Source organism: Streptomyces sp. NPDC045022 (assembly GCF_056432605.1).
The window spans coordinates 1-56164 of the sequence record NZ_JBWKIR010000033.1 but is presented as its reverse complement, the minus strand read 5'-3'; the positions used below and the strand labels follow the sequence as shown (position 1 = coordinate 56164).

At 72.4% G+C, this 56164-nt stretch carries 53 protein-coding genes and 2 pseudogenes (1 of these 55 cut by a window edge); 31 read left to right on the top strand and 24 right to left on the bottom strand.

The genetic code is table 11. From position 1 onward, the window contains the following. Positions 1 to 56 carry the 5' portion of an ATP-binding protein gene (locus tag AC07C1_RS35660; RefSeq protein WP_478945963.1) on the bottom strand. It extends 379 nt beyond the left edge of the window, so only the first 56 of its 435 coding nucleotides appear in the window; its start codon is at positions 54 to 56; its stop codon lies beyond the left edge, outside the window. A gap of 125 nt (positions 57 to 181) precedes the next feature. Here AC07C1_RS35660 and AC07C1_RS35655 point away from each other — a divergent pair, with 125 nt between their 5' ends. Beyond that, positions 182 to 424 (top strand): hypothetical protein, encoded by a 243-nt coding sequence (locus tag AC07C1_RS35655; protein ID WP_478945961.1) that lies wholly within the window; start codon positions 182 to 184, stop codon positions 422 to 424. Positions 425 to 689: 265 nt separating this feature from the next. Continuing rightward, positions 690 to 1148, top strand: coding sequence for a cyclic nucleotide-binding domain-containing protein (locus AC07C1_RS35650; protein WP_478945959.1), 459 nt, complete (start codon positions 690 to 692; stop codon positions 1146 to 1148). A 46-nt stretch (positions 1149 to 1194) separates the two neighbouring features. Here the strand turns inward: AC07C1_RS35650 and AC07C1_RS35645 are convergent, their stop codons facing one another. Together AC07C1_RS35645 and AC07C1_RS35640 are read right to left on the bottom strand one after the other, a co-directional pair. Continuing rightward, positions 1195 to 2496: an MFS transporter gene (locus AC07C1_RS35645; protein WP_478945957.1), complete on the bottom strand. Its 1302-nt coding sequence runs from the start codon at positions 2494 to 2496 to the stop codon at positions 1195 to 1197. Positions 2497 to 2578: 82 nt separating this feature from the next. After that, positions 2579 to 3193: a LysE/ArgO family amino acid transporter gene (locus AC07C1_RS35640; RefSeq protein WP_478945955.1), complete on the bottom strand. Its 615-nt coding sequence runs from the start codon at positions 3191 to 3193 to the stop codon at positions 2579 to 2581. Between the two features lie 69 nt (positions 3194 to 3262). Between AC07C1_RS35640 and AC07C1_RS35635 the strand changes: the two genes are divergently transcribed. Together AC07C1_RS35635 and AC07C1_RS35630 are read left to right on the top strand one after the other, a co-directional pair. Beyond that, the gene (locus AC07C1_RS35635) at positions 3263 to 4147 is read left to right on the top strand and encodes a LysR family transcriptional regulator ArgP (protein WP_478945953.1); all 885 of its coding nucleotides are present in this window, start codon (positions 3263 to 3265) and stop codon (positions 4145 to 4147) included. Positions 4148 to 4488: 341 nt separating this feature from the next. Next, positions 4489 to 4740, top strand: a complete 252-nt coding sequence (locus AC07C1_RS35630; RefSeq protein ID WP_478945951.1) for a WhiB family transcriptional regulator — start codon at positions 4489 to 4491, stop codon at positions 4738 to 4740. A 17-nt stretch (positions 4741 to 4757) separates the two neighbouring features. Here AC07C1_RS35630 and AC07C1_RS35625 read toward each other — a convergent pair whose 3' ends face one another. The 5 genes from AC07C1_RS35625 to AC07C1_RS35605 form a co-directional block, all read right to left on the bottom strand. Beyond that, a complete protein-coding gene (locus AC07C1_RS35625) occupies positions 4758 to 5207 on the bottom strand; it encodes a DUF6098 family protein (RefSeq protein WP_478945949.1) in 450 nt (149 codons plus the stop codon). 79 nt (positions 5208 to 5286) lie between these two features. Beyond that, positions 5287 to 7119, bottom strand: coding sequence for a sensor histidine kinase (locus tag AC07C1_RS35620; RefSeq protein ID WP_478945947.1), 1833 nt, complete (start codon positions 7117 to 7119; stop codon positions 5287 to 5289). A gap of 503 nt (positions 7120 to 7622) precedes the next feature. Continuing rightward, positions 7623 to 8327 (bottom strand): response regulator, encoded by a 705-nt coding sequence (locus AC07C1_RS35615; protein WP_478945945.1) that lies wholly within the window; start codon positions 8325 to 8327, stop codon positions 7623 to 7625. A 20-nt stretch (positions 8328 to 8347) separates the two neighbouring features. Continuing rightward, entirely contained in the window at positions 8348 to 9088 is a 741-nt protein-coding gene (locus AC07C1_RS35610; RefSeq protein ID WP_478945943.1) for a L,D-transpeptidase family protein, read from the bottom strand. Between the two features lie 41 nt (positions 9089 to 9129). Continuing rightward, the gene (locus tag AC07C1_RS35605) at positions 9130 to 10557 is read right to left on the bottom strand and encodes a M1 family metallopeptidase (protein ID WP_478945941.1); all 1428 of its coding nucleotides are present in this window, start codon (positions 10555 to 10557) and stop codon (positions 9130 to 9132) included. Between the two features lie 168 nt (positions 10558 to 10725). Between AC07C1_RS35605 and AC07C1_RS35600 the strand changes: the two genes are divergently transcribed. After that, positions 10726 to 11076 carry a DUF488 domain-containing protein gene (locus AC07C1_RS35600; protein WP_478945939.1) on the top strand — a complete coding sequence of 117 codons (351 nt, stop codon included), beginning with the start codon at positions 10726 to 10728 and terminating at the stop codon, positions 11074 to 11076. 193 nt (positions 11077 to 11269) lie between these two features. Here AC07C1_RS35600 and AC07C1_RS35595 read toward each other — a convergent pair whose 3' ends face one another. Further along, a complete protein-coding gene (locus AC07C1_RS35595) occupies positions 11270 to 12943 on the bottom strand; it encodes an FAD-binding dehydrogenase (RefSeq protein WP_478945988.1) in 1674 nt (557 codons plus the stop codon). Between the two features lie 26 nt (positions 12944 to 12969). Continuing rightward, entirely contained in the window at positions 12970 to 13614 is a 645-nt protein-coding gene (locus AC07C1_RS35590; protein ID WP_478945937.1) for a TetR/AcrR family transcriptional regulator, read from the bottom strand. 117 nt (positions 13615 to 13731) lie between these two features. Between AC07C1_RS35590 and AC07C1_RS35585 the strand changes: the two genes are divergently transcribed. From AC07C1_RS35585 to AC07C1_RS35575, 3 genes are all read left to right on the top strand, one after another. Then, a complete protein-coding gene (locus tag AC07C1_RS35585) occupies positions 13732 to 14361 on the top strand; it encodes an alpha-ketoglutarate-dependent dioxygenase AlkB (protein ID WP_478945935.1) in 630 nt (209 codons plus the stop codon). Between the two features lie 86 nt (positions 14362 to 14447). Continuing rightward, a complete protein-coding gene (locus AC07C1_RS35580; protein ID WP_478945933.1) occupies positions 14448 to 15194 on the top strand; it encodes an MBL fold metallo-hydrolase in 747 nt (248 codons plus the stop codon). Positions 15195 to 15225: 31 nt separating this feature from the next. Further along, entirely contained in the window at positions 15226 to 16500 is a 1275-nt protein-coding gene (locus tag AC07C1_RS35575; protein WP_478945931.1) for a DUF4032 domain-containing protein, read from the top strand. A 1-nt stretch (position 16501) separates the two neighbouring features. Here the strand turns inward: AC07C1_RS35575 and AC07C1_RS35570 are convergent, their stop codons facing one another. Continuing rightward, positions 16502 to 17368 (bottom strand): universal stress protein, encoded by an 867-nt coding sequence (locus AC07C1_RS35570; RefSeq protein ID WP_478945929.1) that lies wholly within the window; start codon positions 17366 to 17368, stop codon positions 16502 to 16504. Positions 17369 to 17743: 375 nt separating this feature from the next. On the opposite strand from AC07C1_RS35570, the gene AC07C1_RS35565 reads away from it, so the two are divergent. The 4 genes from AC07C1_RS35565 to AC07C1_RS35550 all read left to right on the top strand — a co-directional run bounded on the left by AC07C1_RS35565 (position 17744) and on the right by AC07C1_RS35550 (position 24280). Continuing rightward, positions 17744 to 19420, top strand: a complete 1677-nt coding sequence (locus tag AC07C1_RS35565; protein ID WP_478945927.1) for an NAD(P)/FAD-dependent oxidoreductase — start codon at positions 17744 to 17746, stop codon at positions 19418 to 19420. Continuing rightward, entirely contained in the window at positions 19417 to 20877 is a 1461-nt protein-coding gene (locus AC07C1_RS35560) for an ATP-binding protein (protein ID WP_478945925.1), read from the top strand. Before AC07C1_RS35565 ends, AC07C1_RS35560 begins: the two co-directional genes overlap by 4 nt. After that, complete coding sequence (locus tag AC07C1_RS35555; RefSeq protein WP_478945924.1) at positions 20874 to 21224, top strand: UBP-type zinc finger domain-containing protein; 351 nt, start codon at positions 20874 to 20876, stop codon at positions 21222 to 21224. The genes AC07C1_RS35560 and AC07C1_RS35555 overlap by 4 nt, the downstream gene beginning before the upstream one ends. A gap of 89 nt (positions 21225 to 21313) precedes the next feature. Further along, a complete protein-coding gene (locus AC07C1_RS35550) occupies positions 21314 to 24280 on the top strand; it encodes a helix-turn-helix transcriptional regulator (protein WP_478945922.1) in 2967 nt (988 codons plus the stop codon). Between the two features lie 16 nt (positions 24281 to 24296). Here the strand turns inward: AC07C1_RS35550 and AC07C1_RS35545 are convergent, their stop codons facing one another. Continuing rightward, the gene (locus tag AC07C1_RS35545; RefSeq protein WP_478945920.1) at positions 24297 to 25517 is read right to left on the bottom strand and encodes an SGNH/GDSL hydrolase family protein; all 1221 of its coding nucleotides are present in this window, start codon (positions 25515 to 25517) and stop codon (positions 24297 to 24299) included. A 418-nt stretch (positions 25518 to 25935) separates the two neighbouring features. Continuing rightward, positions 25936 to 27699 (bottom strand): M4 family metallopeptidase, encoded by a 1764-nt coding sequence (locus AC07C1_RS35540; RefSeq protein WP_478945919.1) that lies wholly within the window; start codon positions 27697 to 27699, stop codon positions 25936 to 25938. A gap of 334 nt (positions 27700 to 28033) precedes the next feature. Here AC07C1_RS35540 and AC07C1_RS35535 point away from each other — a divergent pair, with 334 nt between their 5' ends. The 9 genes from AC07C1_RS35535 (at position 28034) to AC07C1_RS35495 (ending at position 37410) form a co-directional block, all read left to right on the top strand. Beyond that, entirely contained in the window at positions 28034 to 29233 is a 1200-nt protein-coding gene (locus AC07C1_RS35535) for a serine hydrolase domain-containing protein (RefSeq protein ID WP_478945917.1), read from the top strand. A 110-nt stretch (positions 29234 to 29343) separates the two neighbouring features. Beyond that, positions 29344 to 30021 carry an AIM24 family protein gene (locus tag AC07C1_RS35530; RefSeq protein ID WP_478945916.1) on the top strand — a complete coding sequence of 226 codons (678 nt, stop codon included), beginning with the start codon at positions 29344 to 29346 and terminating at the stop codon, positions 30019 to 30021. 152 nt (positions 30022 to 30173) lie between these two features. Continuing rightward, the gene (locus tag AC07C1_RS35525; RefSeq protein WP_478945914.1) at positions 30174 to 31214 is read left to right on the top strand and encodes a tetratricopeptide repeat protein; all 1041 of its coding nucleotides are present in this window, start codon (positions 30174 to 30176) and stop codon (positions 31212 to 31214) included. After that, positions 31211 to 32242, top strand: a complete 1032-nt coding sequence (locus AC07C1_RS35520) for a polyprenyl synthetase family protein (protein WP_478945912.1) — start codon at positions 31211 to 31213, stop codon at positions 32240 to 32242. The genes AC07C1_RS35525 and AC07C1_RS35520 overlap by 4 nt, the downstream gene beginning before the upstream one ends. A 92-nt stretch (positions 32243 to 32334) precedes the next feature. Beyond that, positions 32335 to 33303, top strand: a complete 969-nt coding sequence (locus AC07C1_RS35515) for a pyridoxal-phosphate dependent enzyme (RefSeq protein WP_478945910.1) — start codon at positions 32335 to 32337, stop codon at positions 33301 to 33303. Positions 33304 to 33510: 207 nt separating this feature from the next. After that, positions 33511 to 35082: a serine/threonine protein kinase gene (locus AC07C1_RS35510; protein WP_478945908.1), complete on the top strand. Its 1572-nt coding sequence runs from the start codon at positions 33511 to 33513 to the stop codon at positions 35080 to 35082. Positions 35083 to 35132: 50 nt separating this feature from the next. Further along, positions 35133 to 36104 (top strand): LLM class F420-dependent oxidoreductase, encoded by a 972-nt coding sequence (locus tag AC07C1_RS35505; RefSeq protein WP_478945907.1) that lies wholly within the window; start codon positions 35133 to 35135, stop codon positions 36102 to 36104. Between the two features lie 139 nt (positions 36105 to 36243). After that, positions 36244 to 36672: an SsgA family sporulation/cell division regulator gene (locus tag AC07C1_RS35500; RefSeq protein ID WP_478945905.1), complete on the top strand. Its 429-nt coding sequence runs from the start codon at positions 36244 to 36246 to the stop codon at positions 36670 to 36672. A gap of 117 nt (positions 36673 to 36789) precedes the next feature. Next, positions 36790 to 37410: a DUF2238 domain-containing protein gene (locus AC07C1_RS35495; RefSeq protein ID WP_478945986.1), complete on the top strand. Its 621-nt coding sequence runs from the start codon at positions 36790 to 36792 to the stop codon at positions 37408 to 37410. Here AC07C1_RS35495 and AC07C1_RS35490 read toward each other — a convergent pair. Both AC07C1_RS35490 and AC07C1_RS35485 read right to left on the bottom strand, forming a co-directional pair. Continuing rightward, the gene (locus AC07C1_RS35490; RefSeq protein ID WP_478945903.1) at positions 37407 to 37901 is read right to left on the bottom strand and encodes a DUF6328 family protein; all 495 of its coding nucleotides are present in this window, start codon (positions 37899 to 37901) and stop codon (positions 37407 to 37409) included. The two genes, AC07C1_RS35495 and AC07C1_RS35490, sit on opposite strands and share 4 nt — an antisense overlap. A 77-nt stretch (positions 37902 to 37978) precedes the next feature. Then, entirely contained in the window at positions 37979 to 38962 is a 984-nt protein-coding gene (locus AC07C1_RS35485) for an aldo/keto reductase (protein ID WP_478945901.1), read from the bottom strand. A 136-nt stretch (positions 38963 to 39098) separates the two neighbouring features. Between AC07C1_RS35485 and AC07C1_RS35480 the strand changes: the two genes are divergently transcribed. After that, entirely contained in the window at positions 39099 to 39566 is a 468-nt protein-coding gene (locus AC07C1_RS35480; protein ID WP_478945899.1) for a hypothetical protein, read from the top strand. Position 39567: 1 nt separating this feature from the next. Here AC07C1_RS35480 and AC07C1_RS35475 read toward each other — a convergent pair whose 3' ends face one another. The 3 genes and pseudogenes from AC07C1_RS35475 to AC07C1_RS35465 all read right to left on the bottom strand — a co-directional run. Continuing rightward, positions 39568 to 40203 (bottom strand): TetR/AcrR family transcriptional regulator, encoded by a 636-nt coding sequence (locus AC07C1_RS35475; RefSeq protein WP_478945985.1) that lies wholly within the window; start codon positions 40201 to 40203, stop codon positions 39568 to 39570. Continuing rightward, a pseudogene (locus AC07C1_RS35470) lies at positions 40200 to 41253 on the bottom strand (MFS transporter); the annotation flags it as partial. The pseudogene AC07C1_RS35470 and the gene AC07C1_RS35475, both read right to left, overlap by 4 nt. Beyond that, positions 41216 to 41428 (bottom strand): annotated as a pseudogene (locus tag AC07C1_RS35465) (NAD(P)-binding protein); the annotation flags it as partial. The pseudogenes AC07C1_RS35465 and AC07C1_RS35470, both read right to left, overlap by 38 nt. A 335-nt stretch (positions 41429 to 41763) precedes the next feature. Here AC07C1_RS35465 and melC1 point away from each other — a divergent pair. Beyond that, complete coding sequence (melC1, locus tag AC07C1_RS35460; protein ID WP_478945897.1) at positions 41764 to 42159, top strand: apotyrosinase chaperone MelC1; 396 nt, start codon at positions 41764 to 41766, stop codon at positions 42157 to 42159. A 35-nt stretch (positions 42160 to 42194) separates the two neighbouring features. Then, positions 42195 to 43016 (top strand): tyrosinase MelC2, encoded by an 822-nt coding sequence (melC2, locus tag AC07C1_RS35455; RefSeq protein WP_478945895.1) that lies wholly within the window; start codon positions 42195 to 42197, stop codon positions 43014 to 43016. Here melC2 and AC07C1_RS35450 read toward each other — a convergent pair whose 3' ends face one another. Both AC07C1_RS35450 and AC07C1_RS35445 read right to left on the bottom strand, forming a co-directional pair. After that, a complete protein-coding gene (locus AC07C1_RS35450) occupies positions 43017 to 43712 on the bottom strand; it encodes a ribonuclease H family protein (protein WP_478945893.1) in 696 nt (231 codons plus the stop codon). A gap of 34 nt (positions 43713 to 43746) precedes the next feature. Then, on the bottom strand, positions 43747 to 44541 hold the full coding sequence (locus tag AC07C1_RS35445; RefSeq protein WP_478945891.1) for a VOC family protein: 795 nt from the start codon (positions 44539 to 44541) through the stop codon (positions 43747 to 43749). A 316-nt stretch (positions 44542 to 44857) separates the two neighbouring features. On the opposite strand from AC07C1_RS35445, the gene AC07C1_RS35440 reads away from it, so the two are divergent. The 4 genes from AC07C1_RS35440 to AC07C1_RS35425 are packed head-to-tail and all read left to right on the top strand — an operon-like array spanning position 44858 to position 49257. Then, complete coding sequence (locus AC07C1_RS35440) at positions 44858 to 46300, top strand: family 2B encapsulin nanocompartment shell protein (RefSeq protein WP_478945890.1); 1443 nt, start codon at positions 44858 to 44860, stop codon at positions 46298 to 46300. Positions 46301 to 46316: 16 nt separating this feature from the next. Further along, positions 46317 to 47369, top strand: a complete 1053-nt coding sequence (locus tag AC07C1_RS35435; RefSeq protein ID WP_478945888.1) for a family 2 encapsulin nanocompartment cargo protein terpene cyclase — start codon at positions 46317 to 46319, stop codon at positions 47367 to 47369. A gap of 46 nt (positions 47370 to 47415) precedes the next feature. Continuing rightward, complete coding sequence (locus AC07C1_RS35430; protein ID WP_478945886.1) at positions 47416 to 48294, top strand: geranyl diphosphate 2-C-methyltransferase; 879 nt, start codon at positions 47416 to 47418, stop codon at positions 48292 to 48294. A 54-nt stretch (positions 48295 to 48348) separates the two neighbouring features. Beyond that, positions 48349 to 49257 carry an aminoglycoside phosphotransferase family protein gene (locus AC07C1_RS35425; protein ID WP_478945885.1) on the top strand — a complete coding sequence of 303 codons (909 nt, stop codon included), beginning with the start codon at positions 48349 to 48351 and terminating at the stop codon, positions 49255 to 49257. Positions 49258 to 49282: 25 nt separating this feature from the next. Here the strand turns inward: AC07C1_RS35425 and AC07C1_RS35420 are convergent, their stop codons facing one another. Next, on the bottom strand, positions 49283 to 49765 hold the full coding sequence (locus tag AC07C1_RS35420; protein WP_478945883.1) for a VOC family protein: 483 nt from the start codon (positions 49763 to 49765) through the stop codon (positions 49283 to 49285). 121 nt (positions 49766 to 49886) lie between these two features. On the opposite strand from AC07C1_RS35420, the gene AC07C1_RS35415 reads away from it, so the two are divergent. Beyond that, complete coding sequence (locus AC07C1_RS35415; RefSeq protein WP_478945881.1) at positions 49887 to 51083, top strand: epoxide hydrolase family protein; 1197 nt, start codon at positions 49887 to 49889, stop codon at positions 51081 to 51083. Between the two features lie 13 nt (positions 51084 to 51096). Here the strand turns inward: AC07C1_RS35415 and AC07C1_RS35410 are convergent, their stop codons facing one another. After that, complete coding sequence (locus AC07C1_RS35410) at positions 51097 to 51483, bottom strand: helix-turn-helix domain-containing protein (RefSeq protein ID WP_478945879.1); 387 nt, start codon at positions 51481 to 51483, stop codon at positions 51097 to 51099. A 278-nt stretch (positions 51484 to 51761) separates the two neighbouring features. Here AC07C1_RS35410 and AC07C1_RS35405 point away from each other — a divergent pair, with 278 nt between their 5' ends. Continuing rightward, complete coding sequence (locus AC07C1_RS35405) at positions 51762 to 52649, top strand: RNA polymerase sigma factor SigF (RefSeq protein ID WP_478945983.1); 888 nt, start codon at positions 51762 to 51764, stop codon at positions 52647 to 52649. An 8-nt stretch (positions 52650 to 52657) separates the two neighbouring features. On the opposite strand, the gene AC07C1_RS35400 is transcribed toward AC07C1_RS35405, so the two are convergent. Together AC07C1_RS35400 and AC07C1_RS35395 are read right to left on the bottom strand one after the other, a co-directional pair. Beyond that, on the bottom strand, positions 52658 to 53110 hold the full coding sequence (locus AC07C1_RS35400; RefSeq protein ID WP_478945877.1) for an ATP-binding protein: 453 nt from the start codon (positions 53108 to 53110) through the stop codon (positions 52658 to 52660). Positions 53111 to 53258: 148 nt separating this feature from the next. Then, entirely contained in the window at positions 53259 to 54635 is a 1377-nt protein-coding gene (locus AC07C1_RS35395) for a DUF6777 domain-containing protein (RefSeq protein WP_478945875.1), read from the bottom strand. A gap of 184 nt (positions 54636 to 54819) precedes the next feature. Here AC07C1_RS35395 and AC07C1_RS35390 point away from each other — a divergent pair, with 184 nt between their 5' ends. Beyond that, positions 54820 to 56073, top strand: a complete 1254-nt coding sequence (locus AC07C1_RS35390) for a streptophobe family protein (protein ID WP_478945873.1) — start codon at positions 54820 to 54822, stop codon at positions 56071 to 56073. Positions 56074 to 56164 lie beyond the last annotated feature (91 nt).

Here is a 56164-nt window from a genome sequence, read left to right as displayed (position 1 = left end):
CGGCGGCATGGTTCCCGCAGGGTCGCGGAGGCGGTGGTGCGGTGCTTGTCGAGCATCCCTTCCTCCCTGTGTGGTGCCCGGATTGACTGGATCTCTGCCCCTTCGGCTGACCCTTGACGGCGCCGTCAAACACCTTTGACGCCAATGCCATCACCGGGGACCGGCCGGGTACCCGAACGGTATGACCGATGTGGTGGACGCGGACGAGTTGTTGCGGCGGATCCGGCGGGGCAGGGAGTGCGCCGCCGAGGAGGAACGTGCCTGGCGGGAGCGCGCACAGGGGCTGACGGCGACGGATCCGGACGGCGCGCGGGAGGCGGCGTTCCGGGCGCGGGCGTACGAGGCGGTGCTGCATGTGCTGCAGGAGATCGTCAGCCCGGGCGAGCCGCCGATGACGGCGGACGGAGTGAAACAGGTCACCTGACCCGCTTACGGGTACACACAAGCACACGAGATGGTTTAGTGTTCATCCATGCCGACGCCGGAGCGGACGGAGCCGTCCTTCCTCCCTCCTCGGCGTCCCCGCATACGGCCCTGGCTGGTCTCCCCCGTCCAGCCAGGGCTTTTTGCTGCCCGGAAGCGGCCGGAACGCGGAAATCCGTGTCCTTCGAGGTGCCCGGGACTGCGGCAGCGGCTGAAATGGGCTTAAGCACAGCACCCGGACCGCCGCCGGCGAGGAGCCCCGCGCCATGACCAAAGCGATCAAACTGCTCACCGCCCTGCCCCAGGCGCAGCGCGAGCGCCTGATGGAGCTGGCCAAGGAGATCTCCTTCCCGGAGGACACCCGCGTCTTCGAGGCGGGCGGCACGGCCGACCGGTTCTGGGTGATCCGCTCGGGCGCGGTCCATCTGGACCAGCAGGTCACCTCCCGGCAGCGGGTGACCGTGGCCACGCTCGGCGCGGGCGACCTGCTCGGCTGGTCCTGGCTGTTCCCGCCGTACCGGTGGGACTTCGGCGCGGTGGCCTTCAGCAACGTACGGGCCTACGAGTTCGACGGACCCTCGGTGCTCGCGCTGTGCGTGGAGGACCCGCTGCTCGGCCTCTCCCTGGTCCGGACGGTGGCCGAGATCCTCGCCAACCGCCTGGAGACGACCCGCGGCAAGCTGATGGACCAGTACGCGATCCGGCGGCGCAGCGGGCCGCTCTAGGTCCTGTCGCCGGGGGGCAGGTGGTATTCCGACGACAGGTCCGCGGTCAGATCCGGTAGCGGCGCAGGGACGGGACCGTGAAGGCCAGGGTCAGCATCACCACGACGACCAGGGCTCCGCCGCCCGCCACGGCGGACCGCGGGCCGAAGACCGAGCCGGCGGTGCCGTGCAGCACGTCGGCCAGGCGCGGGCCACCCGCGACGACGACCGTGAACACACCCTGCATCCGTCCGCGCATCTCGTCGGTCGCGGCCGACAGCAGGATCGCGCCCCGGAACACCATCGAGACCATGTCCGCGACGCCGGCCGCGGCGAGGAAGGCCACGGCGACCCAGAGGTTGCCGCTCAGCCCGAAGCCGACGATGGCCGCGCCCCAGCCGACGACCGCCCCGATGACCATCCACCCGTGCCGACGGGCCCGCGAGAACACGCCGGAGAACAGGCCGCCGAGCACCGCGCCGACCGGGATGCCGGCGAACAGCACGCCGAGCGCGAGACCTTCGCCGTAGGAGTCGTACGTCTCCGCGGCGAGCTGGGGGAACAGGGCACGGGGCATGCCGAGCACCATGGCGACGATGTCGGCGAGGAAGGACAGCAGCAGCACCTTGTGCCGGCCGATGTAGCGGAAGCCGGCCGCGATCTCGCGTACCCCGGCCCGGCGGGTCGCGGCGCCGCCGAGCGGCGGCAGCGCGGGCAGCCGGAAGACGGCCCACACCGTCGCGCACAGCGCCAGGGCGTCGATGAGGTACAGCTCGGGCAGGCCGATGACCGGGATGAGCGCCCCGGCGAGGAGGGGGCCCGCCACCAGACCGGTCTGCGTCACCGTGGAGCCGAGCGCGTTGGCGGCGGCCAGTTGCCCGGCGGGGACCAGCCGGGCGATGGAGGCGTTGCGCGCCGGGGAGTTGAGCCCGAAGAACGCCTGCTGCACGGCGAGCAGGACCATCAGGAGGACGACCGACTGGAGACCGGTGACGGCCTGCGCCCAGAACAGCAGCGAGGTCACCGCGATACCGCTGTTGGTGACCAGCAGCAGCTTGCGGCGGTCGACGGTGTCGGCGACCGCCCCGCCCCACAGCGCGAACGCCACCATGGGCACGAGTCCCGCCAGGCTCGCGTAGCCGACCCAGGCCGACGAGTGCGTGATGTCGTAGATCTGTTTCGGTACGGCGACGGCGGTGAGCTGGCTGCCCACGGCGGTCACGATGGTCGACGACCACAGGCGCCGGTAGGCGGGGATGCGCAGGGGCCGGGTGTCCATCGCCCAGCGGCGCCAGCCGCGCCGCGGCGGGGCCTGCGCCGCCGGCGCGTCGGTGTCGGTCTCCGGGCTGCTGCTCTCGCTGGTGTCCACGGGTGTCCTGGTTGCTCGTTACATCTTTTCGCGTCGCGAACCGACTATCTCAGCATTCGCTGTGCGCATCGAACCGGTTGTCTCAGGATCCGGCGACGAGCGTGGCACCCAGCGCCAGCATGGTGAGGGCGACCAGACCGTCCAGGACCCGCCAGGCGCCGGGCCGGGCCAGGAACCGGCCGAGCAGCCGGGCGCCGAAGCCGAGCGCGGCGAACCAGCACAGGCTGGCGCACGCCGCGCCGAGTCCGAAGGTCCAGCGCAGCGGGCCCCGGTCGGCCGCGAGGGAGCCGAGCAGGAACACCGTGTCCAGGTAGACGTGCGGGTTGAGCCAGGTCATCGCCAGGCAGGTGAGCACCGCCCGCCTGCGGGAACCGGCGGTCTCCCCGTCCGCGCGCAGCCCGGTGCCGGACGTGAGGACGCGGCGGGCGGCGAGGGCGCCGTAGCCCAGGAGGAAGGCACCGCCGACGATCCCGACCACCCTGAGCGCGCCCGGCCAGGCCACCACCACCGCACCGACCCCGCCGACACCGAGCGCGATGAGCACCGCGTCGGACAGGGCGCAGATGCCGACCACGATGAGCACGGAGTCCCGCCGCACCCCCTGCCGCAGGACGAAGGCGTTCTGGGCGCCGATGGCAACGATCAAGGAGAGGCCGGTGCCGAATCCGGCGACCGCGGCGGTCAGGGCGTGGTTCATGCGGTCGACGCTAGGCAAGGGCCGATCACAAGTACAGCTAAAGATTTTTACGTATCATTAGCGGTTGTGATGACAGATCTGCCTTTGGAGCAGGTGCGGACACTGCTCTCCGTGATCGACGAGGGCACCTTCGACGCGGCGGCGACGGCGCTGCACGTGACGCCGTCGGCGGTCAGCCAACGGGTCAAGGCCCTCGAAGAGCGCACCGGCCGGGTGCTGTTGCAGCGCACCAAACCGGTGCGGCCCACGGAGTCCGGCGCGGTGCTGGTGCGGTTCGCCCGGCAACTCGCCCGGCTGGAGCGGGACGCGTGGGGCGAGCTGGGGCTGAGTGGCGCCGGTGAGCCGACGCGGGTGCCGGTCGCGGTGAACGCCGACTCGCTGGCGACCTGGTTCCTGCCGGCCCTGACCCGGGTGGCGGGGCTCTGCTTCGAGCTGCACCGGGAGGACGAGGACCACACGGCGGCCCTGCTGCGCCAGGGGCTGGTGATGGCGGCGGTGACCTCCTCGGCCGACCCGGTGCCCGGCTGCACGGTCCGGCCGCTCGGCCGGATGCGCTATCTGCCGGTGGCCGCACCGGAGTTCACCCGGACCCACCTGGACGGTCAGTCCCTGCCGGAGGCGCTCACCCGGGCTCCCGTCGTGGTCTTCGACCGCAAGGACGACTTCCAGGACGGCTTCGCCCGCCGGCTGGGCCGCGGGTCCGCCGGCCCGCTGCGGCACCACGTGCCCACCTCGGAGGGTTTCGTGCACGCGGTCGCCGCGGGGCTCGGCTGGGGCATGGTCCCGGAGGCCCAGGCCGGCCCGCTGCTCGACGAGGGACGGCTGGCCCTGCTCGCCCCCGGGGAGTGGATGGACGTCACGCTGTACTGGCAGCAGTGGAAGCTCGACTCCCCCGCGCTCGCGGCACTGGCCGACGCGATCACGACGACGGCGGCGCAGGCACTGCGCCGCTGACATCGGGCCCTCCGGACGGGCCACCGGTGGCCTTCGGCGCGGCACGGTGGCCGCGCAGCGGCGGGCGGCCGGCGCGCGATCCGTTCCGCCTCCCCGAACTCCCCTCCCCCGGTGCCCGATCAGTACGGGCGCCCCCCACCCGGACGCCAACGATCCCTGCTGCCCAGCCCGTTGACCACGCACAGCTCCCCGCCGGGCTGCCCGCACAAGTGACCGGCTCACGGTCGTCATCCGATTTCCCGCCGGTTGCGTCGTTTCACACCGTCCCGATCGGTCACCCGAACCCGAACAGCGTATTCGCAAGGACACGGACGACTTCGATCGGACTCCAGGAGACATCGATGGACAACTGGCGCGAACAAGCCGCGTGCCGTCACGAGGACCCCGATCTGTTCTTCCCCATCGGCACCACCGGCCCCGCACAGGTACAGGCCCAGCAGGCGAAGGCGGTGTGCGGGAGCTGCCCCGTCCGGGACCAGTGTCTCGACTGGGCGCTGGAGACGGGCCAGAGCATCGGCGTCTGGGGCGGTACCACCGAGCTGGAACGCCGCGCGCTGCGGCGCCGCGCGCGTTCCCGGCCGCGCTCCGGCTGACCCGGCGGCAGGGGGGCTCAGCGGCCACCGCGCCGCAGGGTCCCCCACTCCCGCTCCTGCCGGGCCACCTCCGCCTTGGCCGCGTCGATCACCCCGTCGGCGATCCAGCACAGCGGCTCGACGTCGGCCACCAGCGGCTCGTTGTCGGGGCCCCGGCCCGTCTCCCGGCCCTTGAGGACCCAGGGACGGACGCCGGGGCCCTTGTCGTGCGGCAGGTGCGCGTAGTCGTACAGCCGGCGCGCCACCCACAGTTCGACGGACCGGTCCTCCCACCAGTCCTCGACGTCGAGCGGGTTGGCGGACAGGCCGGGCATGGGCACGCCGGTGAGTTCGTCGGTGCTGGACACGTCGTCGAGATCGGTGCCGGGCCCCTTGGACCAGCGCACGTACAGGCCCTGGTGCCGTGACACCAGGCGGGCCGCTTCGGCGAGCGTGGACACGACCGGCAGGTCCTCCACTGCGCTCATGGCTTGACCTCCCTCGACTGTGCTGCGCGACCGGAGTACCCCCGGCGCGCGCCGGGAATCGGACCGAGCACCTCCGGTCTCAGGGTTCCTCGTGCGGCTGCCGGCCGGCCGGCAGCCGCAGGGTGAGGACCGCGCCCTCGCCGGGCTCGCTCGCGGCCTCGGCCCTACCGCCGTGTGCCGCGACCAGGTGGCGGACGATCGGCAGGCCGAGGCCGCTGCCGCCGGTACGGCGGCTGCGGGACTTCTCCGCGCGCCAGAACCGGTCGAAGACGTGCGGCAGGTCCTCGGGCGCGATGCCCGAACCGGTGTCGGTGACGGTGAGAACCACGTCGTTCCCCTCCTGGCGTGCGGCGAGCGTGACGGTGCCGCCGGCCGGGGTGTGCCGCAGCGCGTTGGAGACCAGGTTCCCGAGGGCCTGCCGCATCCGCACCGGATCCGCGTCCAGCCAGGCGGCCGGGTCGGCCTCGAGCCCCATGGCGACCCCGGCGGCGTCGGCGGCGACGCGGTGGGCCGCGGCCACCTGCTCGAGCAGGTCGCCGGCCCGCAGCGGTTCGCGGTGCAGGCGCAGGGTTCCGGCGTCGACCGCGGCCAGATCCTGCAGGTCGTCGATGATGCGCTGGAGGACGAGCGCCTCCTCGTGCAGCGAGTCCAGCAGCGCCGGGTCGGGGTCGACGACACCGTCCCGGACGACCTCCAGCCAGCCGCGGATGTTGGTCAGCGGGCTGCGCAGCTCGTGCGCGATGTCGCTGACCATCGCCTTGCGCTGGGCCTCCAGGCGTTCACGGCGCTCGGTCAGGTCGTTGAAGGCCTCCGCGAGGATGCCGGTCTCGTCCCGCGTGGTCACCGGGACCCGGACATGCAGCTCGGGCGAGGCCCCCGCGGCCTCGGTCAGCGCGCGCAGGGGCCGGACCAGCCGGACGGCGACCACGGCGGTCACGGCGACGGTGACGGCGAGGACCAGGCCCGCCGTGCCGACCACCTTGGCCTTGTTGGCCGCGGACATGTCGAAGCGGGAGGGATTCCGGTCGCCGATGCCGAGGAACAGGTCGGCGACGGGTGCGACGTAGGGCTCCAGCTGGGTTCGGCGGGCGCCGAGGACGCATCGTGCCGTCCGCGCGGTCATGTCCTTGCCCAGCCTGGCGTACTTCGCGGCCAGGTAACCACCACCGAAGGGATTGTTTCCGGTGGGGTCGAAGAGGAGGGACATCGGTCCGCCGAGGTCCACACCCGCGTGCTTCAGGCAGGGGCGGGCCAGCCCGGAAAGGCCGTCCAGGGCCTTCTGCTCCGTCGGAGTGGGGGTGTACAGCTGCCCGTCCGCGCACTGTTCCGCTGCGTACGAGGTGTCCGAGCCGTCCGACGCGCCGAGCACGGGGCGTCCACTCGGGGTGCGGACCACCGTGGCGTCGATGCCGAACCGCTCGTAGCACTGCCGGCGCTTGGCTGCCAGCGCGTCCAGCTTGACGCGCTCCCCGGCCGTGACCCGGTACGGGCCCACCACCCGGGGGTCGATGCCGCTGAGCTGGGCTCCGGTCTCGGTATAGGTGTCGGTGCGCAAGGGATCGACGGCGGCGGCGGGCCCGGGCGGCAGCGGGGTGCCGCGCGGCGCGGAGTCGGCGATCAGGCTCCGGTCGACGGTGGTGAGGGCGATGCGCCGCCCGGTCCTGGCGGACAGGTCACGGACGGTCCGCTGGACGCCCGCCCAGTCGGAGTGGGTGGCGGCGTACCCGCTGAGCTGGGCGAGGATGCGGTTGTCGGCGGCCAGGTCCTGGCCCTGCTCCTCCTTCAGCGCACTGGTGGTGGTGGTCACCGCGAGCCAGGCGGTGGCGGCCACCGAGCAGACGGCGATCAGCGCGGAGACGAACAGCAGACGGACGAGGAGCCGCTTGCGCAACGGGATCCGGCGCTTGGACACCCGGCCCTCCGGTGACCGGTTCTTCGGCGCCCGGCCCCCCGACGCCCGCTCCTCCAGTGACCGGTTCTTCGGCGCCCGTCCCTCCGACGCCCGCTCCTCCGGTGACCCGTTCTTCGGCGCCCGTCCCTCCGGCGCCCGGCCCTCCCGCGCCCAGCCCTCCCGCGCCCGACCCTCCGACGACCGCTCCTCCCGCGACCCTCCCTCCGGCGACTGGCCCTCCCGCAACCGTCGCTCCGGCGCCCAGCCCTCCCGCGCCCGACCCTCCGACGACCGGCTCCCCCGCGCCCAGCCCTCCCGCGCCCGACCCTCCGACGACCGGCTCCCCCGCGCCCAGCCCTCCCGCGCCCGACCCTCCGACGACCGCTCCTCCCGCGACCCTCCCTCCGACGACCGCTCCTCCCGCGCCCTGTCCTCCGACGCCCGGCCCTCCCGCGACCGTCGCTCCAGTGACCGGTCCTCCGGCGGCTGGCCCTCCGATGACCGGCCCCCCGGCGGTCGGCGCCTCACGGCCGCGTGCCGCTCAGCTTGTAGCCGACGCCGAAGACGGTCAGCAGCCGGGCCGGCCGGCGCGGGTCGGCCTCGATCTTGCGGCGCAGGTTCATGATGTGCACGTCGACGGCCCGCTCGGTGGAGGCCCGGTCGAAGCCGCGCGTGCACTGCAGCAGTTGGCGCCGCGTGAAGACCCGGTCCGGCTCCCCGGCCATGGCCAGCAGGATCTGGAACTCGGCCGGTGTGCACTCCACCGGCACGCCGTCGCGGCGCACCTCGTGCCGCACCGGGTCCACGCTGATCCCGGCGGCCTGTACGACGGGATCGTCGTCCCGGGCGCCGACGCTCCGCCCGCCGCGCCTGAGGACCGTGCGGATGCGGGCCATCAGCTCGCGTGGGCTGTACGGCTTGATCATGTAGTCGTCGGCGCCCAGTTCCAGGCCGAGCAGGACGTCGTCCTCGGCGGAGCGGGCGGTGAGCATCACCACGGGGACGTCCGGGGCGACGCCGCTGCGCAACGCCCGGCACACGCCGAAGCCGTCGACGACCGGCAGCATCAGGTCCAGGACGACCAGGTCGGGCCGCAGCCGGCGGGCCGCGTCGAGCGCGGCCGCACCGTCGTGCACCACCGTGGCGGTGTGTCCCTCGGCCAGCAGGGAGCGGCGGATCAGTTCGGCCTGCTTCTCGTCGTCCTCGGCGACCAGTACATGTGCGCACACGAGTTCGGATCCTAGGCCGTTCAGTCGGCGAGCCAGCCGGCGTACCCCATGATGACGACGGGGTGCCGGCCCGGGTCGAGGGTGTGCAGCAGGTCCTTCATGTGGGCCTTGGCGACGCTCACGCAGCCGTGCGTGGGCCCGCCGTGGTCGACGTGCAGCCAGACTCCCCCGCCCCGGCCCAGGCCGAGCGGCCGGGTCCAGTCGAGGGGCGAGGTGCCGGGCCTGCGGTTGTAGTCGATGGCGATGACGTAGTCGAAGGACCCCTCGAGCGGTTCGCCCTCGAATCCGGTGCCGGGCGAGTGGAAAGCGCCGGAGTGGTGGTACGGCAGCTTGCTGCCGGGGTCCGGGAGCAGGCCTCCGGCGTCGGAGAGGGTGTGAACGCCGAGCGGGGAGCGCAGGTCGCCGGACATGTGGTGGGCGCTCCAGCCACGCAGCGCGTTGTGGGCGGGCCAGGCGGGACCCGCCTGCCAGCCGGTGGCGGCGCGCTCGTGCAGGACGACCGTGCAGAACGGGGAGTTCCTCCCCCGCCCGGTGACGACGACGGCCTGCCCGCAGCGCTCCGCAATCGCCGCCGACCGCTTCGGCCCGAGGCCGGGTATGCCGGGCGGTGCCTGCTCCGCCTCGATCTCGGGGGTGGGGGTGGCCGTGGGCACCGGGCGGTCGGCCGGTACCCGGCGCTCGGTCGCCTCGGCTCCGCCGCCGCAGCCGGTGAGCAGCAGCGGGGAGGCGAGGAGTCCGACAACGGTTCTGCGTTGGATCATGCGTCGACCCTGGCCGACAGTTGTTTGGAACCGGTCAGGGTTCAGGCGCTGTTCGGCTTGCCCTTCGCGTACAGCCAGGTGCGGAACAACCCGCCCAGCCGCTTCCCCGACTTCTGCTCGGCCAGCCTCACGAACTGTGCCGTCGTCCCGTGCCCGCCGCGGTGCTCGGCCGCCCAGGCGCGCAGGATCCGGAAGAAGTCCTTGTCGCCGACGGTCTTGCGCAGCTCGTGCAGGGTCATGGCGCCGCGCGCGTAGACGGGCGTGCCGAAGATGTTCTCGCCGCTGCCCGGGTCGCCGGGCGGGTAGGCCCACAACGCGTCGCCGGCCGGGCGGGCGTAGAGGGCGTCGAAGGTCTTCTGGGCGCTGTCGCCGCCGTGCTGCTCGGCGTAGAGCCACTCGGCGTAGCTGGCGAAGCCCTCGTTGAGCCAGATGTCCTTCCACGCGGTCAGCGAGACCGAATCGCCGAACCACTGGTGGGCGTTCTCGTGCACCAGGGTGCTCAGGTCCGGCGCGGAGTCGTAGACCGGCCGGGTCTGGGTCTCCAGGGCGTAGCCGACGCTCGGGGCGTGATCGACGATCGAGCCGGCGGCCCGGAACGGGTACGGTCCGAACAGCGCGCTCTCCCAGGCGAGGACGGAGGGCAGCTTCTTCAGCACCGGCGCGGCGGCGCGGGCCTCCCGCGCGTCGACGGCGTTGTAGACCTGGATGCCGTCGCGGGTGGTGTACCGCTCCACCGCGAACTTGCCGATCGTGGCGGTGGCCAGATAGGCGGCCATGGGCTGCGTCTCACGCCAGTGGAAGGTGGTGCGCCCGTGCGCGGTGTGCTGTCCGAGCGGCACGCCGTTGGCGACGGCGGTGAGCCCTTTCGGCACGGTGATGGTGAAGTCGTACGACGACTTGTCCCTGGGGTGGCTGTTCGCCGGAAACCAGGTCATCGCGCCCTGCGGCTCCCCCGCGACGAAGGCGCCGTCGTCGGTGGGGATCCAGCCGTCCGCCGAGCCGTCGGGGTCGGTGACCGGTTTCGGGGTGCCGCTGTAGGCGACGGTGACGCGGAACTGCCGGCCCGTGCGCAGGGCATGGCGGGGAGTGACGACGAGTTCCTGGCCGTCGCGCCGGAAGGCGGCCGTGCCGCGGTCGACGGTGACCGAGGTGACCTTCAGGCCCTTGAGGTCGAGGTCGAAGCGGGTGAGCCGCTGGGTGGCGCGGGCGGTGAGGACGGCCTTGCCGTCGAGGTGACGGCCGGCAGTGTCGTAACGGAGCGTCAGGTCGTAGTGGGCGACGTGATAGCCGCCGTTGCCGCTGAGCGGGAAGTAGGGGTCGCCGGCGCCGGACGCGCCGGTGGTGCCCGCCGCCGCGGGTCCCGCGGCGGCCAGGAGTGCCGCCACGGCGACGGGCACGGTGGCGAGGACCGCCTCGCGGCGGAGGACGGCGGTGCGGCGACGTGCGGGCTGTGTGCGGGATGGCGTCACAGGCGCTCCTCAGGGGGCCGGCTGATGATCGACTGGCCGACAGACTAAGGGCGGCGGGGGCCCGGCTTCCCCCTTGTTCAGGTCAAGTCACGCCGCGTCGCCGCCCGGTGGGCCGGGCCGGTCGACGTAGGCTCGCGGAACCGTCCGCGACCCGAGAGGGGCCCGACCGTGAGCGTGCGCGTGCGCCGGATCTACGAACCGCCCGAGCCCGACGACGGCCTGCGCGTCCTGGTGGACCGGCTGTGGCCGCGCGGCCTCGCCAAGGACGCGGCGCACGTGGACGAGTGGCCCAAGGGAGTCACGCCCTCGACCGAGCTGCGCAAGTGGTATCACGGCGGGGAGGGCTCCTACGAGGAGTTCCGCCGCCGCTACGAGGCGGAACTCGACGTCCCGGAGGCCGCCGAACTGCTCGACGGCCTCCGCAAGTCGGCCCGCAAAGGACGGGTGACGCTGTTGACGGCGTCCAAGCACCCGGAGGAGAGCCACGCGCAGGTACTGGCGGAACTGCTGAACGCCTGAGGCCGGCCGCCCGGCAAGCGCGGAGGCGGGTGGAACCGCTGAACGGCTGAGGCCCGCTTGCCGGGCAAGCGCGGAGGCGGGTGGAGCCGCAGCAGGGCCGGCGTCCGGCACCCGCCGCGTACAGATGCCGGTCCGCCGCCGCGCACGGATGAACCGCTGACGCGGAGGGCGGTGGACCGCTCTGGGGCTGCGGTCAGCCCGTCCGGCGGGCCGCGTGGCGGCCCGCGGCTCGTCCGGAGAACAGGCAGCCGCCGAGGAAGGTGCCCTCCAGGGCGTTGTAGCCATGGACACCGCCACCGCCGAAGCCGGCCACCTCGCCCGCCGCGTACAGCCCCTCGATCGGCGAGCCGTCCGTGCCGAGGGCGCGGGAGTCGAGGTCGGTCTGGATGCCGCCGAGGGTCTTGCGGGTCAGTACGTGCAGCCGCACCCCGATCAGCGGGCCTGCCGCCGGGTCCAGGATGCGGTGCGGGCCGGCCACCCGGCCGAGGCGGTCGCCGATGTAGCGGCGGGCGTTACGGATGCCCTGGACCTGGGAGTCCTTGCTGTACGGGTTGGCGATCTGCAGGTCGCGGGCCTCGATCTGGCGGCGCACCTCGGCCGCGTCGAGCAGCGGCTTGCCGGTCAGGCCGTTCATCTTCTGGACCAGCTGCTCCAGGGTGTTCGCGGTGACGAAGTCCGCGCCGTTGTCGAGGAAGGCCTGCACCGGTGCGGGGGCGCCCTTGCCGAGCAGCCGGTCGCGCAGCACGGCCTTGCGGTCCTTGGCGGTGATGTCGGGGTTCTGCTCGGAGCCGGAGAGCGCGAACTCCTTCTCGATGATCTTCCGGGTGAGGACGAACCAGGAGTGGTCGTACCCGGCGATGTCCTCCGTGGTCCGCAGGTACTTGAGGGTGTTCAGGGTGTCGTAGCCGGGCAGGCAGGGATCGGGCAGGCGACGGCCGAGCGCGTCGAGCCAGATGGAGGACGGGCCGGGCAGGATGCGGATGCCGTGGCCGGGCCAGACGGGGTTCCAGTTCTGCAGGCCCTCGGTGTAGTGCCACATCCGGTCCCGGTTGACCAGCCGGACACCCGCCTCGGCACTGATGTCGAGCATGCGGCCGTCGACGTAGGCGGGGACGCCGGTGACCATCTCGGCGGGAGGTGTGCCCAGCCGCTCGGGCCAGTAGCGGCGGACGATGTCGTGGTCGGCGCCGATGCCGCCGGTCGTGACGATCACGGCCTGGGCGGTGAGTTCGAAGTCACCGGTCCGGTCGCGGTTGGAGGCGACACCGCGCGGTGAGTCGTCGGCGGCGAGGACGGTGCCGCGCACCCCGCGTGCCGTGCCGTCCTCGATGATCAGCTCGTCCACCTGGTGGCGGTGGTGGAAGGTGAGCAGTCCGTCCCGGGCGGCCTGCCGGGCGTACCCGACGAAGGGTTCGACGACTCCGGTGCCGGTACCCCAGGCGATGTGGAAGCGGGGTACGGAGTTGCCGTGCCCGTCCGCCCTCAGGTCGCCGCGCTCGGCCCAGCCGACGGTCGGCAGCAGCTCGATGCCGTGCCCCTGGAGCCAGGACCGCTTCTCGCCGGCCGCGAACTCGACGTAGGCGCGGGCCCAGCGCACCGCCCAGGAGTCCTCGTCCGCCGGCCGGTCGAACTGGGCGCTGCCACGCCAGTCGCTCCAGGCGAGGGCGAAGGAGTCCTTGATGCCGAGCCGGCGCTGTTCCGGGGAGTCGACGAGGAAGAGCCCGCCGAAGGACCAGAACGCCTGGCCACCGAGGTTGGCCGCGTTCTCCTGGTCGACCAGGGCCACCCTGCGGCCCCGGCTGGTGAGTTCGTGCGCCGCGACCAGGCCGGCGAGACCCGCTCCGACGACGATGACATCCGCGTCCATGGCGACTGTGTCCTTCCTGACGGTGCTCATAGCCGGGCCGTGCCGGTGTTCGTACGGAGGTGCCGGCTGCCGTCGGTCAGCAGCGCGGTGAGCAGCTGCTTGAGCCAGCCCCGGGCGGCGTCGACGTCCTTGTCCAGCAGCAGTTGGGTGGTGACCCCGTCGTACGCGGCGACCACGGCGTGCGCTGCGCCGTCGACGTCACCGAGCACGGCGGGCAGTTCGGTGTGGCCCCGGGCCCGGAAGAGCCGGTCGGCGACGGCCTCGCGGAGCCGGGCACGGTGGTCGAGGAGGGCCCGGGCGACGGCCGGGTCGCGGGCCGCGTGCACCAGGAAGTCGGTCTTCACCAGCAGCCAGTCCACGTCGAGCAGCAGCACCTCGGTGACCCGGTCCACGGAGGCGGGCACGTCGAGGTCGGGGCCCTCCTGGCCGAGCGCGTCGGCCACCTGGGAGGCGATGAGATCGGCGCGCTCCTGGTAGAGCGCGAAGAACAGCTCGTCCAGGGTCGCGAAGTTCGAGTAGAAGGCACCCCGGCTGAACCCGGCCGCCTCACAGACCTCCTCGATGGAGACCCGCCCGAAGCCCTTGGCCGCGAACACCTCGAAGGCGGCGTCGAGCAGCCTGGCCCGGGTGCGGACCCGGCGCCGGGTGACGCGCTTGGGTGTCTCCTCCATCGGTACCGCCTTCCCGTTCGATACGCGAATGTATCCGATACACCAATGTATCGAACAGACCTGATCCGCCCCGATGATCAATGGGAACGCATTTTCGATTAGGGGTACGCTGGGCTCATGGCCACGCACCTCCAGGGCTCCCTGTTCGACCAGACCGACGAGCTGCGGCTCGGCCCCCTGGACCGGCTGCGCCGCACCGAGCTGGGCTCCGGCGCCTGGATCGACGTGCTGCCGGGCTGGCTGAGCGGCGCCGACGCGCTGTTCGAGAAGCTCGCGGCGGAAGTCCCGTGGCGGGCGGAGCAACGGAAGATGTACGACAACGTGGTGGCCGTACCCCGCCTGCTCGCCTTCTACAAGGCGCACGACCCACTGCCCGACCCGGTGCTGGACGAAGCCCGCACCGTGCTGTCCCGCCACTACGCCGGGGAGCTGGGCGAACCGTTCACCACGGCCGGGCTGTGCTTCTACCGGGACGGCCGGGACAGTGTGGCCTGGCACGGGGACCGGATCGGGCGCGGCGCCCGCGAGGACACCATGGTCGCGATCCTCTCCGTCGGCGCACCCCGTGACCTGCTGCTGCGCCCGGCCGGTGGGGGCGGCACGACGGTACGGCGACCGCTGGGCCATGGCGACCTCATCGTGATGGGCGGCTCCTGCCAGCGCACCTGGGAACACTGCGTCCCCAAGACCACCCGCGCCACGGGCCCCCGCATCAGCATCCAGTTCCGGCCGCAGGGAGTGCACTGACGCGTCCGGCCACCCTCTTGCGCGGGGGACCGCCGCATCTGGTTGGCTGTCCTCGACGATCAGCCGTTCAGGGGCCCGGGGAGATCATGACCGCGGACGTACGCCAAGTCGCCGAAGGCACCTATCTGGTGCACGGCCACCACACCAACTGGGTCATCCTCAAGGACGGTGACGCCGTCACCCTGGTGGACACCGGATACCCCGGGGACCGGCAGGGGCTGCTCGAGTCCCTCGCGGCGGTGGGCAGTTCCCCCGGGGCCGTCGCCGCCGTGCTGATCACCCACGCGCACAACGACCACCTGGGCTCGGCCGAGTACCTGCGCGCCACCCACGGCACGCCGGTGTATCTCCACCCGGCCGAAGTCCCGCACGCCCGCCGGGAGTTCCTGCAGCAGGCCACCATCGCCGACGTGGTGCGCAACGCCTGGCGGCCGGGCGTGCTGCCCTGGGCGGTGCACGTGATCCGGGTGGGCGGCACCGAGAACCATCCCGTGACCGCGCCCGAGCCGTTCCCCGGCGAGGGGCCGCTCGACCTGCCGGGCCGGCCCGTCCCCGTGCACACTCCCGGGCACACGGACGGCCACTGCGTCTTCCACCTGCCCGAGGCGGGGATCGTGATCTCCGGTGACGCCCTGGTCAGCGGGCACGCGACCGCGCGGACCAAGGGCCCCCAGGTGCTGCTCGACTTCTTCCACCACGATCGCGCGCGGACGCTCGCCTCCCTGGAGGTGATCGGCGCACTCGACGGCGACACCCTGCTGCCCGGACACGGGCCGGTCCATCGGGGGCCGGTGCGCGCGGCGGCCGAGCAGGCCCGGGAACGCGCTGCCTAGAACACCCGCGCGGGGCCTTAAGGTTCCTGTCATGGCCTTGCAGATCAACGCCACGAATCCTGAGCATCCCGCGCTCCTGCTCGCCCTGCCCTGGGACGTGCCCCTGGAGGAGTGGCCCGAGGAGTACCTCGTGCCGCTCCCCCGCGGCATCTCCCGGCACGTCGTCCGCTACGCGCACGCCGGTGACGAGGTGATCGCCGTCAAGGAACTGGCCGAACGGCCCGCACTGCGCGAGTACGGGCTGCTGCGCGACCTGGACCGGCTCGGCATCCCCGCCGTCGACCCGCTCGCCGTGGTCACCGGCCGCACCGACGGCTCGGGTGCCCCGCTGGAGCCGGTGCTGATCACCCGGCATCTGCGGGGCTCGATGCCGTACCGGTCGATGTTCGAGACGACCATGCGCCCGGCGACCATGCACCGGCTGATGGACGCGCTCGCCGTGCTGCTGGTCCGGCTGCACCTGGCCGGGTTCGCCTGGGGCGACTGCTCGCTCTCCAACACCCTCTTCCGGCGGGACGCCGGCGCGTACGCCGCCTACCTGGTCGACGCCGAGACCGGCGACCTGCATCCCCGGCTGAGCCCCGGCCAGCGGGAGTACGACCTCGAGCTGGCCCGCGTGAACATCAGCGGCGAGCTGCTGGACCTGGAGGCGTCGGGCGCCCTGCACCCGTCCGTCGACCCGGTCGAGTTCGGCCATGAGATCTGCACCCGCTACAACGGGCTGTGGCAGGAGCTGACCCGCACCTCGGTGTACCCGGCGGGCAAGTACCACTACATCGAGCGCCGGATCCGCCGTCTCAACGAACTGGGCTTCGACGTGGCCGAGATGCAGATCGAGCACTCCGCCAACGGCGACACGGTCACCTTCGTGCCCAAGGTCGTCGACGCCGGCCACCACCAGCGGCAGCTGCTGCGGCTGACCGGCCTCGACGCCGAGGAGAACCAGGCCCGGCGGCTGCTGAGCGACCTGGAGAGCTGGATGGCCACCCAGGACGACTACGCTCCGGGCGATCCTCCCCCAAGCTCTCGGCTTCGCTCGAGCAGGGGGGACCCCCATGCCGCCCGCCCCGAGGTGCTGGCCCACCGCTGGGTGCGGGACGTGTTCCGGCCCACCGTGCGGGCGGTCCCGCTGGAACTGCGCGGCTCCATGGACCCGGCGGAGATCTACCACGAACTCCTGGAACACCGCTGGTACCTGTCCGAGCGCGCCCAGCAGGACATGGGCCTCGACACCGCCGTCACGGACTACATCGAGAACGTCCTGCCCAGGGCCCGCACCACGCTGGAGCCCAGCACCCCGGAGTAGGTCACTCGTGCGGGACCACGGCCACCGGGCAGTCGGCGTGGTGCAGCACCCCGTGCGCGACCGAGCCGATCCGGGAGCCGACGGCCGTACGGTGCGCCCGGCGCCCGACGACCATCAGCTGCGCGTGTCCGGCCACCGACAGCAGCACCTGGCCGGCGCTGCCCATCTCGATGTGCTCGGCCACGGGCACCTCGGGGAACCGCTCCCGCCACGGCTGCAGCGCCTCGGCCAGGGCCTGCTTCTCGTACGGCTCGAGACCGCCCGCGTCGTCCAGGAGCTTGAGCGAGCCGGGGCTGTAGGCGAAGACCGGCGGCAGGGTCCACGCCCGTACCGCGCGGACGGTCGCGCCGCGGGACGCCGCCGTCTCGAACGCGAACCGCAGCGCGGCGGCGCTGTCCTCGGGACCACCGTGCTGGCCGACCACCACCTCCCGGCCGGCGGCCTCCGCCGTCGGCCGGTCGCCGGCGCGGACCAGGACCACGGGCCGGGAAGCCTCCGCGATCACCTGCTGGCCGACCGAGCCCAGCAGGAACCCGACGACCGGACCGTGCCCGCGGGAGCCCAGCACCAGCATCTCGGCCTCCGCCGCCACACCGGCCAGCGCGTGCGCGGCCCCGCCCTCGACCACGTCGAATGTCGCCTCGAGCCCCGGATGCCGCTCGGAGACGGTACGCACGGCCTGCGCCACGCCATCCGAGACCCATCGGTGCTGGGTGCCCCGGTCGGCCGCGGCGAGCGCCTCGGCGTAGCGCCACGCGTGCACCACGCGCAGGGGCAGGCCCCGGCGTACGGCCTCCCGGGCCGCCCAGTCCAGCGCGGCCAGGCTCTCCTGCGTACCGTCCACCCCTGCCGTGATCGGGCGTGTCATGCGTGGGCCTCCTCGTCGTCGCCGCGCTCTCGCGGTGCTGGTGCCCCCTGTCGGGCACCGTCGCGCACCGCCACGATGATCTCGCACGGCCCCGGGGTCCACTGCAGGCGCTGACCACGCTGCCTCCATGACCCCGGACGTCGGGCGGGGCGCACAGTCGTGGGTGGTGCCGGCGGACCCGCAGGGCAACGAGTTCCGCGGCCCGGGGAGCGCCGTGGCCGATCGCGGCCCCGGCCGTGCGGTCGGTGCGTCTGATCATGGCCCCGCCGTACACCGGAGCGATCCCGGGCGATCGAACATACGATGGGCTTCGAACCGGTGCGGTGGTCCCCGCGACACCGAGCCGGGTGATCCAACGCTCGGGGTGGGAGACGTATGGCACAGGCCGCCGACGCAGCGCGGACCGTCATCCTGACCGTGGACGACGACCCGGGGGTCTCCCGTGCCGTCGCCCGCGATCTCAGGCGGCGCTACGGCGAGTCCTACCGGATCGTACGCGCGGAGTCCGGCGAGTCCGCGCTGGAGGCGCTGCGCGAGCTGAAGCTGCGCGGCGACCTGGTGGCGGTGATCCTGGCCGACTACCGCATGCCGCAGATGAACGGGATCGAGTTCCTGGAGCAGGCGCTCGACGTCTATCCGGGGGCGCGCCGGGTGCTGCTGACCGCGTACGCGGACACCAACGCGGCGATCGACGCGATCAACGTGGTCGACCTGGACCACTACCTGCTCAAGCCCTGGGATCCGCCGGAGGAGAAGCTCTATCCGGTGCTGGACGATCTCCTGGATGCCTGGCGCAGCAGCGCCTACAGGCCCGTGCCCAGTACCAAGGTCGTGGGGCACCGCTGGTCGGCGCGCTCCTCGGACGTGCGGGAGTTCCTGGCCCGCAACCAGGTGCCCTACCGCTGGTACTCGGTGGAGGAGCCGGAGGGGCAGCGGCTGCTGGCGGCCGCCGGGCAGGACGGGCAGCGGCTGCCGCTGGTGATCACCCCGGACGGCACCGCCCTGGTCCAGCCCGAGGCGCCGGAACTGGCGGCGCGCGTGGGACTGGCGACGACACCGACGGCCGACTTCTACGACCTCGTCGTCATCGGCGGCGGTCCGGCCGGGCTCGGGGCCGCCGTGTACGGGGCCTCGGAGGGGCTGCGCACCGTGCTGGTGGAGCGGTCGGCGACCGGTGGGCAGGCCGGGCAGAGTTCCCGGATCGAGAACTACCTCGGTTTCCCCGACGGTGTCTCCGGCGCCCAGCTCACCGACCGGGCGCGGCGGCAGGCCACCAAGTTCGGCGCGGAGATACTCTCCGCGCGCGAGGTGACGGGCCTGGAGGTCAACGGCGGCGCACGCGTCGTACGGTTCGCGGACGGCTCGGTGATCGCCGCGCACAGCGTGATCCTCGCGACCGGCGTGCAGTACCGGCAGCTGGACGCGGCGGGCTGCACCGACCTCACCGGGTGCGGGGTGTTCTACGGCTCGGCGCTGACCGAGGCGAGTGCCTGCCTGGGGCAGGACATCTACATCGTCGGCGGCGCCAACTCGGCGGGCCAGGCCGCGATGTACCTGTCCCGGGGCGCGAAGTCGGTGACGCTTCTGGTGCGCGGCACGGACCTGTCGGCGTCCATGTCGTACTACCTGATCCAGCAGATCGACGAGGCGCCGAACATCTCGGTGCGCTCCCACACGGTCGTGGACGCGGCCCACGGCTCGGACCACCTGGAGCAGCTGACGCTGCGTCACACGGTGACCGGGGAGACCGAACAGGTCGACGCCCAGTGGATGTTCGTGTTCATCGGTGCCGCCCCGCTGACGGACTGGCTGGACGACACGGTGCTGCGCGACGAGCGCGGGTTCATCCTGGCCGGACCGGATCTGACCGCCGACGGGCGGCCGCCGGCCGGCTGGGAGCTGGACCGGCCGCCGTACCACCTGGAGACCAGCATTCCCGGCGTGTTCGTGGCGGGCGACGCGCGCGCCGAGTCCGCCAAGCGCGTCGCGTCCGCCGTCGGAGAGGGAGCCATGGCCGTGATGCTCGTCCACCGGTATCTGGAGCAGTCATGAGCGGGCAGGTGATGCCGTGCAGCCCACAGGAGGTCCGCTCGCTGTTCCTCTTCGAGAAGCTGAGCCCTGAGCAGTTGGGGCGGCTGTGCAGCGAGGGGCGGGTGGAGCTGTTCCAGCCCGGACCGGTGTACACCGAGGGCGACCCCGCCACCTGCTTCTTCGTGATGATCGAGGGCACGGTCGTGCTCTCCCGCCGGGTCGGCGGGGACGACGTGGAGGTCACCCGGACCTCGCAGCCCGGGGTGTACGCGGGCTCTATGCAGGCGTACCTCGGCGACCGGGTGCGTCAGGTGTACAACAACTCCATGCGGGTCACCGAGCCGACCCGCTTCTTCGTGCTGCCCGCCGACCTGTTCGCGGACGTCATGCGCGAGTGGTTCCCGATGGCCGTGCACCTGCTGGAGGGCCTGTTCTTCGGTTCGAAGAACACCCAGGCCGCGATCGGGCAGCGGGAGCGGCTGCTCGCGCTCGGCTCGCTGTCGGCCGGGCTCACCCACGAGCTGAACAACCCGGCGGCCGCGGCGGTCCGGGCCACCGCCACCTTGCGGGAACGGGTCGCGAAGATGCGGCACAAGCTCGCCGTGATCGCCGAAGGGCCCTTCTCCCGCGACGCGCTGGCGAACCTGATCGAGATCCAGGAGCGCACCGCCGAGCGGGTCGCGAAGGCCCCGGTGCTCAGCCCGCTGGAGGCGTCCGACCGGGAGGACCTGCTCACCGACTGGCTGGAGGACCACGGCATCGGCCACGGCTGGCAGCTCTCCCCCACCTTCGTGCAGGCAGGCCTCGACGTCGACTGGCTGGAGCAGGTCGCCGCGGCCGTGGACGACGAGATCCTGCCCGGCGCGGTCGGCTGGCTCAACTACACCGTCGAGACCGAGCTGTTGCTGAACGAGATCGAGGACTCCACCACCCGCATCTCGCACCTCGTCGACGCGGCCAAGCAGTACTCGCAGCTCGACCGGGCCCCGTTCCGGGTGGTGGACGTGCACGAACTCCTCGACAGCACCCTGCTGATGCTGTCCGGCAAGAGGGGCCCCGGCATCGAGGTCGTCAAGGAGTACGACCGGACGATCCCGCCGGTGCCCGCCTACCCGGCGGAGCTGAACCAGGTGTGGACCAACCTCATCGACAACGCCGTCTCGGCCATCAACGGCGCCGGCGGCGAGGGCACGTTGACCGTGCGGACCGCGCTCGACCACGAGCAGGTGCTGGTGGAGTTCCGGGACACCGGGCCCGGCGTCCCGCCCGAGATCAAGGGCCGGATCTTCGACCCGTTCTTCACCACCAAACCGGTCGGTGAGGGCACCGGGCTCGGCCTGGACATCTCCTGGCGGATCGTCGTCAACAAGCATCACGGCACCCTGCGGGTCGAGTCGGTGCCCGGCGACACCCGCTTCCAGGTGCTGCTGCCCCTGACCACCGAGACGCCCGCCGAGGAAGCGGAGGACACCGTATGAGCACCGTCGACGGAATCGACCCGAGCGTGCCGCCGAGCGGCACCGGCTGCGTGGAGTGCGAGGAGGCGGGAGGCTGGTGGTTCCATCTGCGCCGCTGCGCGCAGTGCGGGCACATCGGCTGTTGCGACGACTCCCCCGCCAAGCACGCCACGGCCCACTACCGGTCGACGGGGCATCCGGTCATCCGGAGCTTCGAACCGGGCGAGGACTGGTTCTGGGACTACGCCACCGACGAGTTGTACGACTCCGGTCCCGAACTCGCTCCCCCGTCCGCCCATCCCGCGGACCAGCCGGCACCGGGCCCGGCGGGGCGGGTGCCGGCGAACTGGGCGCAGACGCTGGGCTGAGACGCGCGGTGCCCACAGACGCGCGGTGATGACATCGGCCAACCGCAGGTCAAGGACCCGCTGTCGGTGGCGCGTGTCAGGATGGGGGCGTGTCGCAGATCGCCTTCACCCCACCGCCGCTCATCGGCCGGGACCAGGAACTGGCCCGGCTGACGGGCCTGCTGGAGCGCGCCCGGGCCGGTGAGGCGCGGGCGGTGCTGGTCGCCGGGGACGCGGGAGTCGGCAAGACGCGCCTGCTCGACGAGGTCGCGGGGCGCGCCGTGCGGGCGGGGGCGACCGTGGTCACCGGGCACTGTGTGGACCTCGGGGACGTCGGACTGCCGTACCTGCCGTTCACCGAGATTCTCGGTGTGCTCGCCGCCGACGAGCGGTTCACGGCCGTGCTGGGCGCGCACCCGGCGGTGGACCGGCTGCTCGGCGCGGGCACGGACCCGGCGCGGGATCCCGACGGGCGGCTCAGGCTGTTCGAGGACGTCGCCGGGTTGCTGGCCGACCTGGCCGCCGTGACACCCCTGGTGCTCGTGCTGGAAGACCTGCACTGGGCCGACCAGTCCTCCCGGGATCTGCTGCGCTTCCTGCTCAGCCGGGGTGTGCTGCACCGGCCGGGTGGTGGCGCCCCGGACCGGCGGCTCGCCGTGCTCGCCTCCTACCGCGCCGATGATCTGCACCGCCGCCACCCGCTGCGCCCCCTGCTCGCCGAGCTGGTCCGGCTGCCGGCCGTGGAGCGCCTGGAGCTGCGGCCGCTGCCCGATCCCGAGGTCGCGCGCCTGGTGCGGGCCCTCGGGGCGGGCCCGCTGCCCGAGACCGTCGTACACGGCATCGTCGCCCGTGCGGAGGGCAACGCGTTCTACGCAGAGGAGTTGTTCGCGGCGGCCGGCGCGGACGCCGACGGTGTGCCCAGCGGGCTCGCCGACCTGCTGCTCATCCGGGTCGAGCAGGTGTCGGAGACGGCCCAGCAGGTGCTGCGGACCGCCGCCGTGGCCGGGCGCCGGGTGGAGCACGACCTGCTGCGCGAGGCGGCCGGGCTGCCCGAGGACGAGTTGGAGCGGGCGCTGCGGGAAGCCGTCGGACGGCAGCTGCTCGTCCCCGGGGACCGGGACACGTACGCCTTCCGGCACGCCCTCGCGCGCGAGGCGGTCTACGCCGACCTGCTGCCCGGTGAGCGGTCCCGGCTGCACGGAGCGTACGCCCGGCTGCTCGCCGCCCGGGGCCGGGCCCCGGAGACCGCCGCCGAGCGCGCCCATCACCACCGCGAGAGCCACGACCTGCCCGAGGCGTTCGCCGCCTGTCTGGAGGCCGCCGACCACGCCCGCCTGCTGGGTGCCCCCGCCGAGGAGCTGCGGCACCTGGAGACCGCCCTGGACCTGTGGCCGTCGGTGCCGGTGTCCGCCCGGCCCGCCGTCGAGGGGGGCCTGGACCGGGTGACCCTGACCCTGCGCGCCTCGGCCGCGGCCGCGCACGCCGGGGAGTCCCACCGCGCGGTCTCCCTGACCCGCGCGGCGCTCGCCGGGGTCGGCCAGGACACCGACTCCGAGCTGGCCGCCCGGGTCCGCTACACACTCGCCGGGAACCTGCTGATCGTGGACAACCTGACGGCGGCATACCGCTACAGCAGCGAGGCACTGGCCATGATCCCCGCCGAGCCGCCGTCGCGGACGTGGGTGTGGGCGGCGGCCACCCATGTCGCGACGGCCCGTCAGGTCGGCGAGGACGCGACCGCCCGGCGGGTCGCCCGGCAGGCGCTGCGGGTCGCCGAGGAGCTGGGAATGCCCGCGGCCCAGGCCGATCTGCTGATCTCCCTGGCGAACATCGAGGGCGGCGGCCGGAGAACCCCCGAGGGCCGGGAACGGCTGGAGCGGGCCCGGGAACTGGCCCGGGCCGCGGGGAACGGGCCGGTGGAGATGCGCGCGCTGTACCACCTGGGCGTGGCCGCGTTCGAGTCCGGCGAGCTCGCCCAGTGCCCGTCGTTGCTGGCCGACGGTCTCGACCGGGCCCGCCGGGCCGGGCTGCTGTCGTCTCCGTACCCGCTGGAGATGCGCTATCTCCAGCTGCTGGTGATGTACACGCTGGGCCGCTGGGACGAGTGCGTGCGCACCGCGTCCGACGCCTCCGCGGCGCTCCCGGCGGTGGGCGGAGGCTTCGCGATCAGCCCTGCCCTGTACGTGGCGGTGGCCCGCGGCGACGAGACGGCCGCCGACCGGGCCCGTGCCCTGCTGGAGGGTCCCTTCGACTGGATGAGCACGCTCGTCGCCGGCGTCGTCCTCACCGACGCCGCCGCGCAGCGGGGCGACGTGGAGCAGGCCGTCGAGCGCATGCGTGCGGCGATCACGGCCCTGGGGGACGGTACGACGCGCCGCCCGGCGGTCGCGGTCAGGCTCGCCGCGCTGTGTCTGGGCGCGATCGCCGACCGGTCCGCCGAGCCGCGCCGCGGCGGCGACGGGGACCGCAGCCGCTGGACGGACAGCGCGGCCGAGTTGGTGGAGCTGGCGCGGACCACGGCCGGACACGACGAGGAGGGCCGTGCGCAGGGCCCGGAGGGGCAGGCCTGGCTGGCCCGCGCCGAGGCGGAGTGGGCGACGGTCGGGTTCGGACCGGACCCGGTGGCCTGGGAGAAGGCGGTCGCCGCGTTCGCTTACGGCGACGCGTACGAGCAGGCGCGGTGCCGACTGCGGTACGCGCGGGCGCTGCTGGGGGCCGAGCGCCGAGCGGAAGCAGCGGAGCAGGCGCGGCTGGCCCGCGAGACGGCGGCCGGGCTGGGCGCGGCGCCGCTGCTGGCGCGGATCGACGCGCTGAGCAGGCGCGGGCGCCTCGCGGCCGCGCCCACGGGTGCGGACGGTGCGACGCCGCTCACCGCGCGCGAGCAGGACGTGCTGCGCCTCCTCGCACGCGGGCGCAGCAACCGGCAGATCGGCGAGGAGCTGGTCATCAGCGGCAAGACGGCCAGCGTGCACGTGTCCAACATCCTCGCCAAGCTGGGCGCCGCGAGCCGCACGGAGGCGGTGGCGATCGCCTACCGCCAGGGTCTGACAGCGCCGGAGCCGACGGGGTCGGGCTGACCCGGGCGGCGCGGCTTCAGCGAGTGCAGTCCAGGCTGCCCGGGGCGACGGCGTCGGCCATCGCCCGCATGCCCTTGTCGCCCGGGTGCAGATGGTCGCCGCCGTCGAAGAACGGCAGGATCCGCTCGGGGTCGTACGGGCTGCGCAGGGTGCGGTCGAAGTCGGTGACGGCGTCGAAGTCCCCGCTCGTGCGCAGGAACCGGTTGACCTGCCGGCGTACGGCTTCGGCGGCCGGGTCCCATTCGTACCAGCCCTTGAACGGTCCGACGGTGGCGGCGACCACGCATTTCCCGGCCGCGTGCGCCCGCCGCGCGATGTCCCGGTAACCGGCGATCAGGTCGGCAGCGGTGACGCCGGTGTGGGCCTTGATGTCGTTCAGGCCCTCGGAGAGGAACACGGTGCGCACTCCGGGCTGGGAGAGGACGTCCCGGTCCAGCCGGAGCAGGGCGCTCTGCCCGGCGCCGGCCGTGAGGAGCTTGTTGCCCGAGAGGCCCTCGTTGGCCACGCCCTTGACCGACGTCGCGCTGCCGGCGAGGCGCCGGGCGAGGTAGTCGGGCCAGCGGCGGTTCAGGTCGGTGGTGGACTGCCAGCCGTCGGTGATGGAGTCGCCGAGCGCGGCCACGGCACCCGGCCCCGGGCCGGCCGGTCGTACGGCGACGGCGTCGAGGTACCACCAGGCGCCGGTGGCCTGAGCCCAGTTGGCGCCGCTCTCCTCGGCGGTGTGGTCGCCCGGGCCGGTGTACGACGTCTGCATCGCCATCCAGTGGCCGGAGGCCGGGCCGGCCGCGTCCGGGGTGCGGAGGCTGACGACGAGATCGGAGCCGGCGGGGACCCTGCCGGGCAGCGGGTCGCTCCAGGCGACGGCGCCGGCCGGCACGGTGACCGTACGCGCTCCGCCGAAGGTCAGCCGCCGGTTGCTGCCGGGCCGCAGTGCCGCCCCCTGGGACCGCAGGCCGGCGTAGACACCGTCCAGGGTCAGTGGCCGGTCGCCGAAGGCGTTCGTGAAGCGCACCCGCAGGTCGCCGCCGCCGACGCTGGTGTGGATGATCAGCCGGTAGCCCTGGCCGGCCGTGCCCTCGCCCATGCGGTCGGCGCTTGCCGCCCAGGTGACGACACCGGCCACCCTGGTGGCGGGCTCGGGCGGCGCGCCGGCCGCCCGTGCGGGCGCGGTCTGGCAGACGATGGCCGTGAACAGCGCGGCGGCTGTGCGGCAGCCGCGTCCGAACCGGCCGCTCACCGGGCGGGGTCCCGGATCGTGACGGACCCGCCTCGCTGCCTGCGGGCCGTCCGGGACGTGCCTGCGTATCCCACGGACGTCATGGTCCCGCCGATGCTCCGGACCCGCACCTCGGTGCGCTTCGTGTCCCGCCGGCTCGGATCGACGAGGAAGCCCGCCACGAGCTCCGGCCCCGGTCCGGGCTCCGCTTGCCGTAGGCGGCCCAGGCGTCCGGGGCGGCCTTCACAGGCCCATCGGCAGGCTGCCCCGTGAGCCGGAGGTCATCGGGTGTGCGGCGCGGCAACGCCTCCGCTGAGGGGCGGGCGGCCGAGAAACAGCGGCTGTCGCGAAGGCGGTCGGGGCGGCTGTCGAGGGGCGGGCATGCGGATGCCCCGCGCGGGGCGGGGCATCCGGTGGTGCTGGTGTGCGGTGCCGTCCGTCAGTGGCGGGCGGCCGGCGTGTTGGCGGCCGTGACGTTGACCGCGGACCACGACTTGTCCACCGTCTTGTACTCGGTGCTGTTCGCGCCGTACAGGTCCTTGGCCGCCTTCAGGGTCGCGATGCGCGCCTGGTGGAAGTCGGTCGTGGAGACCATGTAGCGGGTGAGCGCACGGTAGTAGATGGCGGTGGCCTTGGTCCGGCCGATGCCCTTCACCGCGATGTTGTGGTAGGTCGGCGAGTTGTAGGTGACGCTGCCGATCGTCTTCTTGCCGCTGCCCTCGGCGAGGAGGTAGTAGGCGTGCGAGGAGACACCGGAACCGGCGTGCACCTCGGTGTAGTACACGTCCGGCGACCAGTAGTCGATGGTGCCCTCGAGCTTGTCCAGCGACGGGTGGTCGAGGCGGCGCAGGAACTTCTGCGCGAGGCCCAGCTTCTCGCCGACGAGGTAGTCGGGGGTGTCCTTCGCGTTCTTCGCGTAGAACTCGACGTTGGAGCCGAAGATGTCCGCGATCGACTCGTTCAGCGAGCCGGGCTCACCGTACTGGTTGCCGTCGGAGTCGACGAAGGTCGGCTGCAGCTTCGCGGTCGCCTCCACCACGCCGTGGGTCAGCTCGTGACCGGTGACGTCGAGGACGACGAGCGGCTTCTTGAACATCTGGCCGTCGCCGTCGCCGTACAGCATGCAGTTGCAGGTCGGGTCCCAGAACGCGTTGGCGACCTTGTTGCCCCAGTGGACCATCGCCTGGGCGGCCTTGCTGTTGCCGGCGATGCCCTTGCGCTTGAAGGTGTTCTTGTAGAAGTCCAGCGTCTTGGTGACGCCGTACTGGGCGTCGGCGGCGGCGCTGGCCCGGCTGGTGGTCTTGCCGTTGCCCCAGACGTTGGTCGTGTTGGTGAACTTCGTACCGGCGCTGAACTTCTCCGTGTACGAGCCCTTGGCGTCCCGCGTCTCGGTGCCGTACCGGGTCGGGTCCTTGAGCTGGTAGTGACCGCGCGAGGTCTGCGTGGTGGTGAGGCCGACGTTGCCCACGAAGAGGGTCTTGCCGGTGCCCTTCGCGGTCGCCGGGTAGCGCGTGGCGCCGGGGACGCCCGAGCCCAGCAGACCCGCCGGGGCGGGTGAGCCGACACCGGTCTCCGGGTCGGCGGTCTCGCCACGCTCACGCAGGGCGTCGAGCAGCTTCGGGGACAGGAACTCGTCGCTGACGGGGGTGTTGCTGCGCACCTTGCCGGTGACGGCGTCGACGACGACGGTGTGGGCGGCGCCCTGGCCGGACACCGTCACCTGGTACGCCAGGGCGGAGTCACCACCGCGGGCGTCGACGACCAGCTGGGCGCTGCTCGCGTCGCCCTGGGCGGCCTTGGCGGCCTTGGCGGCGGCCTGCCGCGCCGTCAGCTTGGCCTGCGAAGTGGCCGGCTTGACGGAGTGGTCGGCCGCACGGGTCACGCCCGTGTAGGCCAGCTTGTGGTCGAGGTGGACGATGAGGTCGCCACCGAGCACCGGCAGGTTGCCGTGCGTCCGGACGAAACGGACGTGCCGGGCGCCCTCGGGGTCGATCAGGACGTCCTGGGCCTGGAGTTCGTCACCCTTGGAGACGCCGGTCGCCGAGGCGTGGCCGAAGGCCGCGGTGCGCGCCGCCTCCACCACCGCCGTGGCGTTCGTGGTGGTGGACGCGGCGGTCCGCTCCACCCCCGTCGTGGAGGGACCCGCGAAGGCCGTGCCGGCCAGGCCCGTGGCAGCCGTCGTCACCGCGACGGCGACCGCCACGGAGCGTATGTGCGGTCTACGCAATCTGATCAGGGTTCCTTCGTGCGAAGGCGGCAGGGGTCACCAACCGCCTTGAGACGTGGCACAGTTCGGCGCCACGGGGGCGGGTAGGGCCCCGGAGTTCACCCTTACGGATCAGTCATGTGCACGTAAAGCCGGAATGATCCATTTCGCGAATTTCTATGGCAATCCTTTACGAATGGGCGCCACAGGGTGATCACGAGCCGGCCAACTGTGTGTCGACTGTGGAGACGCTGCCCCGATCCCCTAGGTTCCGAGGCCGGAATGTGACCGACATCGCATCACGAGACGTATGGATGGGAGTGGGTACCGGATGGTCTCAGCAACGGCGGGCCGCAGTGCGGTCCTCGGAGCGGTCGTACTGTCGCTCCTCGCGGTCCCGGCGCGGGCCGCCACCGCGGAGCCGAACACCCCGACGGCAGCGGCGCTTCCCGCGCCCGACACCACGGGTCTGGCCGCGGTGCTGCGCTCGGCCGTGAACCAGGGCGCCCCGGGCGCCCTGGCCCGGATCGACGACGAGGACGGGACATACCGGCTCACCCGTGGCGTCGCCGACCGCGGTACCCGGCGGGTCATGGCCACCGGCGACCGGTTCCGCGTCGGCAGCGTCACCAAGACCTTCTCGGCCGTGGTCCTGCTGCAACTCGCCGACGAACACCGGCTCACGCTCGACGCGCCGGTCAACCGGTATCTGCCGGGGCTGCTGCCCGACGACCGGATCACGGTGCGCCAGGTGCTCGGCCACCGCAGCGGTCTGTACGACTACACCAACGACATGTTCGCCGAGAGCGTGTCCGGCTTCGAGGCGGTGCGGAAGAAGGTCTTCACCTACCGGCAGCTGGTCGCGCTCTCCCTGAAGAAGCCCCGCACCAACGCGCCCGGCGCCGCCTACAACTACTCCAACACCAACTTCGTCGTCGCCGGCCTGCTCATCGAGAAGCTCACCGGACACTCCGTGAAGACCGCGTACGAGGACCGCATCTTCAAGCCGCTGAAGCTGAGCGACACGTTCTACGTCCACCCGGACACCGCGATCCCCGGCCGGTACGCCCGCGGGTACCTCACTCCGGACACGGCCGGCGCCAAGCTGGTCGACGCGACCGCCCAGACGGTCTCCTGGGCGCAGAGCGCCGGTGCCATCATCTCCAGCGCCAAGGACCTGAACACCTTCTACTCCGCGCTGCTCCGCGGCAAGCTGCTGTCCTCGGCACGGCTCGCCGAGATGGAGCGCTTCGCGCGGGTCAACAGCACCACGGCCTACGGACTCGGGCTGCGACGCCGCGACCTGTCCTGCGGGGTCTCGGTCTACGGCCACACGGGCGTGGTGCAGGGCTACTACACGTACGCCTTCACGACGAAGGACGGCAAGCGCAGTCTCACGGCGGTCACCAACACCTCCAACAACAGAAAGGTGCTCAACACGCTGGCGGAGACGCTGGAGTCGGCGTTCTGCGGGAAGCCGGCGAAGGCGCTGCACGACCGGGGCACCACCGAGGAGGACCAGGTGGGCTGAGCGCCTGGCCCGGGTGCGGGGGCATGGGGGGCGCGCCCGCACGGCGGTCGGCATATCGAAACGCTCCGTGATCTTGGCGGAACGACATCGTCCGGGACACCATGCCACGCATGAAGGGTGATCTCTTTTCCAGTCAGCACGTGGTGCAGCCGGCCGTGGAGCCGGGAATGTCCGTCGAGAACGCCAAGTGCGTCCGGTACGCGGTGAACGGGGAGATGTACGCCCGCCAGGGCGCGATGGTCGCCTACCGCGGCGACCTCAAGTTCGAGCGCAAGGGGCAGGGCGTCGGCGGCATGCTCAAGCGTGCGGTCACCGGTGAGGGACTGCCCCTCATGGCGGTGCGCGGGCAGGGCGAGGCCTGGTTCGCGCACGAGGCGCAGAACTGTTTCATCGTCGAGGTCGAGCCCGGCGACCAGTTCACCGTCAACGGCCGCAACGTGCTGTGTTTCGACGCCTCCCTGGCGTACGAGATCAAGACGGTGAAGGGGTCGGGCATCGCCGGCGGCGGCCTGTTCAACAGCGTCTTCAGCGGGCAGGGCCGGCTCGGTCTGGTCTGCGAGGGCAACCCGCTGGTCATACCGGTCTCGGCGCAGGCCCCGGTGTACGTCGACACGGACGCGGTGGTGGGCTGGACCGCGCATCTCCAGACCTCGCTGCACCGCTCGCAGTCCATCGGCTCGATGCTGCGCGGCGGTTCCGGTGAGGCCGTGCAGCTGGTGCTCCAGGGCGAGGGGTACGTCGTGGTGCGGCCGAGCGAGCTGACGCCCCAGAAGGCGCAGCAGCACTGAACCTTCACAAGTGATCCCTGCCGCGCGGGCAACCCCGCTCGCCGTACCGGCGTCTTGACCGACAACAGACCGAGCCCCGGCCCCTTGGGCCGGGGCGCATTTCCGAGACGCTATACACGACATGTATACACTCCGTGTATAGAAGGGTACGCATGTACGGCAAGGCTTTCGCCCCGGAGTACCAGGGCGCCCTGACCACCCTGTCCGTGAACTCCTCGCTGGTCGACGTGCTGGCCGAGGGGACCGAGCGGCTGCGCGAGGCCGAGCGCTCCGGGCGCCCCGGCGAGGCGGCGCGCTGCGGGCTCGCCGTCGCCGAGGCCCATCGGCGGCTCGGCCATGTGCGGGACGCGGAGCTGGCCTGGAAGGCCAGTTACCGGGCCGCCCGTGAGGCCGGGGACACGGCCGCCATGGCCTGGGCGCTGTGGAGCGGCGGTACCCTGGCCCGGCAGCGCGGGGCGTTCCCGCTGGCCTGGCGGCTGCTGGGGCTCGCGGCCGAACTGGGCGAGCGCGGCGGGGACGTCGTGGTCCGCGGGTACTCGCTGGCCGGGCTCGCGGAGACCGGCCGCATCCAGGGGGACTACGAGGCGGTCGGCCTGCTGCACGAGCAGTTGCTGGCCGAGGCCCGCAAGCGGGGAGAGGCCCGGCACACGGTCTGGGCCCTGGAGGGCATCGCGCAGATGCACCGCAACACCGGCGACTACGACAAGGCGTACGCCCTGTTCGAGGAGGCCGCGGAGATAGCCGGGCGGGCCGAGGACCGGCGCGGGCACGCGTGGGCGCTGCGCGGGCTCGCCGACGTCCTCTCGGTGCGCGACGGCGACATCGCACGGGCGCTGGAGCTGCTGTCCGAGGCGGAGGCCGTCTGCCGTGCGATGAACCTCTCCAGCGCGCTCGCCTACAACCACAAGATGCGCGGCAACGTCTACTACCGGGCCGGTCGTCACGCCGAGGCCAGGGACCTGTACGAGCTGGCGCTGGAGGAGTTCCGCGCGATGAGCGAGCCGCGCGGCGAGGCGCTGGCCCGCCTCGGCCTGGCCAAGTCGCTGGCCCGCCTCGGCCGGGACCGCGCCGAGACGGCGGCCGAACTGGCCGACCTGGCAAGGACGCTGGAGCGCAGCGGCCTGAAGCACGCGCGGGAGATGGTGACCCGGGCCCAGCGGGAGTTCGGCCTCGACCCGGAGGTCGTACGGTGACCGCGCTGCCCACGGCGGTCCGCGCGCCACTCACCGCCGCCGAAACCCTCGACCGCTGCCGTGAGCTGGTGCGCCCGGCGCTGACGGAGGCGGTGGGGCGGCTGCACCCCTGGGTCGCCGAGATGGCCGCGTACTCCTTCGGCTGGTGCGAGGTCGGCGGTGCCCCCGCCACGGCGCCGGGCGGCAAGGGCGTACGGCAGGCGCTGGCGGTGCTCGGTGCCGAGGCGGCGGGCGCCGGCGCGAGGACCGGCATCCCGGCCGCGGTCGCGGTGGAACTGGTGCACGCCTTCTCGCTGCTGCACGACGACATCATGGACGGCGACGCGACCCGGCGCCGCCGCCCCGCCGTGTGGCAGGCCTACGGCACCGGTCCGGCGGTGCTCGCCGGGGACGCCCTGTTCGCGCTGGCGGTGGACACGCTCGCCGCCGCGCCGCAGGGGCCCGGCGCCGTACGCCTGCTCTCGGCGGCGCTCGCCGATCTGGTCCGCGGACAGGCCGACGACCTGCTGTTCGCCTCCCGGCCGTGCACCGGCCCGGAGCGGGTGACGCCGCAGGAGTACCGTGCGATGGCGGAGGGCAAGACCGGCGCGCTGCTGGGCTGCGCCGCCGCGCTGGGTGCCGCGCTCGGCGGGGCGCCCGAGGCCACGGTCACCGCGCTGGACCGGGCCGGGCGCCACCTCGGCATCGCCTTCCAGCTGGTCGACGACGTGCTGGGCATCTGGGGCGACCCGGCCGTCACCGGCAAGCCGGTGGGTGGTGATCTGCGGGAGGGCAAGAAGACGTTCCCGGTGCTGGTCGCGCTCGGCTCCCCGGCGGCCCGGCGGCTGCCCGCGCTGCTCGGCTCGCCGGGACGGGACGCGGAGGCGGCGGTGCTGATCGAGGAGGCGGGCGGTCGTACGGCGGCGCTGGCCGAGGCCCGGGCGCACACGGCCGCCGCGCGTGCGCTGCTCTCGGACGCACCCCTGGCGGCCGGAGCCGTCGAGGAGCTGCACCGGCTGCTGGACTCCCTGGTGCACCGCGTGCTGTAGCCCTGATCCGAAACGGCGTTGACGTCCGGTGTCCCGGCGGGTCAAGGTGCGGGCGGCGCGGTCCCACCCCCGCGCCGGAAGGGTGAGGCACCTTGATCGGCATCTCGGACATCGAAGCCGCCGGCCGGCGGATCGCCGGGCACGTCGTGCGGACGCCGACCGTACCGAGCCCCGGTCTGACCGCGCTGCTCGGCGTCCCGGTCACCGCCAAGCTCGAACTGCTGCAGCGCACCGGCTCGTTCAAGGCTCGCGGGGCCACCGCGAAGCTGCTGTCGCTGAGCGAGGCCGAGCGGGCCGCGGGCGTGGTCGCGGTCAGCGGCGGCAACCACGGGATCGCCGTCGCGGTGATGGCGGCGGCCCTCGATGTGAAGGCGACCGTGGTGATGCCCCGGACCGCGCCCGCGCGTTCCATCGGGCTCGCGGAGGAGGCCGGCGCGTCGGTGCGGCTGACCGACGGCATGGACAGCGCGTTCCAGCTGGTGACGCGGCTGCGGGACGAGGGACTGACCCTGGTCCACCCGTTCGACGACCCGGTCGTGATCGCCGGACAGGGCACCGTGGGGCTGGAGTTGGCGGAAGACGCCGCGGGCACCGGCGAACTGACGGACGTCGTCGTCAGCGTGGGCGGCGGCGGCCTGATCGCCGGGATCGCGGCGGCTCTGCGCGCCAAGCGGCCCGGGGTACGCGTGTGGGGCGTGGAGACCGAGGGCGCCGAGGCCATGTCCGCCGCGCTCGCGGTGGGCGGACCGGTACCGGTCCCGCTGGCGTCCCTGGTCACCACGCTCAGTGCGCCGTCGGTGTCGCAGTTGACGTACGACCATGTGTCCGCGCTGGTCGAGGAGGTTCTGGTGGTCCCGGACCGGGACGCCGTGCAGGGCTGCCTGGACCTCGCCGACCACGCCAAGGTGTGGGCCGAGCCGGCCGCGGGCTGCCTGCTGCCGGCGGCCCGTCAGGTGAGGGAACGCGTCGGGGACGGCGCCCGGATCGGACTCGTGGTGTGCGGGGGCAATACGACACCCCGGGAACTCATCGGATGGGCCGACCGCTTCGGCCTGACGTGACACCGATCGTGCACCGTGGCCGACCCGGAATTTACCCTCGGTTACCCGCAGGTCGAAGAGCCGGTGGGGACGATCAACCCAAACTCGCAAGCGCTTTCGAAGTGTTGAATAAAAGGCAAGGAGGGGCCCGAGTTGAGGATTCTTTGAACGCACCCCCACGCGCCCCGCGTACCTCTGGGAAACACCGGGCAGGGGTTGCAGCGAGGGATGACCATGGCCAAGGCGCACGTCTCCGCACACGAGTTGGTCGCCGGACGGTACCGGCTCCTGGAGGTATTCGCCCGCGAGACGAACCGCCTGTGGTGGTACGCCGAGGACGTGACGGCGCAGCAACCCCGGTTGGTGACGCAGACCGCCCTTCCGCAGCCGTCCGCCGAGGACGCCGCGCGCCGCGTCACCGCCCGGATCATCCGGGCCTCCGAGACCATGCGGCTGCTGCGTCCCGGCCAGGTCGCCACCGTCGTCGACGCCGTGGTGGAGGCCGGCACCCTGTGGACGGTCACCGAGTGGATCGACGGCACGCCCCTGAGCGAATTCCTCGAGCGCGAGGGCTCCTGCAACGCCGTGCGGGCGGCGCGGATCGGCCTGGATCTGCTCGATGTGCTCCAGGCCGCGCACGACGAGGGCATCACCCACGGCGAACTGAGCCCCGCCCAGCTCTTCGTGCGGGAGGACGGCCCCGTCGTCGTCACCGGCTTCGGGCTGGCGGGGTCGACCCTCGTCCCACGGCTCACGGCGCCGTCGTACGCCTCGCCGGAACAGGCCCGCGACGAGCGCATCGGCCCGGCCGCCGACCTGTGGGCGCTGGGCGCGCTGCTGTACACGATGGTCGAGGGCCGCCCGCCGTTCCGTGACCGCGGCCGGCCGGACGCCACCCTCAAGGCCGTGGACCGGCTGCCGCTGCGCACCCCGCTGCGGGCGGGTCCGCTGACCCGGACCGTGCAAGGGCTGCTGCGCAAGAACTCCATCGAGCGGCTGACCCGGCCGGTGGTCCAGGAAGCCCTGACCCGGGCCCTGACCGAGGAAACGGACGCGGACCGGGAGCCGGCCCCCGTCCCCCGGGTGCGCGGCGCGTACCGGGGCGTGCGCCCGGCCGGACCGGGGCGGGGCAGACGAGCCCTGGCCGCGGGCACCGTGCTGGCCACGGTCACCGTCACGGCCGCGGTCCTGGCGGCGACCCACCGCCTGCCCGGCTCGGACACGGCGGACGCACCACCGCGCGGCACGGCCCCGGCCGCCCCCACCGGCCGGCACACCGGCGGCGGCACGCCCACGGCCACACCCACCCCGACCGCCTCGTCCTCCTCCGTCCCGCCGGCCGGTTACCGGCGCTACACCGCCCCGGAGGGCTTCTCCGTGGCGCTCCCCGACGGCTGGAAGCGGCTGACCACCTCCCGCGTGACCGGCCTCGCCTACCGGGTCACCTTCGGCCGGAACGGCGACTCCCCCACCCTCGCCGTCACCTACAGCGAACGGGTGGGCCCGGACCCGGTCGCCGTGTGGCGGGAGGACGTCGAGCCGGGGCTGAAGAGGCTCCCCGGCTATCAGCGCGTCGGCGACGTGCGGGCCACCACCTACCAGGGCCACGAGGCCGCCGACATCGAGTGGCTGGCGGGGGCCGGGGACGGGCGGGTGCACACCTACGGGCGGGGGTTCGTGCTGGGCGGCCGGCGCGGGTTCTCCCTGCGCTTCACCACACCGGCCGCGACCTGGGGCGACGCGGTCAACCGGCTGGCGCTGAAGACTTTCCTGCGGACGTTCCGTGAGCCGAAGGACTGACCCTCGCCCTCCGGCCGTTTTCCCTCGGCCGACCCGGGGACTCGCTTCTTATGGTGCAAATCGGATACACGATGATGACCGAGCAGGCCGGTCCCCGGGACCTGATCGACCACGTGGTGCGGGCAGAGGACGCCGGGTTCGACTTCTCGGTGACCTCGGACCACTACTTCCCGTGGCTGCGCTCGCAAGGGCACTCCTCGTACGCGTGGAGCGTGCTGGGCGCCGCCGCCCAGGCCACCTCGCGGATTCCCCTGATGACCTACGTCACCTGCCCCATCCTGCGCTACCACCCGGCGATCGTGGCGCAGAAGGCGGCGACGGTGCAGTTGCTTTCGGAGGGCAGGTTCCGGCTCGGCCTCGGCGCCGGCGAGAATCTGAACGAGCACGTCGTGGGCGGCGGCTGGCCGCCCGTGGACGTACGGCACGAGATGCTCGAAGAGGCGGTGCGGATCATCCGCGCGCTGTTCGAGGGCGGCCATGTCACCCACCACGGACAGCACTACGACGTGGAGTCGGCCCGCCTGTGGGACCTCCCGGACGAGGCCCCGCCGATCGGCATCGCCGTCTCCGGCGAGCGGTCCTGCAAGCTCGCCGGGCACCTCGCCGACCTGGTCATCGCGACCGAGCCCAAGGCGGGCCTGCTGGAGGCCTTCGACCGGCACGGCGGCACCGGCAAGCCCCGGGTCGGCCAGCTGCCCGTGTGCTACGGCCCCGACCGGGACACGGCGATCAAGCGCGCCCACTCCCAGTTCCGCTGGTTCGGGCTCGGCTGGAAGGTGAACGCCGAGCTGCCGCACCCGGACTCCTTCGAGGCCGCGACGCAGTTCGTGACCGAGGACGACGTCGCCTCCGCCATCCCGTGCGGGGACGACCCGGACGCCTTCGTGGAAGCCGTACGGCCCTACGCGGAGGCCGGGTTCGGGGAGATCGCCCTGGTGCAGATCGGCGGCGACACACAGCACGAGTATCTGGACTGGTCGGCGAAGACCCTGCTGCCGGCCCTGCGGGAGGCGTTCGGCTGACGCCCCTGCCCCGGCGAGCGACCGGCACCCGTCCGGCCGCGTTGCGCGGCGGCCACGGGAATCAGTCGCGCGGGTGAGCATTCCGTGCGAGACGGGGGTACTAGAGGGCTCTACGCCGATCGTTGCCGGAGGCCCTCGCGTGAACTCGTTCGTACACAAGACCCTGGTGGTACAGCTCCGCGCGGGAGGCACCGAGCGGTGTCCCGTGCTCGCCCATCTCAGCTACGACGCGGAGGACCCGTTCGCCGTCACCGCCGTCTTCGGTCACGACGGCCATGTGCTGGCCCGCTGGCGGCTGGACCGGGAGATGCTCTCCGACGGCCTGGACAAGCCGGTCGGTGTGGGCGACGTACGAGTACGGCCGGCCGCCACCGGGGTGTGGCAGGAGCTGCGCCTGGAGTTCCTCGGGGACTACCGGCCCGACGGCAGCCGGCACCACGCGGTGGTGTTCGCCTGGGCGCCCGCGATCGCCGCGTTCCTGCGCGAGACGCACCAGGTCGTCCCGCTCGGGCAGGAACACGTTCCCGTTGACGAGTTGCTGGCGGAGATCCTCTCCGGGGCTGAGTAGCCGTACTCATGCCCATGGCCCCGGCCGGCGCCACGCTGGGGGCTCCTACGACGCCTTGACGCAAGGAGCCCAGCCGTGACCGCAGTGCACCGCGCCCCGTTTCCCGTGCCGCGCCGCGTGCCGCCCGTCGTGTTCGCCGGGGTGGCGGCCGTCGGGCTCGCCGTGTCGGCGTGGGGCGTGCGCGATCGCACGACCTGGTTCCTGGAGACCGTGTGGGCGCTGGCGGGCCTGCCGCTGGTGGTGCTGATGTGGCGGCGCTTCCCGCTGACGGGGCTGCTGTGCGGGCTGCTGGCCTCGCACGCGCTGGTCCTCGCGGTGGGCGGCCACTACACCTACGCGCAGGTCCCGGTGGGCGACTGGGTGCGCGACACCTTCGGCCTCGACCGCAACCCGTACGACCGCTTCGGGCATCTCATGCAGGGCTTCGTGCCGGCGGTCCTCGTCCGCGAGCTGCTCAGCCGTACCTCGCCGCTGCGCGGCAGCCGCTGGCTGGCACCGCTCACCGTCTGCGCCTGCCTGGCCTTCAGCGCCTGCTTCGAGCTGCTGGAGTGGCTGGCCGCGGAGATCGGCGGGCACGGCGCGGACGCGTTCCTCGCCACCCAGGGCGATGTGTGGGACACCCAGTGGGACATGTTCTGCGCCCTGATCGGGGCCGTGCTCTCCCTGCTGCTGCTCAGCCGGGTCCACGACCGTCAGCTCCGGACGCTGGACCAGCACCATCCAAACGAGAGGCCCTAGGCGTCCGAGCGGGACGTGTGCTTGCGGCGGGCCCACAGGGGCAGTCCGTACCAGCACACGAGGTACCAGGCGACGACGGCCGCCACCAGGTACGGCACATAGCTGTCGTGCGTGGCCACCCGGAGAATGAGCAGCAGGGAGGAGGTCATCGTGGCGAGCAGCAGGACCAGCCCGACGAACGTCATCCTCGACGCCAGCCGCACTGCCTGCGGCTTGACCCGGCGGCCCGAGACCAGACGGTGCAGCGACACCGGGCCGATGAGGGCGCCGGTCGCGCAGGCGCCGAGGACGACGGTCACGATGTAGATGGTCCGGTCGGTGGCGGCAAGCTGGGCGTACTTCGGCTGGAAGACCACCGTCAGCAGGAAGCCGAACAGGATCTGCACACCCGTCTGGGCCACGCGGACCTCCTGGATGAGTTCACCCCACATCCGGTCAGCCCGCTCCTCCTCGGTCTCATTGCGCCCTCTGCGTCGGCCTTCCTGTGTCATGCGGTTGCGTGTAACCGTCCGGCCGTTCGTTCAAACGGCCCATGGTCATCGTGACTCCCGGGCCCGCGCCACGGCCTCTACCAGCGGTGTTCGACCTGGGCCCTGATCCGGCGGTCGTAGAGCTCCCGGATCGCGGCGGACGTCTCCTCGGACAGCGGCGGCAGCTTGGCCGCGGCGGCGTTCGCACGGGCCTGCTCCGTGTGGCGCGCACCGGGGATCACCGTGGTCACACCGTCCTGCTCGATGATCCAGCGCAGCGCGAGCTGGGCCGGCGTGAAGCCCTCCGGGGCGAGCGCGGCGAACTCGGCGGCCGCCTCGACACCGGTCTCGTAGTCGACGCCGGAGAAGGTCTCGCCCTGGTCGAACGCCTCGCCGTGCCGGTTGAAGGTGCGGTGGTCGTCGGCCGCGAACACCGTGTCCTTCGTGTACTTGCCGGACAGCAGGCCGGAGGCGAGCGGCACGCGCGCGATGATGCCGACGCCGGCCTCGCGCGCGGCGGGCAGCACCTCGCGCAGGGGCTTCATCCGGAACGGGTTGAGGATGATCTGCACACTCGCCACGTTCGGCCGGGCGATCGCCGTCAGCGCCTCCGCGCAGGTCTCCACGCTCACCCCGTACGCCGCGACGCGCTCCTCCTCGACCAGGGTGTCCAGCGCGTCGAACACCGCGTCCGAGGAGTAGACCGGGGTGGGCGGACAGTGCAGCTGGACGAGGTCGATGCGGTCGACGCCGAGGCTGCGGCGCGAGCGGTCGTTCCAGGCGCGGAAGTCGTCCAGGACGTAGTTCTCCGGGATCTGCTCGACCCGGCGCCCCATCTTGGTGGCCACCAGCACATGCAGATCGGGCCGGCCGCGCAGGAACGAGGCGATGGTCTCCTCGCTGCGCCCGTCGCCGTACACATCGGCCGTGTCGAAGAAGGTGACCCCCGACTCGGCCGCCGCCTCCAGGACGGACAGGGCCTCCTTGTCGTCCACGTCGCCCCAGTCGGCGCCCAGCTGCCATGTGCCGAGGCCGACCACCGATGCCCACTGGCCCGACCTGCCGATTACGCGTTCGTCCATGGCGTCAGTGTGTCATCCGGTGCCGCGTCCCGCGGAACGGACCGCTCCGCTGCGCGACCTGCGCATTTTTCACCCACACGGGCGATGTGGATCGACGGAGTGCCGAGGGACGCGGGACGGCCCTTAGCGTGACCACGTGATCGGTCGTCCGGTGGGCAACCGTCCTTCGGCAGGCAGTGGTTCGGCTCCCGTCAGCCGCCGTGGCCTCCTGCGCTCCGCCGCCGCACCGGCCGCCGCCCCGGTCCTGATGGCGGCCGACCCCGCGGTGGCCGCTGCCGAACTCCCGGGGTTCCCGGCGGAGGTGGCGCTCTACCGCTCGGCGTACCGCAACCGGGTGGGCGAGATCACCGCCGACGGGCTGTGGGCCTGCGCCCCGACCGGACCGGAACAGGTGCTCACCGTCGTCGACTGGGCCTGGCGCAGCGGCCGACCCTGGACCGTCTCGACCCGCACCGGGTGTTCGCGAACGGCTTCCTCGAACGTCTCCCGCGCTGACCGCGCGGACCACTGCAGCGGACCGCACGTCGAAGCAGTGGCCGCGGAGGCCCTCACTGCCCGTAGCGCCACCGGAGCCCTGCCGAGCGGGCCCGGTGACGGGCGGTGACTCAGGACGCGGGCGTCAACTGCGCCTGTACGAGCGGCCCGTAGTGGTCGGCGATGACGGCGGCGTCCGTCTCCCGCAGGTGCGGGCCGCGCGCGATGCCGTACATCACGCCGAGGCCGACGAGGGCGGCGACGGCGAGTTCGGCGCGCAGGCCGGCGTCGGAACCGGTCAGCCGGGCGGCGAGGCGGTCGGTCACCTGGGCGCGGAGGTTTGCGCGCAGGATGTCTCCGTGGTCGCCCTGCAGCGGCGCGAAGGCGATGCGCAGCAGCGGGTCGGCACCGCGCTCGCGCTGGCTGGTCAGGACGTGCCGCACCATGTGCCGGCCGAGGTCGGGCAGCGGAGCGTTCAGCAGGGCGTCCGCGTCCGTGTCGAAGGACATCACACGGGCGAACAGGGCGTCCTTGTTGCCGAAGTACTTCAGGACCAACGGCGGGCTCACCCCGGCCCGTTCGGCGACGGCCTTGAGGGTGATGTCGGCGTGCGCGTGCCGGGCCAGGAGGTGGCGGGCCGCCTTGAGGATGCCGGCCTTGGTGGCCTCGGCGTCACGGCGTGCGAGGGCGGGCGCCCGGGAAGCGGGCGTGGACGGCGTTCCGGGCGCGGTCCCTTTGTGGCCGGGTGTGGTGTTCAGGGTGCTCACGCTCCCTCCATCGCCTCGTCGTGGACGCCCCGGCTGACGCCCCGGGCCCGCCGGGTGCCGGCGGAGGGTGCGTCGCCCGGGATGGAAAGCGCCGCGGCGCAGGCCGCGAGCGCGACCCCGCCCGCCATCGCGAAGGCGAGCAGATAGCCGTGCAGGCTGGGCACGGGGACCCCGCCCAGGGCGGTGCTGTGGTGGACCAGGACGGCGGCGACAGCGGCGCTGGAGACAGCCTGGCCGATGGTGCGCATGAGAACGTTGACGCCGTTGGCGGAGGCGGTCTGGCCGGCCGGGACGGCACGCAGGATCAGTGTCGGCAGCGCGGAGTAGGCGAGCGTGATGCCGGTGGCGACGACGGTGGCGCCCAGGATGATCATCCACAGGTCGCGGCTGTCGGCGATGCGGACGGCGTAGCCGCAGGCGATGACGGCGGCACCGATGGCGAGCGTGATCCGCGGGCCGCGTGCGGCGGAGATACGGGCCGACAGCGGGGAGAACAGCAGCATGATGACGCCGCTGAGCAGCAGGCACAGGCCGGTGGCGACGATGGACAGGCCGAGGCCGTAGCCGGTGGACTTCGGCGCCTGCACCAGCTGGGCGGTGACCAGGGAGTTGGCGTAGAAGGCGAAGCCGGTCAGCAGGGCCGCCACATGGGACAGCCCGACCCGCGGCCGGGTCACCAGGCGCAGGTCGACGAGCGGCCGCTCGACGCGCAGTTGCTGCCACCACCACAGGGCGAGGACCACGACGGCCTCGCCGAACAGCCCGAGGACCCGGGCGTTGCCCCAGCCCCAGCTTCCGCCCTGGGAGACGCCCAGCAGAAGACACACCAGTCCGGCGGCGAGACCCAGTGCGCCGAGTGCGTCGAAACGGCCGGGCTCCCGTACGGGCGACTCCTTGACCGCCCACCAGGTGGCCGCCACCCCCAACGCGCCCAGGGCGCTGGTCAGCCAGAACATGGTGCCAGTCGGCGTACTGCACGACCAGCGCGGCGAGCGGCAGACCGAGGGCGGCGCCGATACCCGTGTTCCTCGATCGCCCGCGCCGAGACGGGGTCGTGCTCGTGGAGCCTGTCGAGGAGGCCGCGCCAGTACGTCACGCCCCAGCCGTAGGTCGAGCCCGGCGCGTTGCGTTCGTGGACGGTGATGTCGTGGGACGGGTCCCGTCGCTTGAGCAGGGGGGCGAGGTAGAGGCCCGCGGGCCCTCCTCCGACACAGACGACCTTCACCGCACACACACCTGACAGTCACCCGACGTGATCGACCGGCATCGCCGGGTAGCAGGGGGCCGGACCGCCCGATCGCGCCAGTTTGGCCCGGTGAGCCGTGCCACTCGGAGCGGCGGCGCGCGAGAAGGATCACCGCGCATTCGGTGGACTCGGCAAGGAATTCCCCGTTCCGGAGCGGATCGTGGCACAGGAGAAGAAGATCATCTTTGTTCAATGCTGCACTACATGTGGGTAATTGTCCGGATCACAGCCAACCGGTTCCGGGAGATTTCTTCCGCTCCCGGGCCCCCCGATAGGCATGTCGTCACCACCGGACCGATCTCCAGGAGACCCGCATGCCCGACGTCACCCGGCGCCGCGCGCTCACCGCGGCAGCCGCCCTCGCCGCGACGGCCGGCGCCGCCACCGCCGTCGCTCCCCTCGCCTCGGCCATCACCTCCCGCCCCTCGGCCGCCGGTCACGACCACACCGCGCCGGACACCTTCGACGAGGTCTACAAGGGCCGCCGGATACAGGGCCGTCCGGCGAGCGGAGGCGGCCACCACCACGAACACGGCGCTGGCTACGCGGTGTTCGTGGACGGTGTGCAGCTGCACGTGATGCGGAACGCCGACGGCAGCTGGATCAGCGTCGTCAGCCACTACGCCCCGGTGCCCACCCCGCGCGCCGCCGCCCGGGCCGCGGTGGACGAGCTGCAGGGCGCACCGCTGCTGCCGTTCCCCGCCAACTGACCGCCCCCGCAAGGACCTACGGAGCACCGCGCACCATGACCGTACGCAAGAACCAGGCCACCCTGACCGCCGACGAGAAGAAGCGGTTCACCGGCGCCGTCATCGAGCTCAAGCGCAGCGGGCGCTACGACGATTTCGTCCGCACGCACAACGCCTTCATCATGTCCGACACCGACAGCGGCGAGCGGACCGGCCACCGCTCCCCGTCCTTCCTCCCGTGGCACCGCAGATTCCTGCTCGACTTCGAGCAGGCGCTGCAGTCGGTGGACGCCTCGGTGGCACTGCCGTACTGGGACTGGAGCACCGACCGCACGGTCCGCGCCGCACTGTGGGCGCCGGACTTCCTCGGCGGCACCGGGCGCAGCTCGGACGGCCGGGTGATGGACGGCCCGTTCGCCGCGTCCACCGGCAACTGGCCGGTCAGCGTACGGGTGGACGGCCGCACCTTCCTGCGCCGCTCGCTCGGCACGAGCGTGCGCGAACTGCCGACGCCGGCCGAGGTGGAGTCGGTGCTGGCGATGGCCACGTACGACATGGCGCCGTACAACAGCGCCTCGGACGGCTTCCGCAACCACCTGGAGGGCTGGCGCGGGGTCAACCTGCACAACCGGGTCCATGTGTGGGTCGGCGGGCAGATGGCCACCGGGGTCTCCCCCAACGACCCGGTGTTCTGGCTGCACCACGCCTACATCGACAAGCTGTGGGCCGAGTGGCAGCGCCGGCACCCGGACGCCGGATACGTGCCCACGGGCGGCACGCCGGACGTCATCGACCTGAACGACACGATGAAGCCGTGGGGCGATGTGCGTCCGGCGGAGCTGCTGGACCACACGCGGCACTACACCTTCGACACCTGATCAGGTCTCGGTGGTACGGCACTCCGGGTGGCCCCAGCCCTGCGCGTTCTTGGCGATGGACTCGCCGGCCGCGTACGGGCGGCCGCACGGACAGCGACCGGGGAACTTCGCCTTGATGGTGCGCGAGGACGCTCCGCCGCCGGTGCGGCGGGGCGCCTTCTTGCGCGGGGCGGCCGTCTTCGGGGTGTCGGGCGACGGCGGCGGCTCCGGGGAGCCGAGCGCGCTGCCGGCCGCCTCCTGGACCGATGCGGCCTGGCTGGCGGCGCGGTCGGCGAAGTCGTTCAGCGGGTCGCCGTCGACCTGGTGGGCCGGGACATAGCGGAAGTCGACGGAGCGGCCGTCGAGGAGTTCGTCGATGCGGACCACCAGGTCCTGGTTGGCGACCGGTTTGCCGGCGGCCGTCTTCCAGCCGTTGCGCTTCCAGCCGGGCAGCCAGGTGGTGACGGCCTTCATCGCGTACTGGGAGTCCATCCGGATCTCCAGCGGCACGTCCGGGTCGACGGCCGCCAGCAGGCGCTCCAGGGCGGTCAGTTCGGCGACGTTGTTGGTGGCCCGGCCGAGCGGACCGGACTCCCAGCGGTCCGGGGTCCGCTCGTCGCCGCCGGAGACCACCCACGCCCATCCGGCCGGTCCGGGGTTTCCCTTCGAAGCCCCGTCGCACGCGGCCACCACACGTTCACCCATGCGCACGATCATGCCATGACCGCACGGGCCGGCGTTCCGGGCCCGGTCAGACGTCCTTGACCTTGGGCATCTCGCCCTCGGTGGTGGTGATGTCGATCACCGAGAAGTTGGCGCCCTGCGGGTCGCTGAGTGCCGCGAACCGGCCGAAGGGGCTGCTCATCGGCCCGAAGCGCAGGATGCCGCCGAGCTTGACGGCCCGGGCGACGGCCTCGTCGCAGTCGTCCACGGTGAAGTAGACGTTGATGTACGAGGGCACCTCGGGCGGGAAGTCGTCCGTCATCCGCATCCGGCCGAGGACCGTGTCCCCGCCGATGTCGAACATGCGGAAGTCGACGGCGTGGTCCTCGATGTCCTTCATCCGGTAGGGGAAGACGGCGGAGAGGAAGGTGTCGGTCTTCTCCGGCTCGCGGGTGAAGACCTCGGCCCAGCAGTAGGCGCCCGGGGTCGCCGTCGTCTCGAAGCCCTCATGGGTGCCGCCCTGCCACACCCCGAACACGGCTCCGCTGGGCTCACGGGCCAGGCACATGGTGCCGAAGTCGCCGACCTGCATCGGCTCCATCAGCACCTCGCCGCCGTTCTCCCGGATCTTCTCCGCGGTGGCGGCGGCGTCCGGCGAGGCCAAGTAGAGGCACCACTGCGACTGCCCCTCCTGGCCGGGCATGGGCGGGACGACCGCGGCCACCGCCTGACCGTCCACATAGGCCTGCGTGTAGTTGCCGTACTCCGACGACGTCTCGCCGAAGGTCCAGCCGAGGACCTCGCCGTAGAACCTCTTCGCTCCCTCGACGTCACTGAACATCGCATCGGCCCAACAGGGCGTTCCTTCGGGTTGCACGGCCATGGTCCAGGCCCTCTCGGTCAGCTGATTTGTCCCGCTACATCACGCTAGCCACCCCTCGGGCGGCCCGCTCGCCGAACGGCCGGGAGCAAAAACCCCGGACTGCCCAGGGTGCGGAGGCGAGGGAACGGCGCGCGATCACCCCAACCGCCACAGAACGCTCTCAAGGGGAGGTTTGCACCACGCGATGATCAAAACCGCCCCTTGCGCGCTGTACCCGGACATCACGCGTCCTGTTTGGCTGGTCCCAGCGCACCGGCATCCCGCGCACCACCGACCGATCCGCATCACCCGTGTTCGCCTCTCCGCAGGAGGGAATGTGTCCACTCCGGACATCGCCACCGGCTCCGCAGTCGAGGAACCCGACGCCGGGAGCCCGGCCGACGGGCAGCTCACCAGCCTGAGCACCCGGGCCGCGCGCCAGCTGACCACCACCACCAAGTCCGAACCGCAGATGCAGGCCATCACCTCGCGATGGCTGCTGAAGACGCTGCCGTGGGTGGACGTCAGGGGCGGCGCCTACCGCGTCAACCGCCGCCTCCAGCTGCGCACGGGCCGCGGGCGCGTGCACTTCGAGCAGAACGGTGCCGACGACATCCGGGTCGTCCCCCAGACGCTGACCGAGCTGCCGATCCTGCGCGGCTACCCCGACAGGGACGTGCTGCGGGAACTCGCGGCCCGCTTCCGGTCCCGGGAGGTACGCGCCGGCCAGGTGCTGTTCGAGGCGGGACAGCCGGTCACCGAGGCCTATCTCGTCGTACACGGACGGTTCACCCGCTACACCCGTGGAAAGTACGGCGACGAGGAGGTCATCGGCGTCGTCACCGCCGGCGACCAGATGGGCGACGAGGCGGTCGGTCAGTCCGATCCGCTGTGGCTGACGTCGGTCCGCGCGGAGACCGCCGGTGTGGTGCTGGCACTGCCGTGGACGGTCGTGGAGGAGCTCACCGAGCGGGCGCCGTCCCTGGCCGCCCATCTCCAGGCCTATGCCGAACGGCAGCGCAAGCCGATGAACCGCAAGGGCGAGGCGGACGTCCCCGTCCAGGCCGGCCACGTGGGCGAGCCGACCCTGCCGGGCGGTTTCGTCGACTACGAGCTGACGCCGCGCGAATACGAGCTGTCCCTCACCCAGACCGTGCTGCGGATACACACCCGGGTCGCCGACCTCTACAACGATCCGATGGACCAGACCGCCCAGCAACTGCGCCTCACCGTCGAGGAGATCCGCGAGCGGCAGGAGTGGGAGCTGGTCAACAACCGGGAGTTCGGGCTGCTGCACAACGTCGACTACGGCCAGCGGATCAGCACCTACACCGGGCCACCGACGCCGGACGACATGGACGAGCTGCTGTCGATGCGGCGCAAGACCAGGGTGTTCCTCGCCCATCCGAAGGCGATCGCGGCCTTCTTCCGGCAGTGCAACAAGCGGGGCCTGGTGCCCGGCACCGCGAGCGTCGACGGGCACGAGGTGCCCGCCTGGCGGAATGTGCCGATCTTCCCGTGCAGCAAGATCCCGATCACGGAGGACCACACCAGCAGCATCATCGCGCTGCGCACCGGTGAGGCCGACCAGGGCGTCATCGGGCTCTACCAGACCGGCATCCCGGAGGAGTACCAGCCGGGCCTGAACGTCCGCTTCATGGGCATCGACCGTGCAGCGATCATCAACTACCTCGTCACGGCCTACTACTCGCTGGCCATCCTGGTCCCCGACGCGGCGGGAATCCTGGAGAACGTCCAGCTCGGCCGGACCGCCGACTGACGGCCTGGAGCACGCCATGAGCACACCGACCCACTCCTACAGCCTGCCCGGGCCGCCGAACATCGCCCGGAGCATGCGCAGAGACCGGCGCACCGGGGCGATCCCCGGACTGCACCACCAGGCGGCCGCTCCCGCCGACCCGGTGAAGGCCGCCGAGGTCGACCGCCGGCTGGAGACCTGGGCCCGCGGCCTGGATCTGTTCCCCGAGGCGTGGAAGGGGGACTTCTCCGGCTTCCAGTTCGGCCGGGCCGTCGTACTGCAGCATCCGGACGCCCTCGACCTGGACCGCCTCACGGTCGCCGGGCAGCTGCTGCTCGCCGAGAACGTCGTCGACTCCTGCTACTGCGAGGAGGACGAGGGCCGGGGCGGAGCGCGCCGCGGCCTCGGCGGCCGGCTGATCATGGCCCAGTCGGCGATCGACCCGTTTCACGGCATCCCGGAGCTGGAGGAGGAGTGGCGTCAGGGCGTGCGGGCCGACGGTCCGCTGCGCGCGTACCACTTCGCCCTCACCGACTACGCCGCCTTCGCGACACCCAGCCAGACCGACCGGTTCGTGCACGACATCGCCCGGCTCCACCTGGGGTATCTGGCGGAGGCCGCCTGGGCCGAGACACGCCATGTGCCACGGGTGTGGGAGTACCTGGTGATGCGGCAGTTCAACAACTTCCGCCCCTGTCTGTCGATCGTGGACGCGGTGGACGGCTACGAGCTGCCCGAGCAGGTCTACGCCCGCCCCGAGATCCAGCGGATCACCGCCCTGGCCTGCAACGCGACCACTATCGTCAACGACCTGTACTCCTTCACCAAGGAGCTGGCGAGCGATCCGACCCACCTCAACCTGCCGCAGGTCGTCGCCGCCAACGAGCGGTGCGGGCTGAAGGCCGCCTATCTGAAGTCCGTCGAGATCCACAACAGGATCATGGAGGCCTTCGAAGAGGAGTCGGCCCTGCTGTCCGCCACCTCGCCCCTCGTGGAGCGCTATGCCCGGGGGCTCGCCGCCTGGGTGTCCGGCAACCACGAGTGGCACGCCACCAACACCCACCGCTACCACCTGCCCGACTACTGGTGAAACCCGAGTCTCAGTGAAACACCGTCAGCACCACGAGGAGCCACCCTTGACCAGCGCCCCCGTCGCCCCGACCCCGACCGCGCCGGTACCGGCCCAGTCCACGTACCAGAGCCGCGTCGCGGACTACTGGAACGCCGAGGAGAACCCGGTCAACCTCGAACTCGGAAAGATCGACGACCTCTACCACCACCACTACGGCATCGGCGCGGCGGACCTGTCGGTGCTGGACGAGCCCGACCCGGAGCTGCGCCGGGAGCGGATCACCGCCGAGCTGCACCGACTGGAGCACGCCCAGGCCGAGCTGCTCGCCTCCCGTCTCGGGCCGCTCTCCCCCGACGACCGCGTCTTCGACGCCGGCTGCGGCCGGGGCGGCGGCAGCGTGGTGGTCCATCTGCGCTACGGCTGCCACGCCGACGGCGTCACGCTCTCCGCGAAGCAGGCCGAGTTCGCCAACGAACAGGCGCGCAGGCGGGGCATCGACGACAAGGTGCGCTACCACCACCGCAACATGCTGGACACCGGCTTCGTGTCCGGCGTTTACGCGGCGTCCTGGAACAACGAGTCGTCCATGTACGTCGAGCTGGACCTGCTGTTCGCCGAGCACTCCCGGCTGCTGCGCCGCGGCGGGCGGTACGTGGTGATCACCGGCTGCTACAACGACACCTACGGACAGGCCTCCCGCGAGGTGTCGCTGATCAACGCGCACTACATCTGCGACATCCATCCGCGCTCGGAGTACTTCCGGGCGATGGCCCGCAACCGGCTGGTGCCGGTGCACGTCGAGAACCTGACGGGGGCCACGATCCCGTACTGGGAACTGCGCAGGCAGGCGGACCACCTGGTCACGGGCATCGAGGACACCTTCCTGTCCGCGTACCGCAACGGCAGCTTCCAGTACCTGCTCATCGTGGCCGACCGGGTCTGAGTCCGGCGAAATCCCGTCGACAGCAAGGGCGTCGAAGCGCTGGGATGGGCCCCGATGAGTGCCTTCGACAGCCAGAAGCCGCAGAGGATGCACGCGGACGAGGCCGACCTCGACGCCCCGCTGGTCCGGCGTATGATCGCCCGCCGGTTCCCGCAGTGGGCCGCGCTGCCCCTACGGCGCCTCGCGTCCTCCGGGACCGAGAACGCCATGTACCGCCTGGGCACCGACCTCGTGGTGCGGCTGCCCCGGCGGCCCGGCGCCGTGGCGGACGTGACCCGGGAGCAGCACTGGCTGCCCCGGCTCGGGCCGCTGCTGCCGGTGGCCGTGCCCGAGCCGCTGGGGAGGGGCGAACCGGACGAGGACTTCCCCTGGCCCTGGTCGGTCTACCGCTGGCTGGAGGGCCGGAATCCGGTGGCCGGGGCCGTCGAGGAGCCGGAGCGGCTCGCCGGGGACCTGGGGGCTTTCGTGCGCGCGCTGCGCCGGGTCGCCCCGGCGGACGGGCCACCCGGTTACCGGGGCGGTCCCCTGCAGTACCGGGACGAGCCCACCCGCTCGGCCATCGCCGAACTGGGCGAGCGGATCGGCAACGACGCGGTCACGGCCCTGTGGGAGCAGGCGCTGCGCACCCCGGAGCACACCGGACCGCCGGTGTGGGCCCACGGGGACCTGTCCCCGGGAAACGTGCTGATCGACGGCGGTGGGCTGAGTGCCGTGATCGATTTCGGCACCGCCGGGCTCGGTGATCCCGCCGTGGACCTGATCGTCGCCTGGAACCTGCTGCCCGCGACCGCCCGCGACACCTTCCGCAAGACCGTCGGCGCCGACGACGCCGAGTGGGCGCGCGGGCGGGGCTGGGCACTGTCGATCTCGCTGATCCAGCTGCCGTACTACTGGCACACCAACCCGGCACTGGCCGAGAACTCCCGGCACGTGATCGCCGAGATCCTCGCCGAGGCCACGTAGCGGCCCGGCCCGCCCGGGGGGGGCACTACTCCCCCGCGTACGCCTTCTCCAGCGCCGCGACGTCGAGCTTGCCCATGCCCATCATGGCTCGGGTGGTCCGTGCGGCCTTCTGCGGGTCCGGGTCGCCGACCATGTCGATCAGGCGGCCGTAGACGACCTGCCAGGAGACGCCGTACTTGTCCTTGAGCCAGCCGCAGGGCCCGCCCTCGCCGCCGTTCTCGGTGAGCTTGGCCCAGTAGTGGTCGATCTCCCGCTGGTCGGCGCAGAGGACCTGGAAGGAGACCGCCTCGTTGAACTTGTACTCGGGGCCGCCGTTCAGCGCGATGAACTTCTGGCCGTTGGCCGTGAACTCCACGACCAGCGCGGAGCCGGCCGGGCCCGGGCCGGCCTCGGTGCAGCGGGTCACACGGCCGATGCCGGAGTTCTTGAAGATCGACACGTAGTGGTCGGCGGCCTCCTCGGCCTGGCCGTCGAACCAGAGACACGTGGTGAATCCGTCGGTGGTCATGAGTACCTCCTGGGCGTGGGAACACGGTCTTCCGTATCGACCGGACCCCGGCGCGAAACTCATCGGCCGGACCGGCGAACAACCCGGACGGGTGAGCGGGGGCCCGCATAGCATCCGGATCATGACCTCTTCGCCTGCCGAGAGCATCCAGCCCTTCCGTCTGTCGATCCCGCAGAGCGACCTCGACGACCTGTACGACCGCCTCGACCGCACCCGCTGGCCCGCCGAGCTGCCCGGCGCCGGCTGGGAGTACGGCGTCCCGGCCGGTTACCTGCGGGAGCTGGTCCAGCACTGGCGGAACGCCTACGACTGGCGTGCCGCCGAGGCCGAGCTGAACCAGTGGCCGCAGTTCACCACCACCATCGACGGCGTGAACGTCCACTTCGCCCATGTGCGCTCCGCGGAGCCGAACGCCACGCCGCTGGTGCTGACCCACGGGTGGCCGGGCTCGATCGTGGAGTTCCTGGACGTTGTCGGCCCGCTCACCGACCCGGTGGCGCACGGTGGGGACGCGGCGGACGCCTTCCATGTCGTCGTACCGAGCATCCCGGGCTTCGGGCTGTCCGGGCCCACCACCGAGCCGGGCTGGGAGGCCGGACGGGTGGCCGACGCCTGGGCGGAGTTGATGCGTCGGCTCGGCTACGAACGGTTCGGGGTGCAGGGCGGCGACTGGGGCGCGGCGATCTCGCGCGAGCTGGGCCGCGCCCACCCGGACCGGGTGATCGGCGTCCACCTCAACCTGCTGCCCGGCGCCCACGCGGCCACCGAGCCGGCCGAGGAGGACCTGGCCGGGCTCGGTCCCGAGGAGCGCGAGCGGACGCTGCGCTCGTGGCGGGTCTGGGCGGACTGGTCGCGTGAGGGCATGGGGTACGCGGTGCTGCAGTCCACCCGGCCGCACACCCTGGCCTACGCCCTGACGGACTCCCCCGTCGGCCAGCTCGCCTGGATCGTCGAGAAGTTCCGTGAGTGGACGGACTCGCGGGAGCTGCCGGAGGAGGCGGTCGACCGGGACCGGCTGCTGACCAACGTGATGCTGTACTGGCTGACCGGCACGGCCGGCTCGTCGGGCCGTATCTACTACGAGCGGGCGCACGCCACCGGCCGGACCGCCCGGCAGGCCGAGCCGTCGACGGCGCCGACCGCGCTGGCCCTGTTCCCGGCCGAACCCCAGATTCCGCTGCGGCACAAGGCGGAGCGGACCGAGCATCTGGTGCGCTGGACGGAGTTCGACCGGGGCGGGCACTTCGCGGCCATGGAGGAACCGGAGCTGCTGGTCGGCGACGTCCGGGCGTTCTTCCGGCAGGTCCGGGAGAAGTGACCCGGCCGCCGGGTCAGGCGGCCAGGCAGAGACCGTTGTGGGCCCGGTGCGGCGCGGCGGCCGGCCCGCGGTGTCGCGTCGTCCGGCGGGTCAGCTCACCGTGTGCCAGCGACAGCAGGTCGCCGAGCCCGAGGCCGAGCGCGTGGGCGGCGGCCGCGAGGACCTCCGAGGAGGCCTCCTTGCGGCCGCGCTCGATCTCGGACAGATAGGGCAGCGAGATCCGGGCCGTACCGGCCACGTCCTTCAGCGTCCGGTCCTGCGCCTGACGCTCGCGGCGCAGCACGTCACCCACCAGTTCGCGCCACATCGGCTCCTTGGGCTCGGGCTCGGTCCCGTCCGGGCGGGCGGGGGCCGCTCGCAGCGGGATCACTCGGGCTTCGTTGCTCACCTGGTTGCTCACCCCGGTCAGCCTAGGAGCCGTCGTTCGCGGGGCAAGGGCCCGGTGTTGCGCCCAGAGGGAAACCGGGCGGCGCCCCGCCCGGCGACGGCTGTTTCGCGCCAGTGCCGAGCGCGGGATGCATGCGGGGCGTCACCGGGGGTACCCGCCGGGTGAAGGGTTCCGCAGGAATGCATGAAACCCCGGATCCGGGGTATCCGACGAAAACCGTACTTTGCATGGATCGGCTGCACATAGGCCGTAGGGGCAGACGTCGAACCGTGACTTTCGTGGGAGAGGTAATGAACACCGCCGGGATCCGGTCGCAGGCAGAGGTCACCGTGAGGACCGAGCAGGACAGGACGGGCGAGGAGTCACTTCCCGGGATCGCGGATCCGGCCTCCGTCGCCCCGCGCGACGCACGGGAGCTGTCCCGGCAGTTCTTCCGCCGGCTGGCCGAGCTGGAGGAGGGCACGCACGGGTACCAGTACGCGCGCAACACCCTCATCGAGATGAACATGTCGCTGGTGCGGTTCGCGGCCGGCCGGTTCCGGGGCCGCGGTGACGACATGGAGGACATCGTCCAGACCGGCATGATCGGCCTGATCAAGGCCATCGACCGGTTCGAGCTGTCGCGCGAGGTCGAGTTCACCTCCTTCGCGCTGCCGTACATCGTCGGCGAGATCAAGCGGTTCTTCCGGGACACCACCTGGGCGGTGCACGTGCCGCGCCGGCTCCAGGAACTGCGGGTGGAGCTGGCCAAGGCGCGCGAGGAGCTGTCCAGCCGGCTGGACCGGAACCCGACGGTCGCCGAGCTGGCCACCCTCATGAACATCTCCGAGGACGAGGTGGTCGAGGCGCAGCTCGCCTCCAACGGCTACAACTCCGCCTCCCTGGACGCCGCGCTCACCGGTGACGGCGCCGAGGACGGCGAGGCCGTGCTCGCCGACTTCATCGGGGTGGAGGAGGAGGGGCTGCGGCTCGTCGAGGACTTCCACGCGCTCGCCCCGCTGATGGCGGAACTCAGCGACCGTGACCGGCAGATCATCCACATGCGGTTCGTCGAGGAGGCCACCCAGGCGGAGATCGGGGAACGGCTCGGCTGCTCCCAGATGCACGTCTCGCGGCTGATCAAGAGGATCATCATGCGGTTGCGCCAGGGCATGCTCGGCGAACTCGGCTGCGCCTGACGGGTGGATCAGCCCGCCAGTCGGAAGCGGGCACGCACGCGCTTGCCGACGGGCACGCGCTCCACGGTGACCTCCGACGCCAGGGCGTGCACGATCTCCAGACCGTGCCGCCCGACGCGCCGGGGGTCCTTGGGGTAGCGGCGCGGGACGGCGGAGCTGCTGTCGTACACGGACACCGTGACGGAGCTGTCGGTGCCCTCCAGTTCCAGGATGTAGGGACCGTCGCTGTGCCGGTCGGCGTTGGTCACCAGCTCGCTCACCATCAGGAGCAGGTCGCCGTCGGTGCGGCTGTCGGCGGTGGCGCACCACTCGGTCCTGAGCTGCTCCAGGAACTGGGCCGCGAACGCGCGCGCCTCCGCGATGCATCCGGGTTCGCCGGTGTAGTGCGCGGCACGCCGCAGCGGCTCCACGGGTACGTCGAAACCAGTCGGTATCACTGCCCCGCCCAGGTGTTCGGTCATGCTGTCTCTCTCGGAAAGCCCTGTCCGGCCGGTCGATGTTGCACCAGTCCTCGTACCCCGAGCCGGGCCGGGCAGTCCACCGTATGCGTTCGCCGAGCGCGCACAGTGGCGAGGCTCACGCCGTCGGGGCCCGAGGATATGTGACAGCTCACACCGTCGGCGAGCCGGTGTCCTGTGTCTGCGGTTCCTCCGGCGACTGCGGCAGCGTGGAGGTTCCCGCCGACCGCTCGTTCGTCTCCGAGGCGGCCTCGCCGGGTGAGGACCCGGGCAGGGGGCCCGTCGTGGGGGGAGCCGTGGAGGTGGGCGTCTCGTCCGAGGCGGACCCGGGCAGGGGGCCCGTCGTAGGGGGAACCGTGGAGGTGAATGTCTCGCCCGAGGGGGACCCGGGCGACGGAGCCGGCGAGTCGGGCGAGGCCGGCTCGGACGGCGGCGTCGACTCCGGGGTCTCGGATTCCGGCCGCTTCGATCCCGGGGTCTTCGACTCGGGTGTCGTCGATCCCGGGGTCTTCGATTCCGGCTTCTTCGACTCCGAGGTCTTCGATTCCGGCGGCGAGGAGGACGAGGACGATGCCGACTCGCCCGGCGTCGGCCGGTTCCAGGGGTGCGGAACCGCCGGCGGCTTCGCGTGCTGGTCGTCACGGCAGTCGTGGTCGCCCCGGTGCCGGTGGATCCAGTCGTCGTGATGGGTGTCGTAGAGCACGAAGACACTGACGGGCTTCGGCGCGGGGGTCACCACGACCACGTTCGAGGGCCGGTACGACGGCCAGCGCCGGCCCGTCACCCTGGGTGTGGTCCGCTGGGCCACCGGCGGGGTGAGCGGGTTGCCGCAGGCACACCGCACCCGGGGCACGCCGCGCCCGTCGACCAGGACGGCGGTGCCCGCCTGGAGGACGGCCTGGTAGCTGGTGGCGGCGCCGTCGCGGAAGCCGTGGTTGGTGACGCGGGTGTCGACGCGCAACTGGACGGGGGTGAGTGAGCGCAGATAGGCAGGCACGCCGGACGGCTGGACACCGGCCACGGAGGCGAAAGACCGGTTCTTGGCCGGGTCGGCCTGCAGCGCCTTGATCTGTTTCTCCACGTCGCAGGCGGCGACCTTCCGGGTGCCGCCGTACAGCCCGGGCGCCCCGCCGTCCACGCCGCGGACCTCGTTGGCCGCACCGGTGGAGGGTACGTCGGAGGCGGACGGCTCCGGCAGGGCGGAACCCCGCTTCGCGGTCGACGCCGTGTACGGGTCCTGGCCCGCGCTGTCGGCGGACTGGAGGAAGACCTCACCGCCCTTGGCAGAGGAACCGCCGCCCCCCACACGGGCGAAGACCACCGCCAGGACCACGGCCACGAGCACGGCGGCGGTGACGGCGGCCACCCGCGGCACGGACTTCCACCACGGCCCGTGCGGCTCCCCGGGCCCGGCACCGCTGCCCGGCGGCTGCGAGGGCGGCGGTCCGGTGGGCGGCCGGTTGGAGCCCGCCAGGGGCCCGGAGGGCGGCCCGGTGGGGTGGCCGGAGGACGGAGGTTCGACGCTCACGAGCACTTCTTCCCGGCGCGGTCGTCGCGGTACGCGGCTTGCGGCTTTGATCAGTCGCAGCCCATTTGAGGCATTTGACTGAATATGTAGCCTATTGTGTGCCGTAGTCCGGTGAGGGTCGCAAGCCGACGCGGACGGCCCACCCGGCGGGCGCGGTGCCCGGGAGCTGCCTAGCGTGGCAGGAGTGAGCCCTCCCACCGTCCCCGAGCGGCCCGTCGCCCGTCATGGCTGGGCACAGGCCGTGGCCGCGGTGCTGACCGGGTTGGCCGTCATGGCCCTGGTGGCGGCGCCGGGCCTGTGGGCGGCCGGGGCGGCGGACCTGCCGGACGGCGCGTTCCCGCGGGTGGTGGCCGCGGCTCTGGTGACGGCGGTCGGCGGCAGCCTGGAGTTCTCCGGCAACGCGGGCGTCTTCGCGCGGACCGGGGCCGGCCTCACGGTGATGCCGCTCTCCGTGACACTCGCCGGCGCGCTGGTGATCGGCTCGGGCTTCCTTCGCCCGCTGCGGCACCGGGCGGTCGCCTCGGCCGGGGAACTGGCGGGCTGGGCCGCGCGGATCGCGGTGCTGTGGCTGGTGGCACTCATCTGCCTGGCCCTCGGGGCCCGGCAGACCTTCGCCGTCGACGTGGGCAGCGGCACGCTCAGCGATCTGACCGGCCTGTTCGGCTCCGCGCCGAAGGTCGGGTTCACCACGGACACGCCGCTGACGGTGCTGGTCGGTCTGCTCTGGCTGGCCGGGGTGCTGGTGCTGGCGCTGCTGGTCGCGCGGGGGGCGCCGTTGCCGAGGCGGCTGCTGCGCTTCCAGGAGTCGGTGCGCCCGGCCGCGCACGCGATGGTGGTCCTGCTCCTCGCCTCCGTCGTGGCCGGCCTCGTCACCGCGCTGATCGCGGCGGCCACCCACGGCCACGTCTCCGCGACCTTCGCGCTGATCCTGCTAGGGCTGCCCAACCTCGTCTGGCCGGTCCTGACCATCGGCCTCGGGGCGACCTGGAACGGGCGGGTGGACGGTCCGTTCGGGCTGCCGATGCCCCACGTCCTGGACGCGATCCTGCGCACCCCGGACGTCTCCACGCTGAACCTGGGCTCCCTCACCGACTACGACGGCCGGATGTGGTGGCTGGTGGTCGTGGACGCGGTCCTGCTGCTCGGCGTCGCCTTCCGGATGGCGGTCCGCTCACCGGCCCGGATCCGCCTGTGGCAGCACGCGCTGCACCTCGCCGTCGCGCTGGCCGTGACGGTGCTGATGATCTGCCTGGTGGGGCGGATCTCCGCGCACTACGGGCTGTCCCTGCTGGGCATCGGCGACCTGGGCGGCGGACTGTCCGGAGAGCTGTTCCTCAGCCCTCGGCTGTGGCAGGCGGTGGCGCTGGGCGCGCTGTGGGGGCTGGTGGCCGGGTTCCTGGGCGGCCTGCTGGCCCGGCCCGTGCACCGCAGGGCCTAGGAGCTGTCCGGGCGATCATGGTCGCTGTTGGCGTCTCTGAAGTCGATTGCCCAAGTTCCTTTGCCGCGCGACCATCACCGAATGGATGAAG

Bases quoted from the DNA above. Each gene is read 5' to 3' on its own strand.
- AC07C1_RS35655 (WP_478945961.1), top strand. From the start codon at position 182: ATGACCGATGTGGTGGACGCGGACGAGTTGTTGCGGCGGATCCGGCGG.
- AC07C1_RS35650 (WP_478945959.1), top strand. From the start codon at position 690: ATGACCAAAGCGATCAAACTGCTCACCGCCCTGCCCCAGGCGCAGCGC.
- AC07C1_RS35640 (WP_478945955.1), bottom strand. From the start codon at position 3,193: ATGAACCACGCCCTGACCGCCGCGGTCGCCGGATTCGGCACCGGCCTC.
- AC07C1_RS35635 (WP_478945953.1), top strand. From the start codon at position 3,263: ATGACAGATCTGCCTTTGGAGCAGGTGCGGACACTGCTCTCCGTGATC.
- AC07C1_RS35630 (WP_478945951.1), top strand. From the start codon at position 4,489: ATGGACAACTGGCGCGAACAAGCCGCGTGCCGTCACGAGGACCCCGAT.
- AC07C1_RS35625 (WP_478945949.1), bottom strand. From the start codon at position 5,207: ATGAGCGCAGTGGAGGACCTGCCGGTCGTGTCCACGCTCGCCGAAGCG.
- AC07C1_RS35610 (WP_478945943.1), bottom strand. From the start codon at position 9,088: ATGATCCAACGCAGAACCGTTGTCGGACTCCTCGCCTCCCCGCTGCTG.
- AC07C1_RS35595 (WP_478945988.1), bottom strand. From the start codon at position 12,943: ATGGACGCGGATGTCATCGTCGTCGGAGCGGGTCTCGCCGGCCTGGTC.
- AC07C1_RS35590 (WP_478945937.1), bottom strand. From the start codon at position 13,614: ATGGAGGAGACACCCAAGCGCGTCACCCGGCGCCGGGTCCGCACCCGG.
- AC07C1_RS35585 (WP_478945935.1), top strand. From the start codon at position 13,732: ATGGCCACGCACCTCCAGGGCTCCCTGTTCGACCAGACCGACGAGCTG.
- AC07C1_RS35580 (WP_478945933.1), top strand. From the start codon at position 14,448: ATGACCGCGGACGTACGCCAAGTCGCCGAAGGCACCTATCTGGTGCAC.
- AC07C1_RS35575 (WP_478945931.1), top strand. From the start codon at position 15,226: ATGGCCTTGCAGATCAACGCCACGAATCCTGAGCATCCCGCGCTCCTG.
- AC07C1_RS35570 (WP_478945929.1), bottom strand. From the start codon at position 17,368: ATGACACGCCCGATCACGGCAGGGGTGGACGGTACGCAGGAGAGCCTG.
- AC07C1_RS35565 (WP_478945927.1), top strand. From the start codon at position 17,744: ATGGCACAGGCCGCCGACGCAGCGCGGACCGTCATCCTGACCGTGGAC.
- AC07C1_RS35560 (WP_478945925.1), top strand. From the start codon at position 19,417: ATGAGCGGGCAGGTGATGCCGTGCAGCCCACAGGAGGTCCGCTCGCTG.
- AC07C1_RS35555 (WP_478945924.1), top strand. From the start codon at position 20,874: ATGAGCACCGTCGACGGAATCGACCCGAGCGTGCCGCCGAGCGGCACC.
- AC07C1_RS35535 (WP_478945917.1), top strand. From the start codon at position 28,034: ATGGTCTCAGCAACGGCGGGCCGCAGTGCGGTCCTCGGAGCGGTCGTA.
- AC07C1_RS35530 (WP_478945916.1), top strand. From the start codon at position 29,344: ATGAAGGGTGATCTCTTTTCCAGTCAGCACGTGGTGCAGCCGGCCGTG.
- AC07C1_RS35525 (WP_478945914.1), top strand. From the start codon at position 30,174: ATGTACGGCAAGGCTTTCGCCCCGGAGTACCAGGGCGCCCTGACCACC.
- AC07C1_RS35510 (WP_478945908.1), top strand. From the start codon at position 33,511: ATGACCATGGCCAAGGCGCACGTCTCCGCACACGAGTTGGTCGCCGGA.
- AC07C1_RS35505 (WP_478945907.1), top strand. From the start codon at position 35,133: ATGGTGCAAATCGGATACACGATGATGACCGAGCAGGCCGGTCCCCGG.
- AC07C1_RS35490 (WP_478945903.1), bottom strand. From the start codon at position 37,901: ATGACACAGGAAGGCCGACGCAGAGGGCGCAATGAGACCGAGGAGGAG.
- AC07C1_RS35485 (WP_478945901.1), bottom strand. From the start codon at position 38,962: ATGGACGAACGCGTAATCGGCAGGTCGGGCCAGTGGGCATCGGTGGTC.
- melC1 (WP_478945897.1), top strand. From the start codon at position 41,764: ATGCCCGACGTCACCCGGCGCCGCGCGCTCACCGCGGCAGCCGCCCTC.
- melC2 (WP_478945895.1), top strand. From the start codon at position 42,195: ATGACCGTACGCAAGAACCAGGCCACCCTGACCGCCGACGAGAAGAAG.
- AC07C1_RS35450 (WP_478945893.1), bottom strand. From the start codon at position 43,712: ATGATCGTGCGCATGGGTGAACGTGTGGTGGCCGCGTGCGACGGGGCT.
- AC07C1_RS35445 (WP_478945891.1), bottom strand. From the start codon at position 44,541: ATGGCCGTGCAACCCGAAGGAACGCCCTGTTGGGCCGATGCGATGTTC.
- AC07C1_RS35435 (WP_478945888.1), top strand. From the start codon at position 46,317: ATGAGCACACCGACCCACTCCTACAGCCTGCCCGGGCCGCCGAACATC.
- AC07C1_RS35425 (WP_478945885.1), top strand. From the start codon at position 48,349: ATGAGTGCCTTCGACAGCCAGAAGCCGCAGAGGATGCACGCGGACGAG.
- AC07C1_RS35420 (WP_478945883.1), bottom strand. From the start codon at position 49,765: ATGACCACCGACGGATTCACCACGTGTCTCTGGTTCGACGGCCAGGCC.
- AC07C1_RS35415 (WP_478945881.1), top strand. From the start codon at position 49,887: ATGACCTCTTCGCCTGCCGAGAGCATCCAGCCCTTCCGTCTGTCGATC.
- AC07C1_RS35405 (WP_478945983.1), top strand. From the start codon at position 51,762: ATGAACACCGCCGGGATCCGGTCGCAGGCAGAGGTCACCGTGAGGACC.
- AC07C1_RS35400 (WP_478945877.1), bottom strand. From the start codon at position 53,110: ATGACCGAACACCTGGGCGGGGCAGTGATACCGACTGGTTTCGACGTA.